The following is a 57,671-nucleotide window of genomic DNA, read 5'->3' on the forward strand; positions in this document are numbered from 1 at the left end:
AACCAACGCTGCGTATCGTGAAACAAGCAGCAGCTACCGCTATTGCAGGCGATAGTCTGAAGTATACTATAACTGTAACGAATGACGGACCATCTGATGCTACTGGTGTGAAGATCAGTGATATTGTATCTGATACCCTCAGTGGTGTAAGCTGGACGGCCAATACTACCGGAGCCGCATCCATCACAGGTAACAGCACCGGCAGCGGCGATGTAACATTGACGGGTAATATCACCGCTGGTGCAGGCAATGCCATCAACATACAGATTAGCGGTAAAATTAATTCTGATTTTATCGGCAGTATTACGAATACAGCAAGTGCAACAGATGTGAATAATAATACGGTAAATGGAACGGCTACAACGCAGGTAAGTGCACAATCACAATTAAGTATTGTGAAGACAGGTAACGCGCAGGTGAATGCTGGCGATACGGTTCGTTATGTGATTACTGCTACTAACGCCGGTCCTTCCAGCGCAACAGGTGTAAGTATCACAGATGCGGTACCGRCAGCTGTCGGCAACGTTACGTGGACAACAGTAGCGAGCGGTACTTCGCAGGTAACGAGTGGTGCAGCAGGCAGTGGTAATAATGTGTTGGTGAAAGGAAATATAGGTGCAGGCAAYAACATCGTAGTAAATATTACMGGCGTGGTAGGATCAGGTACGAATACTTCCGTATCTAATATTGCCGTACTGAAACCAGCAACGGGYGAYTCYATTCCAAGTACACCGGTGATCACSGTRGTRACGAAGAAACCAACGCTGCGTATCGTGAAACAAGCAGCAGCTACCGCTATTGCAGGCGATAGTCTGAAGTATACTATAACTGTAACGAATGACGGACCATCTGATGCTACTGGTGTGAAGATCAGTGATATTGTATCTGATACACTCAGTGGAGTAAGCTGGACGGCCAATACCACCGGAGCCGCATCGATAACAGGCAACAGCTCTGGCAGTGGCGATGTAACACTGACCGGTAATATCACCGCTGGTGCAGGCAATGCCATCAACATACAGATTAGCGGTAAAATCAATCCTGGCTTTATTGGTAGTATTACGAATACGGCGAGTGCAACAGATGCGAATAATAATACGGTGAATGGAACGGCTACCACACAAGTAAGCGCACGTTCGCAATTAAGCATTACCAAAACGGGTGATGCCCAGGTGAAAGCAGGTGATCCGGTTCATTATGTGATCATTGCTACTAACGCCGGACCTTCCGGTGCAGCTGGTATAAGCATCACAGATGCGGTGCCGACAGCCGTTGGTAATGTTACCTGGACTGCAGTAGCGAATGGTACTTCGCAGATCATTGGTGCGGCCACCGGTAGCGGTAATAATGTAACGGTGAGTGGTAACCTGGATGCCGGCAGCAGCAATACAATACAGGTAAATGTTGCCGGAGTAATTCCTGCAGATGCTACAGTTACATCTGTTTCTAACATTGCCATATTAAAGCAAGGCACAGCACCACCAATTCCTACTCAGCCGGTCATCACTGTTGTGGTACCAGCAGTTAAAACGCTGGATCTGTCGATTACCAAAACAGGTCCGCGTACGATCCGTGAAAATGATTCAATTACTTATCTGTTGATGGCGAATAATGCGGGTCCTGCTGCAGGAGATGGTGTAGTTATTACAGATATTCTACCGGCCAGTATACAAGGTGCATATGCCGTAGTGAGTGCCACTACCGGTGGTGCTGCCAATATACAGCTCAGCAACACTGGCAATGTGATACGGGCTACAGCAGGTACATTCCCTGCGGGAGCAAGCATTACCATCACCATAAGAGGTAAGGTGCTGACAACAGCGCAGCTGCGCAACCAGGCCATTATCGCCGCACCAGCTGGCATAACAGATCCTAATCAGGAAAATAATACCAGCCAATTGGTGGTTACAAATGTAGAAGCATCTCCAACAGCAGATCTGCAGGTGAAGAAAGAATTGCAGAATACTACGCCGCTACAGGTAGGAGGTAAGGCCGCCTTTGCGATTACGCTGAACAATGCAGGACCGTTTACAGCTTCCCGCATCGTAGTAAGAGATACACTGAACAGCAACCTCGATATCATCAATGGATTTGATGCCAGTGCAGGTGAAGTCACGTATGATCCTGGCACTAAAATAATAGTGTGGACACTGGATAGCCTGCAACTCACGCAAACGGCTACACTGAAATACACTACCCGTGTTACCAATATCGGTGCCGTGGTGAACAGTGCCACCGCTTCCTCGTCGTTACCGGATCCGGACGTGTCTAATAACAGGGCTACCAGTCAGGTAGTCACCGTAACAGGCGATGATATCCTCATTCCAAATGTGATCACTCCGAATGGAGATGGTAAAAATGATAAGCTGATTATTATTGGTATCTCCAGGTATCCTAATTCTTCTTTATTCATCTATAACCGTTGGGGTAACCAGGTGTACCAGTCGAAGAATTATCAGAATGAGTGGGATGGAAAAGACCTGAACGAAGGCACTTATTATTATATCCTTAAACTGAATACACCGGAAGGCGAAAGGTCTTATAAAGGATGGATTGAATTACTGAGATAAGGTTTTCATTTAAACAGAGAACTGGTTATGAAAAGGATAATCCTACTATGGGTGAGCTGCATTTGCTGGCTGCCCGGGCTGGCGCAGCAAAATCTGCAGTTTAGCCAGTATGTATTTAACGGCTTGAGTGTAAATCCTGCTTATGCCGGATACAAACAGGATTGGTATATGAATGCGATTTACCGGCATCAGTGGGTGAATTTCCCCGGTGCCCCGCAAACCGCCGGTATTTCCATTGATGGACTCACCAATGCACATGATGAAAGGGTAGGAGTAGGTGCCCAGGTAATGATGGATAACCTGGGGCCTGAGAAGTCTTTATCGGCCTACGGATTTTATTCTTACCGTATACCTTTGGGAGATGAAGGCACAAAACGTTTGTGCCTGGGCATTGGGGGGGGCATCACGCAATATAGTATTGATGGTACTGCATTGAAATATATCGATGACCAGGATAATGCTATTCCCTTGGGAAATACGTCTACCATCGTTCCGGATGCCAGGTTCGGTATTTATTACTACACGCCTAAGTTTTATGCCGGTGTTTCTGTGATGGACCTCCTCTCTTTGTATACCGATAATACCCGCTATTATTGGGGCGGATACAATTATAAAACCATCCGTAAAACGCAGCACCTGTATTTAACAGCGGGCTATCTGCTGAATTTATCTGACAATCTGAAGCTGAAGCCATCTATATTAATGAAGGAAGATTTTAAAGGTCCTACTAACGTAGACCTGAATGCATTTCTGTTGATTGCGGATAAGCTCTGGGTAGGTGGCTCTTACAGAACAGGGGTGAAATTATGGAAGAAGCCTGCCCTGGAGGATAACCTGGAGCAGCTGGATGCGGCCAGTGTAATTGTGGAGTTTTACGCTACACAACAGCTGCGCATTGGTTATTCCTACGATATTACTATTAATAAGATGGCAGGCTATCAGCAGGGATCACATGAAATTTCACTGGGGTTCCTGTTTAATAGCAAGAAAGCAAGGGTGACTAGTCCAAGATATTTTTAAGGGTTAGCAGTTAAAAGGCGGATAACTTGTTTATCCGCCTTTTAACACAATATTTGGTTTATAAAATAAACTAGTTTACATTTGATGGGAATTTAATCCCTAAGTATGTCAAGATTCAACCTTTATCTATATCTGCTTATTTGTGTTCCAATGTTTTCATTGGCACAAAGTAAAATCAGCGGTAAGGTAACAGATAATAAAAAGCGCCCCCTGACGGGCGTAAACATCGCCATAAAAGGCTCTTATGATGGGGCCACTACAGGAGCAGATGGCTCCTTTTCCTTTACTACCACCACCACCGGAGATCACCTGTTATCAGCTACCCTGACCGGGTACCAGTTGTTAGAATTGCAGATCAATACCAGCACCGATCAGCAACTGAATATTGTACTCAGAAGTGATGTAAATGCTTTACGTGTGGTGACGATATCAGCAGGTAGTTTTGAGGCCAGCGATGATAAGAAAGGTACGGTATTGAAACCACTGGATATCGTTACTACTGCGGGTGCAGGCGCAGATATCGTGAATGCCATTAAAACATTACCCGGTGCCCAACAAACAAACGACCGTGAAGGCTTATTTGTACGCGGTGGTACTGGTTATGAAACGCAGACACTGATAGATGGTATGTTGGTAAGGAATCCTTTTTCCAGCAGCTTACCGGATATTCCAGGTCGTGGTCGTTTTTCCCCTTTTCTTTTTAAAGGCACTACTTTTAGCAGTGGTGGTTATTCCGCCCAATACGGACAGGGTTTATCTTCTGCCCTGATCCTGGAATCAGTGGACTTACCGGATCGTTCCTCTTCCTCGGTAGGGGTGTCTGTTATTGGCGTAAATGCCGGCGTGGATAACCTGTCGAAAGATAAAAAAACATCTTATGGTGTCGAGGCCGACTATACGAACCTCGCCCCGTATTTCAATATTTTTAAGCCCAAACAGTCGCCTAATCTGGGACCAGAGATTATCGGTACTTCCGCTAACTTCCGCCATAAAACATCCAGAACCGGGATGCTCAAATTTTATGGCTACGGCAACTGGACTAAAATGGGCTTCAATAAAAATAGCCTGGAGTATCCGGGATATACCGAATCATTTAAGCTACATAACAATAACGTCTATACGAATCTTACCTGGCGTGAAAACATAGGACACGACTGGCATTTATACATAGGAGCGTCTTTCAGTTCCAATACCGATAATATCAATGCGGACACGTTGCTGAAAAACCAGGTGCCTACATTGATCAGGGTGCAGTCGGACCTCAGCCAGACCAAACTGATGCTGTATAAAAACCTGGGTCGCTTTTCCGTAATGCGGTTTGGGGCAGAATACCAGTATGCCGTAGAGAAATCTGCCTTCAATGGCAACAATGCCAATTATGTAGACAACTATACTGCTGCCTTTGCGGAAGGTGATATTTACTTTACACCCAGTTTTGTAGGACGTGTGGGCGGTCGTGCAGAGTATTCTTCTGTATTGGGTAAAATGGATTTCGCTCCCCGTGTATCACTGGCTTATAAAATGAATAACTATAGCCAGTTTTCAGTAGCCTACGGCGATTATTATCAGAAGCCGGAACCACAGTATCTCCGCTTTGATAAGTTTCTCGGCTATATGAAAGCCACCCACTATATTGTGAGTTATCAAAGAGTTGCCACTGACTACACTTTCCGTACAGAAGTATTTTACAAAAAATACAACGACCTCGTTAAAACGGTACCCACTTACAATAATAATGGTAGCGGCTATGCACAGGGAGTAGAAGTTTTCTGGCGTGACCGTAAAACCTTTAAAAACGTGGATTACTGGATCTCTTATTCTTACCTGGATACGAAGCGTGATTACCTGAATTATCCTTACCGGGTAATGCCTGATTTTGCTGCCAATCATACTGCCAGCCTGGTATTCAAGCGTTTCTTTCCCAAGCTCGCTACTAACCTGGGTTTAACATATACATTTGCTACCGGTCGTCCTTATTACAATCCGAACCTGCCGCAGGACAAGTTTATGTCTGAAAAAACGATCAGCTACAACGCTATAGGTGTAAGCGCCAGTTATCTGACTACTATCCGGAAAGCATTCACCATCTTTGTTTTATCGGTTAGCAATGCACCAGGTAACAAACAGGTGTTTGGCTATCACTATTCCACCGATGGATTGCGCCGGGATGAAATTACGCCCAATGTGCCACGATTTATTTTCCTGGGTATGTTTATGAACTTCGGTATAGACAGAAGACAGGATGTTATTAATAACCTCTAATTACAACATATATGAAACGTATCTTTCTTGCTCTTTTATTTACTGGTAGTCTGACTACCGCTGCCATGGCCCAAAGCGCCCAGTACCAGGATGCAATGGCTAAACAAACTGCTGATCTGGATAGCAGCAGCACTTTTACCCCAGATGGGTTACAACAGAAAAGCAACACTTTTGAACGCATTGCCGATGCGGAAAAAGTTCAATGGTTGCCCTATTATTATGCTGCTTACATGCAGGTAATGCAGGCTTTTACACTGAAAGATAAAAGTCAGATAGATCCGTTGGCAGATAAGGCCGAAGCTAACCTGGACAAAGCAGATGCACTGAGCCCTAAAAATTCAGAAATTGCCTGCGTCCGTTCACTTGTAGCTACTGCCAGACTTACAGTAGATCCAATGAGCAGGGGCATGAAGTATGGCGCAGAAGCAGCTTCACAACTCGAACAAGCTAAAGGACTGAACCCGGAAAATCCGCGTGTGTACATGTTACAAGGACAGTCTTTGCTATTCACACCTGAACAATTTGGTGGTAGTAAGGCTAAGGCGAAAACTACTTTTGAGCTGGCACTGGAAAAGTTTGCCGCCTTCAAGCCGGAAAGCAACATTGCACCGCATTGGGGAGAGGCATATACCCGTAAGCTGTTGGAAGCTGCCCAGAAATAATTTGAAATTTTATTATTTAGATATTTAGTTATTTTGTTTCCATTGCACGTAAATCATTGAAACAAAATAGCTAAGTATCTGAATAGCTATCAGAAAATCATGCTCATGGACTTTAAAGATCTGGATCCGGTATTACATTCGCAATTGCGGCTGGCTATTATGTCAGTATTGATCAGCGAACAGGAAGCGGAATTCACGTTGCTGAAAGAGAAAACAAATGCTACAGCAGGCAATCTGAGTGTACAGATTAATAAATTACGTGATGCCGGGTATATAACGGTAGTGAAGCAGTTTAAAGAAAATTACCCGCAAACCATTTGTAAAATAACCCCCATTGGCAAGAAAGCCTTTGAGAATTATGTTACTTCCATTCAATCATACCTGAATGCCGGGAAGCGGAAGGCATAAAGCATAAAGCAAAAAGCTATTGAGGCGAATGACCCAAGCGGATATTATTCTTCGCTTATGTCATTCGCCTCAATAGCTTTTTGCTTTATGCTTTTCGCTTTATGCTATTCCGATGCCAGTTCCGTTTTCTTCAGTGGATTCCGGGTATTGTCTGCATAGCGTTCCCGTTGTTCCAGTATTTGCAGACAGGTGAAGATGGCTTGTCTGAAGGAGTCCGGATCTGCCAGGTTTTTGCCGGCAATGTCGAAAGCGGTGCCATGGTCGGGGGAGGTACGTACCACGCCCAGTCCGGCAGTATAGTTGATACCGTTGCCGCTGGCCAGTGATTTAAATGGAATGAGGCCCTGGTCGTGATACATTGCCAGTACACCATCAAACTGTTTAAACATTTCACGTGCAAAAAAGGCATCGGCGCTATAAGGTCCGTAACACAGGATGCCATTGCCTTTGGCATGTCTGATAGCGGGTATAATCTGATCTATTTCTTCGCGGCCTATCAGGCCATCATCACCAGCATGAGGATTCAGTCCCAATACGGCAATACGGGGTTGATCAATACCGAAATCCTTTACAAGGCTGTCTTTCATCAGCTGTAATTTACCCAGGATATTMTCCTTGGTAACATATTTTGCCACATCCGCTAACGGCACATGTTCTGTGAGCAGGCCCACACGCATGTTATCAGCGGTCATAAACATCAGGACATCTTTAGCATTGAAGGCATCCCGCAGGTAGGGAGTGTGGCCCGTATAGTTAAAGGTGGTGCTTTGTATATTGTTTTTGTGAATAGGAGCGGTTACCAGTCCGTTGATATAGCCTTCCTGCATACATTTGATGGCTACTTCCAGTGCCCGGGCAGCGTATTTACCACCGGTTTCATTCAGTACACCAGGTGTGATCTGTACTTCCTCTTCCCAGCAGTTATACACGTTTACCTGTTTATGATTCAGGCGGGTAAAATCTTTGATGCTCTGGTAATTGAAGTTGTTTTCATTCATCAGCTTCCGGTAAAAGTTGATGGTTTTGTTGGATGCAAAAATCACCGGCGTGCAAAACTCCATCATACGTGCATCCATGAAGGTTTTGATGATAATTTCTGCGCCAATGCTGTTGATATCGCCAATGGTGATACCTATTACCGGTTTGTTGATCTGGGTGGTACTCATGCTGTATTGCCTCAATGAGGGGCAAATATAAGCATTTAGCTTTTAGCTGTTAGCTTTTAGCAAATACAGGAAGAACATATTATGTTAATCTTCGCTGCATTTGCTAAAAGCTAACCGCTAAAAGCTAACCGCTAAAAGCTAACCGCTAAATCCTATCTTTGCAACTCTGATGTATACACTAAAAAAATCTCTCGGCCAGCATTTCCTTATAGATGAAAACATCTCCAGGAAAATTGTGGAGTCGTTACCTGTAAACGATGGCCAGCAAGTGCTGGAAGTGGGCCCCGGCGGGGGCGCCATTACAAAATACCTGTTACAGCTGCCAGGCATTCAATTTAAGGCCATAGAGCTGGATAGGGAAAAGGTACAATTCCTGGAAAAGACTTACCCCGATATTCAGGGTAAGCTGATCAATGAAAGTATCCTGGATGCAGCATTGCCGTTTGAAGGACCTTTTCGCCTGATTGGTAACTTCCCCTACAACATCTCCACACAGATCATGTTCAAATTGCTTGAATGGCGTTCCCAGGTGGATGTGGTGGTAGGCATGTTTCAGAAGGAAGTAGCACAGCGTATTGCGGCCTCCCATGGTAACAAGGAATATGGTATTCTCAGCGTGTTGTTGCAGGCCTATTATAAGATAGAATATTTATTTGAAGTACATGAAAATAGCTTCAATCCGCCGCCGAAAGTGAAATCTGCCGTGATCCGCCTTACCCGGCTGGAGCAACCGGTAGATATTGCCTCTGAGCGCAAATTTTTTGTACTGGTGAAAACCGCCTTCGGGCAGCGGCGCAAGCAATTGCGTAATCCGCTGAAGACGATGTTTGATAAGGAACTGTTAGCACAGGATCCCATCTTTACAAAAAGAGCTGAAGAATTGAGTGTGGCTGATTTTGCAGCATTATCCCATAAGATGATATGAGCAGGAAAGTATTAGTTACGGCGAAAACACATCCGTATTTAGTTGAACAGCTGGAAAACAAAGGATTTGAAGTAATCTACCAGCCGTCTATTTCTTATGACGAAGTATACAGTACCATCAGCGATTGCGTAGGCCTGATTGTTACCACCCGTATCCGGGTAGATAAACATATCATTGACCATGCGCCGGCGCTGCAGTGGATAGGTCGTCTGGGTTCCGGTATGGAACTGATTGATGTGCCTTATGCAGAGAGCAAGGGTATTCATTGTGCCAGCAGTCCGGAAGGCAACCGGGATGCGGTAGGAGAACAGGCCGTGGGCATGTTGCTTTGCCTGCTGAACAATGTGCTGAAAAGCAGCCTGGAGCTACGGGCTGGCATCTGGGAGCGTGACGGCAACCGGGGCTATGAGTTGAATGGCAAAACCGTAGGGATTATAGGCTATGGTAATACAGGCAGCACCTTCGCGCACAAGTTGCAGGGTTTTGACGTGAATATCCTGGCTTATGATAAATATAAGACCGGTTTTGGTACGGCCGCTGTGAAAGAGGCCACCATGGAGGAGATATTCCGGGATGCGGATGTAGTAAGTATACACCTGCCTTTGACGGCGGAAACGAAGCACCTGGCCAATGCGGCCTTTTTTGCTTCCTTTGCCCGGCCGGTATGGTTTCTGAATACAGCGAGAGGCAAGCTGGTGAATAACCCGGATCTGATTGCTGCACTGGAAAGTGGTGTAGTGGCAGGTGCCTGTCTGGATGTACTGGAAAACGAAAAATTAGAGACATATAACGAAGAAGAAAAGGCGCAATTAGCGTGGTTATTGAAAGCGTCTAATGTGATAGTAACCCCACATATTGCAGGTTACTCTCATCAGGCGAGTATTAAGATGGCGCGCATTGTATTAGAGAAATTAAACATTTTATAAACCTGTCAAGCAGGGACTGGATTTCGGGATAAATGATTGATTTTCAATTTATTTAATCCCGAAATAAGGCCCTTTTTTCTTTATAGGAAATTCATTATATTTGCGATAATACCAGTAAACAACGCTTCTGTGCAAATGGAGGCGTTGATTTTTTTTTCTTATAACCAAAAAAACACAACAGGTTATGTCTGGCATAAATTACGTTACGAAAGAAACCCTGGATCTGATGATGAGCGAACTGACCCAACTTAAAACCAAGGGTCGGGCCGAAATTGCGCGTGCTATTTCAGAAGCAAGAGAAAAGGGTGACTTGAAGGAAAATGCCGAATATGATGCCGCCAAAGAAGCGCAAGGTTTGCACGAGGCGAAAATTGCTACGTTGGAAAATGCGATTGCTGTTTCACGTATAGTAAGTGCAGATGCGATTGATACCTCTAAAGTATCTATCCTGTGTAAGGTAACCATTACAAATGTGGCTAATAAAAAGACGGTTACTTACCAGATAGTTTCGGAAACAGAGGCTGATCTCAAGGCTGGCAAAATTTCTGTAACTTCTCCCATTGGCAAAGGCTTATTGGGAAAGCATGTAGGTGAAGTGGCGGAGGTGCAGGCACCTAACGGACAGGTTAAATTCAAGATTGATAATATAACTGCATAAGCGCTACTGGCACTTTTTCATGATATTTGTATGGGTTGCATTCATTTGCAACCCTTTTTATTTTACATTGGCACTAAGAAATTAATATTATGAACCCTTTCATGAAAATTATCAAAGGTGAGATTCCAAGCTATAAAATAGCGGAGAACGAACATTTTTATGCTTTCCTGGATATTTTCCCGTTGGTAAAAGGACATACCCTTGTGATCCCTAAAACGGAAACGGATAAGTTTTTTGATGTGTCGGATGACCTGCTGAAAGAATGGTTGTTGTTTGCCAAACCTATTGCACACGCTATAGAAAAAGTAATTCCCTGTAATCGTATAGGCGTCAGTGTGGTTGGACTGGAAGTCCCGCATGCGCATATGCATCTGATACCGATTAACTCGGCAGAAGATATGAATTTTTCCCGCAGTAAGCTGAAGCTGTCTCCGGATGAGTTTAAGGAGATACAGGCGCAAATTATAGCCGCTTTATAGTTGTATTACCTGGCAGGGGGAATATTAAACCGGAAGCCCACACCATGTACCGTTTCCAGTTTGATTTGTGGATCTGATTTGAAATGTTTCCGCAGTTTGGTAATAAATACGTCCATGCTGCGTCCGAGGAAGTAGTCATCTTTTCCCCATACATTAGAAAGTATATCTTCTCTTTTGAGTGTTTTATTGGGATTATTACAGAAGTATTTCAGCAGGTCCGCTTCTTTCTGGGTCACGGAAATGGATACATCTCCATTGGTAGTGTACAGGCGGAGGTCTTCATAGTCGAAGGTAAGTTGACCAATGGTAAAGAGACTTGACTTGTCTTTACTACGGCCCATGGTTCGTTTGAGGAAGACTTCAATGCGGAGTATCAGTTCCTGCATACTGAAAGGTTTGCTGATATAGTCATCCGCACCTGTTTGGAGACCCGCTATTCTGTCTTCTTTTTCATTTTTGGAAGTGAGGAATAATATAGGAACGTGATCATTGAGTTCGCGGATTTGCTGCGCCAGTTGTAGGCCGTCTTTTTTGGGCATCATTACATCCAGTAAGCAGATATCGAATGAGCGTACCTGGAACTGCTCCCATGCTGCCTGGCCGTCTATACTGTGCACTACATCATAACCCGCTTCTTCCAATCGTTTTTTCGTAACCGCACCAATATTTTGATCATCTTCCACCAATAGGATTCTTGCTTTCATATCTGCCTGATGCTGATTAATATAAAAAAGCTTGTTATATAACTTGCGTATAACAAATGATGGTCACTTTTCATAGTTAAGCTGTTATCCCGGCGCATGGCCGTTAGCTTTAAATGGGTTGCTGAATTTCAACCAAAGTAACTACAATTTACGGATTTATGAAATAACCTTTTACGGGTTATTTTTTATCTGGCGATCCTTTCGGGGTGCTGTTGCAGGAACTTCTCCCAGCCTTTTGCTTTACTGATACCTGCGAGCGGACTGCTTTCCTGGTAAAAGTGGCAGACAGCTACGGCAAGGGCATCTGTAGCATCAAGGTAATCAGGGCGTTCGGCAAGACTGAGGATACGTTGCAGCATCAGCCATACCTGTTCTTTATCCGCGTTACCGTTTCCGGTAACAGATTGTTTCACTTTTTTGGGGGAATACTCAGTAACGGCCAAGCCTCCCTGTATGGCAGCAGCAATAGCTACTCCCTGGGCACGTCCGAGTTTAAGCATACTTTGTACGTTTTTGCCAAAAAATGGGGCTTCAATAGCAAAACTGGTTGGTTTATGCTGTTGAATAAGATCCTGTACCCTGGAGTGAATCAGCTGTAATCGTTCGTAGTGATCTTTGAGTTTGGATAGTTTTAGTACGTCCATCTCGATGAGACTGGCCTTTTTTCCTTCGATAAGTATAAGCCCATAGCCCATTACGAGGGTACCGGGGTCAATGCCGAGAATTATTTTTGACTTGTTTGCCAACCACAGTTTATTTTTGCCAAAATTTTACTATCTGAACAAAAGTACCAAAATAATTCTCAATTACTTATTAGGAGCGGGGCTTTTTACCTGGCTGGCGTACTCTATCTATTCGCAATTGATTCACCGGGACAACCTGCAGTTGTCGCTCGGTCATATGTGGGGGACCCTGCAGGAGAAGGGCTGGGTAGGCATCTTCCTGGTAATGGTACTGATGCTTTTTAACTGGGGGCTGGAAGCCCGCAAGTGGCAAAGGCTGGTGGCGCCACTAGAGGAAGTTTCTTTTTTGAGAGCATTCAGTGCTATTCTTTCAGGCGTGTCGTTGTCTATTAATACCCCAAATCGTGTAGGCGAGTACGGTGGACGCATCCTTTATCTCAAGAATCATAACAAGCTGAAAGCCATTGCTGCTACTATAGTAGGAAGTTTTAGTCAACTGATAGTGACTATTATTTTTGGGTTAATTGGTTTACTCTACTATATCAACAACTTCGCGCTGGCAAAGGAGAGCGCTTTCCTGAACCCTTCCTTATGGCAGAAAATAATCCTGTTTGGCGGAGTTCTTATTTGCGGCCTGATTATATTGTTATATTTTCGGTTACAAATTATTCTGTCTGTATTTGAAAAGGTACCTTTCCTACGTAAAGCAAAGGTGTTTGTTCAAATCATAGTCAAATATTCATCCGGCGAATTACGTTACCTGTTGCTGCTTTCAGCCCTCCGGTATATAGTCTTCTCGGCACAGTATTTGATTTTGTTGGACGCACTTGGCGTGGAGTTCATGTGGTGGCAGGCCTTCTTATTGAATAGTGTAATTTATCTGGTAATGGCGGGCGTTCCTACTATCGCCATTGCAGAACTGGGGGTACGTGGAAAAGTGAGCATCTTTTTCCTTGGGTTGTTAAGCTCCAATACCGTGGCTATTATAGCAGCTACGGTAGGTATATGGCTGATTAACCTGGTACTACCGGCCGTTTTGGGAAGTGTGCTGTTGTTAGGAGTAAAAATTTTTAAGGAAAAATAGCTTCCATCAATGAAGTATCTTCTACTAATCATCTTATGGCTCTCCTGTATTCAACGTGTTGAAGCGCAAAACGATTTCTGCTCTATCCGCAATAGCAGCTTTAATGCCGGCGAAAGTATTACCCTGAAAGTATTCTATAATCTTGGTAAAATGTATGTAGGCGCCGGAGAAGCTACTTTTAATGTAGGCCTCGAACGCTTCGCTAACCGCGATGTATACCATGTGGTAGGAGATGGTAAAACCTACAGGGCTTACGACTGGATCTTTAAAGTACGTGATAAGTACGAGAGCTATATTGATACCGCCACCCTGCAGCCCCTGAAGTTTATCCGTAATGTAAATGAAGGCGGTTATAAGATCTTTAACAACGTTATCTTTAACCAGGCCGGTCATCAGGCCATCAGTACCAATGGTACCTTTACCGTGCCCCCCTGCGTGCAGGATGTGATCAGTGCCATCTATTACGCCCGTAACATCAATTTCGACAAGTACGTAGCCGGCGATAAAATACCCTTTGCCATGTTCCTCGATGACCAGGTATATAACATCTACGTCCGATATATGGGCAAAGAAGAAATCAATACTAAATTCGGTAAGTTCCGCGCCATCAAATTCAAGCCACTCCTGATTAAAGGAACCATCTTTGAAGGCGGGGAAAAAATGACTGTATGGGTAAGTGATGACGCCAATAAAGTGCCTTTAAGGATAGAAAGCCCCATATCGGTAGGCAACATTGTGGTAGATATGATCAATTACAGTAACCTCCGTTACCCCTTTACATCCCTGCTGAGTAAGAAATAGAACGTATTCACGGAATATCATAGTAATAGTTTTAACAATTCATTTGACTGCTGGCGCCCAAATTTTACCGACCTTTCGTGCCGCAGAAAAACTTTATATTTGTTATAATCAATCCTTTATGATTATGGAAGAACGTAAACCGAAAATATTATTGGCTGAGGATGATACCAATCTGGGTATGGTGCTGAAAAACTACCTGGAGCTGAATGACTATGATGTGGAATTGTGCCGCGATGGTATCCTGGCTCTGGCAGCCTTCCGCCGCGAAAAATTTGACATCTGTCTGCTGGACATTATGATGCCAAATATGGACGGATTTAAACTGGCCGAAGAAATCAGGGACGTAGATCCTGATATTCCGCTTTTCTTCCTTTCTGCTAAAACCATGAAGGAAGATATCATCCAGGGCTATAAACTGGGTGCAGATGATTATATATCCAAACCATTCGACAGCGAACTGTTGCTGCTGAAAATTAAAGCTATCCTGAAACGCAACCAGGAGCTGAACAACAAGGAAGAGGAAGTACACGAGTTCATTATCGGCTCCTATGCTTTCAACTCCCGTCTGCGCACACTGGCACATAACAATGAAACACATACGCTCTCTCCAAAAGAGAACGAACTGCTGCACATGTTATGCGAACACAAAAATGATCTGCTGCCACGCGAACTGGCACTGAAAAAAATATGGGGTAGCGATACCTACTTCAATGGTCGTAGTATGGATGTATACATTGCTAAACTACGCAAATACCTGAAGGATGATTCCAATATTGAAATCGTGAATATTCACGGTAATGGTTTCAGACTGGTGGTGAAAGAAGTATAATGAATCAGCTTTTAGCTTTTAGCCATTAGCTTTTAGAAAAAATGCAGCGGAGATAATCTCCGCTGCATTTTTTCTAAAAGCTAATGGCTAAAAGCTAAAACAATAAGTTAGTGCCGCCTCTGTAAGAGGTTTTGCCCAGATGGATATAGGCTTTCTCTGTTACTTCCCTTCCTCTTGGCGTACGTTTAATAAAGCCTTCCTGTATCAGAAACGGCTCATATACTTCTTCCAGGGTGCCTGATTCTTCCCCTACAGCAGTGGCAATGGTAGTAATCCCAACCGGGCCTCCCTTAAAGTTTTCGATAATTACATTGAGAATACGGTTATCCATTTCGTCAAGACCGTATTCATCTACGTTCAATGCTTTCAGGCTTAACTGCGCTATTTCCATATCTATCACACCGGTACCGATTACCTGAGCAAAGTCGCGCACCCGCCGCAGCAACCCGTTTGCAATACGTGGAGTGCCCCGCGAACGGCGTGCTATTTCATTAGCTGCATCGGAGGTGATTTTTGTATTCAACAATCCTGCGGCGCGCCACAGGATCTTTTGCAAAGTGGCGGCATTGTAATATTCCAGCCTGGATTTAATGCCGAAGCGCGATAACAACGGCGCAGTGAGCAGTCCTGACCGGGTGGTAGCACCTATCAGCGTAAACGGCTGCAGGTTAATTTGTATGGAACGTGCACTCGGACCCGTATCTATCATGATATCGATGCGGTAATCCTCCATGGCCGAATACAGGTATTCTTCCACTACAGTGCTGAGCCGATGTATTTCATCAATAAACAATACATCTTTATCTTCCAGGTTAGTGAGCAAACCGGCCAGGTCACCGGGTTTTTCAATGACCGGTCCGGAAGTTTCGCGGATATTTACCCCCAGTTCGTTCGCCACAATGCGCGACAGCGTAGTTTTACCCAGCCCTGGAGGGCCGTGAAATAATACATGGTCGAGTGCTTCGCCACGCATCTTTGCCGCTTTAATGAATATTTTCAGGTTCTCGATAATTTGATCCTGACCCGAAAAATCCATGATCTCCCGGGGACGTATACTATTCTCAAACTCTTTCTCAGCGGCGCTGAGCTTGGTTTCGTCTGGTCTTAAAGGCTGATTGGACATAATTGTATAGACCCAAAAATACGCAAATATTCAAAGGAAGCAGGCAGCTATTGTATGTTAGTCTTTATATCACTATTTTCAGAAATCCAAACCTGATGCTACGTATGCCCAGATTCCCATTGTTGCTCGCTCTGATGTCCCTTCTTGGCAGCACTTTTAAAGTTACCGGTCAATCAAAATTTAAGCAACATGACAGCTGGTTGTATCGCCTGGAAATGAATAACTACTTTTCACCCGATCGGCAAGAATCTATAGAGAAGATTTACCGGATTACGATTACCGGCGTCAATAAGGATGGTTCTGCCGATGCGGAAGCCGTACTCGAAAGTGCGTTGGTAAAGAATACGGATAATAATTACAACACGGCGGATCCATCAACTTATAAGGTAGATGCAGGGATGATGACAGACATGTTGCTGCTATATCATCCGCTCGCATTCAAAATATTTGCAAACGACAGTGTAGGACAGCCTGCCAATACTGCGGAAGTTAGTGCTGTAGTGGGGGAGTCATTGGGATTGGCTTTAGATATGCGCGCTGCAATGCCAGGTATGTGGAAATATTTTCCTTATAATATGGAAAGGATGTTTGCGCCTTTCCCGGAGAAAGTAGCTGTCAATTACCAGTGGACAGCCGGACCGCGGACTTACCGGGTAGAAGAAGTGCAGAAAGATGTCATCAAAATTGCCGGCAGCCAGGAAGCAGATCCATCCGATAAGCTGAACATGTCTGCTATTTTTTCGTATACACTTTCCCGTAGTAAGCATCATGTAATAGCCTTTAAATATGACCACCGCACCCCATCGGGACAACCACCTGTAAGTTTAGTGATCGCAGGTATGCAGTTACCTGCTGATACAAAAGTGCCCGCAGCTGATACCGCTTTCTATAATGCCCTGGTACGACTTAGTTACTTCAGCCATTCATTGGATGAAAAAAGAGAGCCCGATTCCGCCAAAGTAGCTGCTTTCCTGGCGTTGAATGTTCCCCGCTATGGCAATAATGAGATGTTTAAAAAAGCATTGTTGAACTTAAACCGCGGAAGTTCTCCGTATATCCGGGAGGTATATGGTGATGCCCTGAACAACATCCCCTCTTATGCACTGGCAGGCGATCCGTCAGCGCTGTTCAATAAATTGCAGCATATAGTAGCCATGGATGCCGATTCAGCCATGGTGTTGATAAAATTGTTGTCAGTATATAAAGGCTCCCTGAATGGCTGGCTGGATCAGTCATTTTCCCAGTGTCTGCTCAGTGAACCGTTTGATACTGTCAGTGCCAGGAAACAATTTACCGAAGCCGGGTTAAGCGAAAAGGCCATTCAGCGGATTTTTGAGGAAAGCCGGAGAATGCCGGTTATGGCGCAGGAAGTAATTAACAGGCTGGTGATGGAAAAAGACAGCACCATACAGGCTTCTGTTAAACCAATGGCCTTGTGGAATAAAGCCAGGCGTACAACGGATACGGCTATACTGAAAAGTATTGCAGCACAATATAGCAGTGTTACCCCGGCAGAAATGACATTGGGTAAAGCCGCCCGCTACGAAATAATGGTATACGGCATCCTCCGCAAAGCGAAGCTGCATAAGGAAGCGGATGCACTGCTGGATAGAACGCTGGAAGACCTGAAGAGTAACCAGGCGGATACTGCGTTCTGGACCTCTCATCCGGAGCTGAAAGAGAAGAAATATGCCAACCGGAATATTCTTGCCCATGCCTATCATCTCAAATATGAGCAAACCCTCCCAAAAGATAAAAAAGCAGCCCTGAATTATCTGGCCCTGGCCGCCGCCAATGCACCGAAAAATAATGAGGAGAAAGCATATGATAGTTTTTATGATCGCTCTTTCCTGAACTCGAAGGAAGATTATAGTCCGGAGTTTGCAGAGGCGCTTACTGCGCTGGGTAAACCGGAAGAGGCGATGAGGGTGCTTTCGAAACAACTGATGTCTAACCCGGATATGCTGGAGACGGCAAAAAATATGTTTGAGAAAAATTTTCCGGATAAATCCTTCCAGGACTATTTCCGGAATGTGCTCCTGAAAGAATGGGAACAAGCGCCGGATTTTACACTCACCGGCCTGAATAATGAAAGCTTCCGGCTGGCAGATTATAAAGGCAAATGGCTGCTGCTGGACTTCTGGGGAACCTGGTGCAGTCCCTGCAGGCAGGATTTACCTCATCTTAACCAGCTGGCGGCAGAAATGAAAGCAGGTAAGCATCCCGGGAATGCGATACTCGCTATCTCCTGCCGGGAGCCCCTGGAAACGACCCGGGAGTTTGTGATAGCCAATAAGTATATTTTCCCCGCAGCCCACTCAGACAGTAAAGTAGAAAAATTGTACAATGTGCGCGGTTATCCTACCAAAGTGTTAGTTTCACCTGAAGGGAAAATGTTAGACTTGCAGTTCGGAACTGACTATGCGGCCATTCTCAAAATGTATAGCAGTATTTACGCACAGCAAGACAAAGAAAGACCATCAACGATCAAAATAGACAACAAGAAAAAGGACTAACTGCTTATATGAAGAAATCACTGTTATTATTTTTAGCCGCCGGCAGTATGGCTGTTACCGGTTATGCCCAGGAAATTAAAGAAAAAGAAGTTGCCCGCATTATAAGCACGCTGGCAGCAGACGATATGGGTGGCCGTTTACCAGGTACACCCGGTATTGAAAAAGCCGCGGCATTTATCAGCGGTGAGTTCGCCAAAGCGGGGCTTCAGCCTTTAACCGGAGAAAAAAACTTTCTGCAGGAGTTTGGTAAGTTCCGGCTGCAACAAACCAGTGTAACCCTTACCGTTAGTGGACAGGAAAAGGACTGGCCCGTTATCCCTATTGGTGCCAGCCGTAGTTTTGACTGGGAAAAAGACGACAGTTATGCAGCCGTACATGTAAAAGATCCCGGTGAGCTGATGAAAATATTGCGTCATCCGGAATTAATGGAAAGAAATGTGCTGGTATGGCTAGCGCCTTCCATGGCGGGTTTCCTGGGCGATCTGAGTGCCTCTTTTTCAGAGAGGAGCTATGATACCAAAGCAGAACTGGAAGCAGCCGGCGCTAAATCATCCGAAGGAAAACATATTATACTGGTATACGAAAAAGAACCTGTAGCAGATACAGCTTCCTGGAGTATTCATCTCCGGAGGGATATCAGCAGCCAGCATTTTGCCAACGTAGCAGGCATGATTAAAGGCAGCTCCAAACCGGATGAATATGTAGTGTTTTCGGGGCACTATGATCACCTGGGTACATTGCCTGCAGTAGCCGGCGATAGCATCGCGAATGGCGCAGATGATGACGCATCCGGTACCACCGCTGTGATTATGTTGGCAAAGTATTTCAAAAAGCATCCTCCGGTTCGCTCCGTTATCTTCGTTGCCTTTACAGCAGAAGAAACGGGTGGACATGGCTCCCGTTACTTTTCTGAAAAGCAGAACCCGGATAAAGTAGTGGCGATGTTTAATATTGAAATGATCGGAAAGGAATCCAAATTTGGAAGGAACAGCGCCTTCATTACGGGGTTTGAACGTTCTGATTTCGGAACCATCCTGCAACGTAACCTGAAAGGATCTACGTTTAGTTTCTACCCGGATCCTTATCCTGAACAAAACCTGTTTTACCGCTCAGATAACGCCACACTGGCCAGGCAAGGGGTGCCGGCACATACCATCTCCACCACCCAGATAGATAAAGACCAGTTTTATCATACCGTAGATGACGAGCTGTCTACCCTGGACGTGAGCAATATTACAGATATCATTAATGCCATCGCTATTAGCGCGGGTACCATCGTGAATGGAACGGATACGCCTACACGAATTGAAAAGGCGTCGCTTAAATAGGATTCCATATTAAAACATCATATATTGATCCGGTTGTGCATCGCATAACCGGATCATTCTTTTTAAATTAACAGTGAATGCATTTGTTTTCCCAATTTCTTTATTAAATTTACCATAAGAATATCCCCATTAGTCATTAAAAACCATATCGATAATGAAAACCGGAATCCTACAATTCTGCGGTGCTGTAGGCATTGCTTCTATCCTGCTATCTTCTTGTTCTAACAAGGATATGGCGGGTCCAGACACACAACAACCAATTGACAACTCGGACGTAGCCAGTGTGAACTACGAAATTTCAGCAGTCAATCCAACTTCCACGTTATCACCGGATGCTTCAGGACGCTTATCTGCTCTCACAGGAGATGCAGCGATGGCCAAAGCTGCTCCTGGTGGTTTCGACATTACCTGGGACACTGCAACAGCACGTTTAAGAGAAATCCGCTTTGATGCAAAACGCGGCAAAGATGAACTGGAATTTAAATTGAAAACAGACCGGCAGATAGACCTGAAAAAGGTACCTGCTGTACTGGGCGCCATCAAGATTCCCAAAGGTACTTACCAACAGGTGAAAGTGTATGCCAGAGTAGAAGGGGATAAGAAAGACCCGGCAGTAAGACTGAAAGGTTTTATAACCTGGCAAACCAAAAAGATCCCGGTAGAAATTCTGCTCTCCGGCCGGATTGAACTGATGGCCAAAGGAAAGGACGTAGTAGTTACTGACACGAAGATTGACTGGAAAGGTTCCCTGAAAATCTCCATGGACCTGATCCTGACCAAACTGCAGATTGGCGACTTTACCGGCTCCTTTAGCAGTGGTAAATTACAGATCAGTATTGATGTAAACGGTAACCTCCATAACAAGGTGGTGGATGCACTGGAAAACAGTATGTCTGTGGAACACACCCACGACTAAGTTTTATTGTCAACGGGTGTATCAAACAGGCTGATACACCCGTTGCTATTAATTAATGATCACCTCCGCGTATACTGCAAAATGATCAGACGGATATCGTCCTTCCCAGGTTTCAGAAATGCTGGCATGCTTTAGTATATTGAATTTTCCCTTCAGAAAAATATAATCGATAGGCTGGTTTTCCCTTTCAGCAATATTCCATCCGTTGAAAGTGCCTACAGGACCGAAATGTGGCGTTTGACTGATAGCTTTACTATCTGTCAGGTGCAATGGATCATTTGAATTCATAATGATCTGAATGGGCTCATCTGATGGGATGGCATTGAAGTCGCCGGTAACGATTGCGGGCGTATTGCCTGCTAAGACATGCACCTGTTGTAACAGGAATTTAGCACTTTCCCGGCGGGCAATTTTGCCCATGTGGTCGAAGTGTGTATTGAAGTGGAAAAATACTTTCTTTGTTTTTTTATCTCTGAATTTACCCCAGGTAACAATGCGGGTACAGGCGCCATCCCAGCCTATTTTACCCGCAACAGTGGGTGTTTCTGACAGCCAGAATGTTTGGCTCTTCAGCAATTGTAAACGTGTGGTATCGTAAAAGATAGCCGCATATTCTCCCTTCGTTTTACCATCATCTCTGCCTACGCCAATGCTTTTATAGGCGGGTAGCCGTTGTTGCAGGTCCTGCATCTGATCATATAATGCTTCCTGTACACCTACCGTATTAGCGCCATAGAACAATACTTCTGAAGCTACTTTATCTTTGCGGTGAGGCCAGCCATTTAAGCTATCGTCCGGATTATTATAGCGTATATTAAACGTCATCACTTTCAACGGAACCTGCGCAGCCATTGTGCCCATCATCAGGCAGCAAAGACCTGACAGCAATAGTTTTCTCATACCAAATAAATTTTACTGCGTAAAAATAGTATCTGTTGCTTTAAAACCTAATGAATAGCCGACAATTTACTATTTCATCATTTCCAAATGGAAATTGGCGAGGAGTGTAATGAGCACTGCAGTGGATACCTGCAGAATATCGCGCATGTTTTGTAAGGCGCGGGCAGAGAGCTTATAGGCGCCTTTTACAGACAGGTTCATAATAGCTGCAATGCTTTCATAGTCCAGCTCTTCGAAATATCGGAGATATAATATTTCCTTTTGCCGGGCATTCAGTTGATTCAAAGCATTCAACAACCGCTGGTGTTGTGCCTGTAGTTGTTCTTTTTTGATGTTGGCAGATTCTGCGGAGAAGTGTGCCAGGAAATCATGTTGCTCCTGATCGAAAGAAATAAGGACGGCATTTTTTCGTGGACGCAGCCGGCTATAAATGGTGCTGCGCAGGGATACCAATAAGTATGGGAGCGGATTCGCAGATGTGAGGGTGTCTTTATTGGTCCATAACTTAATGAAAAGCTCTTGTATAGCGTCTTTTACGAGGTCTTCATCCGGATGCAAACGGATGCCATACTCATATAACCGTTGAAAGTAACGGTCATATATAGTAGCAAAGGCTTGTTGACTGCCTTGTTGCAGTGCTTCCCAAAGTGTGATGTCGGTAGTCGCGGAAGAATCCATTTTCTGGTTGATTGGCTAAATGTACAAAAAATAGTATAGCTGCAAGGGGCAACTATCTCCACGTATATTTATTATTAAATATGAAAAAATTCTCTGCATATAAAACTAATGAAATCAACACTTCTATAAGTTTTAATTGGAACAGCTGTCAGTAAAGGAGATGTACGATTTTATTTTGAATGATATTAATCAGGCGTTACCAGCATTGCCTGAAAGTGCGGAGGATTCTTTGTTTGCGTATAAAACAGCAGCCTTTTTTAGGTTAGTGTGTGTACTGGTTCAATTGCAGAATAACATCGGGATCAGGGCAGTTTAGCAGGTATTTTTCTTTTTCAGTATAGCGACATACACCGGGATAGTCGCCCCGGAAGCCCTGCATGTCTTCGATCAGCTGAAAGTGCAGATGCGGTGGCCAGCCACCATTTTCTGACGGTGTACCAAAATGCGCCAGCGGCTGTCCGGCGGTGACAGGCATATTTTCGTATAATCCCTGCAGGTTGGAGATGCTGAGATGTCCGTACAGCGTGTAAAAAATATAGCCATCCAGCTGATGCTGCAAAATGATAGTGGCACCATAATCCCCGAAATGGTCATTGAAGCGGAAACTGTGTACATGGGCATTCATAGGTGCATATAACCGCGTACCTGTTTCTCCCCATACATCTATGCCCAGGTGCAGCCTTCTGGGCTCTTCTCCTGCATCGAAATGAGGACTTACCGCATAAATGGTACGGTGCTCTGCATAGCCGCCAATGCCTAACCGGCAACCACTTTGAGCAAGGGTGTTGTCAATATACCTGCTGAACTTGTTGATATCCTGCAGTATGTTTTTAGTGAGGGTAGTATTGTTTGCCGTAAAATCCATTACCAGCAGGGACTCATGTTCTCCTAAAAGCGGAATCACCGGCTTGAAGGTTGACTGATACTTCTTTAAAACCTCCTGTAACATATTTTTTGTGCTTGACGTTCGTCTAAATATAAATATTAATTTGTGGATTAAATAATGATCGTCCCTTGCAGTTCCCCGTATATATCAATTTTTTTTCCTTACACCTGCCGCTGCACGCGGTTACGGAAACGCTGGGCATGTTTATTGGCTTCCGCTATTTTGTGTACCTGCGGAAGAAACAAGGTGACCGGATAGACAATAACAACCGCGTATGGGCTATTATAGGGGCTATTTTTGGTGCCTTGTTCGGCAGCCGCCTGTTAGGGTCTCTGGAGAATCCGTCCGGCTTGCTGGAGGCTAATAATGTGTTGTTATACATCTACCAGAATAAAACCATCGTAGGTGGACTACTCGGCGGACTGGCAGGGGTAGAGCTCATCAAGAAAGCTATAGGTGAACGACACTCTACCGGTGACCTGTTCGTTTATCCGCTGATACTGGCCATGATCATTGGCAGGATAGGCTGTTTTTCCATGGGTGTTTATGAAGAAACCTACGGTCTACCCACTTCATTGCCCTGGGGCATGAACCTGGGCGATGACTTACTCCGGCATCCGGTATCTCTCTATGAAATTATTTTCCTGATAGCATTATGGCAGGTACTGGCCTTTATCAGCCGGCGCTGGCCACTGGTAAATGGCGGTCGGTTCAAACTTTTCATGATCGCTTATCTTTTGTTTCGCTTCCTGCTGGACTTTATTAAACCTGGCTACCGTTTTGCGTTTGGCCTCGGGTCTATACAACTGGCCTGTTTGGCCGGATTATGTTATTATTTACCAACCATCCTTTTCCCATCACGACTAATTCAAAAGCAGTATGCCTGAAAAAAATTACACCTACTATGATTTTACACTGAGTATCTGCAGCACCTGTTTACGCCGTGTAGATGCCAAGGTGATATTTGAAGACGGAAAAGTTTTCATGGTCAAGCATTGTTCGCATCATGGAAAAGAGAAAGTACTGATCGCAACAGATATCGACTATTATAAAAATACACGTAACTATAACAAGCCATCGGAAGCTCCGCTTAAAACCAATACCAGCACACATTATGGCTGCCCTTATGATTGCGGTTTGTGCGCGGATCATGAACAACATTCCTGCTTAACGGTGATTGAAGTAACAGACCGTTGCAACCTGACCTGTCCTACCTGTTATGCTATGTCATCTCCGCATTACGGGCGACATCGCACCCTGGAAGAAATTGAACAGATGCTGGACATCATTGTGGCGAACGAAGGACAACCCGATGTGATTCAACTCAGCGGCGGTGAACCAACAATTCATCCGCAGTTTTTTGAAATACTGGATATTGCCAAACGTAAGCCTATCCGCCACCTGATGATTAACACCAACGGGGTGCGCATTGCAAAGGATAAAGAATTTACCGCCAGACTGGCTACCTATCAGCCCGACTTTGAAGTATATCTCCAGTTCGACTCTTTTAAACCAGAGGTGCTGGAACGTATGCGCGGAAAGGATTTGACGGACGTACGGAAACAGGCAATCGAAAATCTGAATGAAGCCGGCCTTAGTACTACCCTGGTAGTTACCCTGCAGAAAGGTCAGAATGATGATGAAATGGGCGCTATCATCGACTACGCTATCAAACAACCCTGCGTACGCGGTGTAACCTTTCAACCGGTACAGGTGGCAGGACGCACCGATGATTTTGATCCGGCCACCGATCGTATTACGCTAACAGAAGTACGGCAACGTATCCTGGAACAATCGCCTATCTGGAAAGCTAACGACATCATCCCGGTGCCTTGTAATCCTGATGCATTGGCCATGGCCTACGCATTAAAAATTGACGGCGAAGTATTTCCGTTGACACGCTACGTAGATCCTACCGTATTACTGAATAACTCCAAAAATACCATCGTATACGAACAGGATGAAAGACTGCACCAACACGTGCTGAAGATATTCAGTACCGGCATCTCCACTGATGCCGCTGTGAATGATATGCAGTCACTGCTTTGTTGCCTGCCACAGGTGCAGGCTCCCGGTCTCGACTATACGAATTTGTTCCGTATCGTTATCATGCGCTTTTTAGATGCCTATGATTTTGATGTACGCGCCATCAAAAAATCATGTGTACATATTGTACATAAAGATGGACGCATCATTCCTTTTGAAACCATGAACCTGTTTTACAGAGATGATAAAGAAGCATATTTAAAGGAATTACAGAAGGAACGTGAATTCACTCCAATTGTATAAATATGACTAAAACTTTCAAAGAAGTATTGCTATTTACCGGCATACCACTATTGCTGTTTTTAATTTTGTGCTTTAATGGTGAGGATGGTATACTTGGCGCAGGGGTGCTGATGCTGATAGTATCGGGAGCCTATGTTCTTATTGGCCTGATACTGTTGTTAACAGAGAGTAAACATATCGGGAAAGTGATGTTATTGTCGGCTGGTATCATTTTACTGGTAGGGTTTTCTACCTGTGGGCTGATACTGAGTGGAATGAATTTTCATTAAAAATAGTGATGAGTAAAATTGTTATTTGGGTATTGGTGATTACATTAATACCCCTGATCTTCCTGCTGTTTTTATGTATGCTGGATGGGGCTGGCATGAAAGCTGCCGGTGTTTGCGCAATGATACTGGTAGCTGCTTACGCAATAGCCGGTATGGGGCTGTCCCATTTTAAATATGCGTTATGGAGTAATATTTTCTTTATAGCTGCCGGTGTTATTTTGGGAATAGTAGTATGTATTTATCTTTTCCTGAAAATTGCCCGGATTCCCTATGGGGGCTGATTTTATATATAAGCTACAATCTATGAATAAGTATTTAAAGCAGGTGTTGCTGTTTACATTGATACCCGTAGTTAGCCTGGGTATATTAATCTTCGGCGATTTTTTGGCGACGGATGTACTGCCTGGATTGCTTAAACTTATACTTGCCGGCTACTTCATTGGTGGTTTGGCGTTGTTGTTCACGGAGTACCGGCAAACGGGTAAAGCATTGCTTATTTCCGGAGGAGTTTTTATCTGTGTGGCAATCACTTTTTTTATTGTGATCATGACCACTTATAAGGGCTAGTTATAAGTATCCCCTGAACTCTTTGGGTGTTTTACCCTGATGAATCTTAAACTGCCGGTTAAAATAAGAAACGTCATTATAATAGCAAATTTCTGCTACACTGTTATCCGTGTCCGGCAAAAGCTTGGTAGCATGCGTAACCCAGACTTCATTTACAAACTGTGAAAACGTTTTACGTGTTCTTCTTTAAAATATAAAGGCTGTCCCACGGGACAGCCTTTATATTTTAAAGATTCGCGCAGCGATTAAATTACTACGTTAATCATTTTACCTTTTACAATAATTACTTTCTTTGGTGCTTTTCCTTCCAGCCATTTCTGTACTACTTCGTTGGCCAGTACTTCTTTCTCCATATCAGGAATAGCAGCGTCCAGTGAAAAGCCTATTTCAGAGCGGGTTTTACCGTTGATAGCGATCGGATAATTGAAAGCACTTTCTTTGGTGTATTGCTCATCAAATACCGGGTAAGGCGCATTCAGGATGCTTTCATTGTTGCCTACATATTGCCACAGTTCTTCGCACAAGTGTGGTGCATATGGTGTCAGTAATATCAGCAATGGTTCCAGTATACTGCGTTTATGACAGCGCATGGTAGCGAGTTCATTTACACAGATCATAAACTGGCTTACAGCGGTGTTATAGGAAAAGCTGGAAGTATCATGATCTATTTTCTGGATAGATTTATGCAATATTTTCAGTTCTTCCGGTGTAGGAGCCTGCTCATTTACCAGGATACCTTTTTGCTCGTCTGCAAACAGGCGCCACAGTTTTTTGAGGAAGCGGTGTACACCTTCAATACCTTTGGTATCCCATGGTTTGGACTGCTCTACCGGGCCAAGGAACATTTCGTACATGCGGAAAGTATCAGCACCGTATTTCTCTACCAGGTCGTTTGGATTAACGGTATTGAATAAACGTTTACTCATTTTTTCCAGCTGTACGCCACAGAAGTATTTGCCGTCTTCGAGAATGAAGGTAGCATCTGCGAAGTCGGGTTTCCACTTCTTAAATGCGTCAGTATCCAGTTCCACACCATCTACAATATTCACATCCACATGCAGCTCATCTGTTTCGTACTGATCTTTTAATCCAACGGAAACGTACTGGTGGGTACCACGAACGCGGTACACTAATCTGGAGCTACCACCAATCATACCCTGGTTGATCAGCGATTTAAACGGCTCCTGGAAACCAATATGTCCCAGGTCGTACAGCACTTTGGTCCACATGCGGGAGTACAACAGGTGACCTACGGCGTGTTCGGTACCGCCAACGTATACATCTACCTGGTTCCAGTAGTCAGTGGCTTTACGGTCTGCAAATGTGTGTGTATTATGCGGATCCATGTAGCGGAGGAAATACCAGCTGCTACCTGCATATCCCGGCATAGTGTTGGTTTCGCGTTTTACGCCGGGGGCTACATTCACCCAGTCGGTGATGTTGGCCAGCGGGCCTTCTCCTTCAGCACCTGGTTTATAGTTTTCCACATGTGGCAATTCCAGCGGCAGGTCTTTTTCGTCCATGGCGTAAGGAATACCATCCTTGTACAGGATAGGGAAAGGCTCGCCCCAGTATCGTTGACGGCTAAAGCCGGCATCGCGCATTTTATAGTTGATCTTGCGTTTGCCGATACCCATTTCTTCCAGCTTGTTGATCACTATGTCGGTGGCTGGTTTCATGTCCATACCATCGAGGAAACCGCTGTTTTGCAGTTTGGCGTCTTTGGTGGGATTGGCTTCCTGTCCGTTAAATGCATCGCCGATGATGTTGGTGATGGGGATATTGAAATGTTTGGCAAATCCAAAGTCGCGCTGGTCGCCACATGGCACTGCCATGATAGCGCCGGTACCGTAACCGGCCAGCACGTATTCCGCAATCCATACCGGGATTTCGCGGCCATCAAATGGATTGATGGCATAGGCGCCGGTAAAGCAACCGGTGATTTGTTTTACATCGGCCATACGTTCGCGCTCAGAGCGGCTTTGAACATAGTCGAGGTATTTATCTATTTCGCCCTGTTGTTCCGGGGTGGTAATTAATTTTACAAGATCATGCTCTGGTGCCACTACCATGAAGTCCACACCAAAAATGGTATCGGGGCGGGTGGTATATACTTCCACGTGTTCGGTGGAGTTTTTTACGGCAAATTTTATTTCTGCTCCCTGGCTTTTACCGATCCAGTTACGCTGCATTTCTTTCATGGCGTCGCTGAAGGATACTGTTTCCAGTCCTTCCAGCAGGCGGTTGGCGTAATCGGTGATACGGAGGAACCATTGGCTCATTTTCTTTTTCACTACCGGGAAGCCACCACGTTCACTCACGCCGTTTACTACTTCGTCATTGGCGAGTACGGTACCCAGTGCAGCGCACCAGTTTACTTCGGCATGCGCCAGGTAAGCCAGGCGATACTGCATTAAGATGTCCCGCTGTTCTTTTTCAGCATAGCTTTTCCATTGGGCAGCTGTGAACTGTATGGTCCGGTCACCGGGGCAGCTATGGCCGGCGTTGCCATCTTGTTCAAAAATATTCACCAGGGTGCTGATTGGCTCTGCTTTCTGGCTGGTACGGTTGTACCAGCTTTCGAAGATCTGCAGGAATATCCACTGTGTCCATTTATAATAAGAAGGGTCGCTGGTAGTTACCTGCCGGTCCCAATCGTAGCAAAAGCCGATATTATCCAGTTGTTCCCGGAAAGCTTTGATATTTTGTTCGGTAGTTACCGCAGGGTGTTGACCTGTTTCGAGGGCATATTGTTCCGTAGGTAAGCCAAAGGCATCATACCCCATGGTATGTAGTACATTAAAGCCTTTTAGCCTTTTATAGCGTGCATAAATGTCCGTTGCAATGTATCCCAGGGGGTGTCCTACGTGAAGACCCGCCCCGGAAGGGTAGGGGAACATGTCCAGTACGTAACATTTGGGCTTTGGACTGTCATTGCTAACGCGGTAAGCATGCGATTGCTGCCACTGTTCCTGCCATTTTTTTTCGATTGCCCTGAAATTGTATTCCATATCGGTTGTAGATGGACCTTAATTAGGCCGGATATAACAATACATCCGGTCATTAAGGCGTTATCAGTTATAATTTATAAAATTGTAATAATGCCTGTTCAGCAAAATAATGTTAAATTCATTAATACACCAATGTCATTCCCCAACATCTCTATATATTGCCATTCTATTGCCCGGATTGGGGGTATTACCTGATCGGGTTGGCAAAATTAAACACATAACTACTAATTTTTATTATTTTCGCCGATAAACTGCAGATTAATGGCGCAATCCGGGAAATCATCAGCAAAGAAGTCGAAACCATCCTACCTGTACTCCATCATTGGTGTAGCACTGGTATTGTTTTTACTGGGCACACTGGGTCTGGTGGTAATACATGCAAATAAGTTAAGCGTGTATTTTAAGGAAAGCATTGAGGTACAGGTCATTCTGAGAGATAATGTTAAAGAAAGCCAGGCACTGGCACTACGCGATTCCATGGCCCACAAACCGTACATCAAGTCTATTGAGTATGTGTCCAAGGACATGGCCGCCCAACGTTTTAAAAAGGATTTCGGGGAGGATTTTATCACCCTTTTGCAATACAATCCGCTCTACAGCAGCATTAACATAAAGGCCAACGCCAATTATGTTAACAACGACAGTTTGAAGATTATTGAAAATAACCTGTCGCAGCAAAGCATTGTAAGGGAAATTTCCTATCAGCGTATGCTGGTGAGCAAACTGAATGAAAACGTTAACAGGATAGGCCTGATCATATTGATCATAAGCGGCCTGTTATGCCTGGTGGTAATTTTCCTGATAGATAATACCATCCGTTTGGCTATGTTCAGTAACCGGTTCCTTATTAAAACCATGCAAATGGTGGGAGCTACCCGCTGGTTTATTGCCAAGCCATTCGATCTGCGCAGCATTGCCAACGGGGCTATTGCAGCCCTGATTGCCATAGCAGGACTGATCGGTATTATGTCGCTGGCAGATAAGTTGCTGCCTGAACTGGCCGGTTTACGTGATAATCTGATGATTGCATTCATGTTTATAGGTATGATCCTGATCGGGATCTGTATTTCCCTGGTGAGCACACACCGCTCCGTGATGAAGTACCTGCGCCTGAAACTGGACGATCTTTATTAATTTAACATCTTTAACTGAAGATATATAATACCAAACACTATGGCTAAAACAAGCGCAAACCCGGCTTCGAAACACGCACCTGTTACAGAAGAAGCACTGGCCAACAGCCGCCCTATTTTCCCAAAAGAGAATTACAAATTTATGCTGGCCGGTATTGTGGTGATTATACTGGGTTTTTTCCTGATGATGGGAGGCGACTCTAATGATCCCAACAGCTTTAAACCAGAGCAGGTATATAGTTTCCGCAGAATTACCCTGGCCCCAATCGTAATTGTGCTGGGTCTGCTGGTGGAAGTATATGCTATTATGCGCCGTCCAAAAACGAATGCATAATTTGTTCCTATAAAAGTATTCTTACAGCGATGAGCAATCATCGCTTTTTTTTTCACTTTTAACCATATTAAATTCGATGAACGTTTTTCAAGCTATTATCATTGCCATTGTGGAGGGGCTAACAGAATTTTTGCCTATTTCTTCCACCGGTCATATGATTATTGTAAGCGCACTGCTGGGCATTGGTAAGGATGAATTTACCAAGCTATTTGAAGTGGTGATTCAGCTGGGCGCTATCCTGGCAGTGGTGGTATTCTATTGGAAAAAATTCCTGATATTCGATAAAAACCGTTTAAGCTTTTACTTCAAGCTGGTGGTGGCCGTTATCCCCGCGCTGATCCTGGGTTTCCTGTTCAGCAAAAAGATAGATGCCCTGCTGGAAAGCCCGCTTACAGTAGGTGTAATGCTGCTGTTAGGTGGTATTGTGCTGCTGTTTGTAGATAACTGGTTTAAAGAGCCTACTATTCTGACAGAGGAAAAAATAGACATCTTTACCGCTTTGCGTATAGGCTTCTACCAGTGTCTGGCCCTGATTCCTGGTACCAGCCGCAGTGCGGCCTCTATTATTGGGGGGATGCAGCAAAAGCTTTCCCGCAGCGTGGCAGCAGAGTTTTCCTTTTTCCTGGCAGTGCCTACCATGGCAGCTGCTACCGGCTATAAACTGCTGAAAGGAAAGGAGCTGCTGATGGCTCATCCTGATAACCTGAAACTCCTGGTGATTGGTAATATCGTGGCTTTTGTGGTTGCCCTGGGCGCCATTAAATTCTTTATCGGTGCGGTGAAAAAGTATGGATTTAAAATGTGGGGTTACTATAGAATTGTAGTAGGTATTATTATTATCGCAGCTATCCTGATGGGGTATACCCTGGAAGTATAGGTGTTGGGTTATACATAAAAATGCCGTGGAGAATTTATCCCCACGGCATTTTTATGTATAGTGATATTGTTATCCTTTCACTGCCAGCAGCAGTTCCAGGTCGGTATATTTCAATTTAAATTTCTCGCTCAGGTGGTAGTTGGTCAGTGCGCCTTTATACAGGTAAATGCCATTACGTACGCCCCGCTTAATCCATACCAGGTTCTCAAATCCACCATCGTCAGCAGCTTCCACGAGTAAAGGCATCAGCACATTGCTGATAGCTTCGGAGGCAGTACGGGCAAATCCGGAAGGAATATTGGGTACGCAGTAATGTACTACATCGTACTTTTTAAAGACCGGGTTTTCGTGAGTAGTGATTTCAGAGGTTTCAAAACAACCGCCACGATCAATGCTTACATCTACAATCACGGAGCCGGCCTTCATATTGCTGACCATGGATTCGCTTACTACGATGGGCGTACGTCCGCTCTGTGAAGATAAAGCACCTACGGCCACATCTGCATTACGCAGCTGCTCTGCCAGTACTTTTGGCTGGATAACGGAAGTGAATACACGTACCCCGATATTGTTCTGCAGCCTTTTCAGTTTGTAGATATTATTATCGAATACTTTTACGGAAGATCCCAGTGCCAGCGCGGTGCGCGCAGCAAATTCGCCCACAATACCAGCGCCTATGATCACCACTTTGGTAGGCGGGATGCCGGTAATACCTCCGAGCAGGATACCTTTTCCTTTGTTGTCGTTGCTGAGATATTGTCCTGCAATAAGCATGGAAGCGCCTCCGGCAATTTCACTCATCGCCCTTACAATCGGATAAGTGCCGGCATCATCTTTCAGGTTTTCAAAAGATAACAGCGTAATGCGCTTTTCCATCATTTTCTCTACCTGTGGTGCTTTCAGCGCGGCGAGGTGAATGGGAGAGATGACGATCTGGTGAGGATGCAGTAATTCTATTTCTTCATCATTCAGGGGAGCGGATTTTACGATGATCTCCGCTTTGAAGACTTCCTTTTTATCATACACTATTTCTGCCCCGGCTTCAGAATAGTCGGTATCGTAATAGTGAGATCCGTCACCAGCCTTATGTTCTACTACTATGTGATGTCCGTGTGCCGCTAAAATGCTGACTGCATCGGGCGTAAGGGCTATCCGGTTTTCCTGGAAAGATGTTTCCTTAGGAATACCTATAAACAAACGGGAATTTTTCTGGGGAATATCCAACGTTTCTTCCAGTGGTGAATAGGTAAAGCCAGCACTTACTACAGGTTTTTGCCTTTGCTCCATATGCGTGTTCAGTTTTTTTAAATCGAAGTATTCAAAGATACATCATTTGAGAGAGGAAGCGATTTCGCGCAGTACCCTTTTTTGATCCGGTTGCACTTCCAGTTGCAGATGTATGGTATCCGGGGGTAACATATGTGCCACCACTTGCGGCCATTCCACAAAGCTGATGGCATCCTGATAGAGGGTGTCCTCTACGCCGGCACTAATGGCATCGTCTTCATCTTTCAGCCGGTACAGGTCCAGGTGGAAAATGCGGCGGGCCTGCCCATGCGCATCATGGTAAGCATACTCGTTAATGATGGAAAAAGTGGGACTGGCAGTAGCATCTTCCACTCCTTTAGCCGCACATAAAGCCTTTACCAGCGTGGTTTTTCCGGCTCCCATGGGGCCGTCCAGCGTAAATACCTGTTTGTCAGCAAAATATTCCCAGAATTGCCGGGCTGTTTCGGGTAATTGATCCAGCGTAAATGTCCATTGCATCCGCGAATTTACATAAATATCCCCCTTTCAAATGCCTCTCCGTTGCAATAATATTTACCCTGCCTATCTTATCAACTGATAACTTTGTAACCAGGAGGAAAGATGTCAGATGACACCAGTAAGTTGCAAGGTAGAAGGAATGCATTGCACCAGTTGTGCACTCGGCGTTTCCAAATACCTGGAAAAAAAAGGTATGCAGGACGTAAGCGTCAGCTTTGCCACAGAGGAGGTACATTTTACCGCGCCTGCCGGAGCGGATTCCAGGGAAGTGCTCAATGGTATTACCCAGATGGGATATCGGGTAATACTGCCGGAAGATAAACCCACGGAGCGGAAGATATATACCACCCTTACATTCAAATTTGTTTTTTGTCTCATATTTACATTGCCCCTGCTGTTGCATATGTGGGTAAGCTGGTCCTGGCTACATCAGCCATGGGTGCAATTCTGGCTTACATTGCCGGTGTATTTGACGGGGATGTGGCACTTTGGTCGCAGTGCAGTCCGCTCCCTGATAAACCGCATGGCCAATATGGACGTGTTGGTAACACTGGGCGCTACCGCGGCTTTTGCCTATAGTTTTGTAGGCACCGTGATATATGGCAACCCGGATTATATGTTTTACGAAACTACCGCCGCGATCATTACCCTGGTATTCCTGGGAAATATGCTGGAGGAGAAATCCGTAAAACAAACCACCAGCGCCATTTCGAACCTGGCCCGTATGCAGATTACTACCGCGAGACTTATCAATACCGATCATGGTCATGAACATATTCATGAAGTAGATAACCGGACCCTCCGTACCGGCGACTGCGTGCTGGTAAATACAGGCGATAAAATCCCTATGGATGGCACCATCTACTGGGGAAGCGGTCATGCCAACGAATCCATGATCACGGGCGAAAGCACCCCTGTCAGCAAAAAAGAAAAAGATAAAGTCATAGGTGGTACATTGTTGGAAGATGGCAGCATCAAGGTATTTATCACCGCCACAGGCAAGGATACGGTACTTTCCTATATCATAGAGCTGGTGAAACAGGCGCAGGCCGATAAGCCACCGATGCAGAAACTGGCAGACCGTATCAGCGCCATATTTGTACCGCTGGTACTGAGCATTGCTGTGATCACTTTCCTGGGCTGGTATTTTATTGGACATACTACCCTGGCTACCGCTATGATGCGGAGTGTAGCCGTGCTGGTAATTGCCTGTCCATGCGCCATGGGACTGGCTACACCGGCTGCCGTGATGGTAGGCCTGGGTCGCGCAGCCCGCAATGGCATCCTGATTAAAGGTGGTCATACGCTGGAAATGTTCAAAGACATCCGGCAGGTAGTATTTGATAAAACAGGTACCCTCACCACCGGAAAGTTACAGCTGGGCGAATACCGCTATTTTGATATGCCGGAAGAAGCATTTAAACAGGTGGTATACAGCCTCGAAAAATATTCATCTCACCCTATTGCCCGCTCTATTGCCGCTATCTGGAAATCGGCCGGGGAACTGCCTTTGCAGCAGGTGCGGGAACACAAAGGATTGGGAATGCGCGCCGGTGATAAGGCCGGTAACGAATGGCAGTTAGGTTCCTTCCGCATGGCAGCTGGTTTAACAGCAGATGATAGTCATAACCTGTATCTCATTAAAAATGGTCAGCTGGCCGGCTGGATCAATTTTACCGATGAAATAAGGCCCGAAGCTGCCACGGTAGTGGCACAGCTGCAGCAGTCCGGCATCAAATCCATTCTGCTGAGTGGTGATACCACCCGCAAATGCCAGGAACTGGCGGAAAAGCTGGGCATCACAGAAGTATATGCAGAGCAGTCACCGGAACAGAAACTGCAGAAAATTGATGCACTCATGAAAACCGCACCCACCGCAATGGTGGGAGATGGTATTAATGATGCTCCCGCACTGGCTAAAGCCACCATCGGTATTTCGCTCAGCGATGCTACCCAGGTAGCCATGCAAAGCGCTAATGTAGTACTGTTGAATAATAACCTGGGCACCCTGCCGCTGGCGCTGGGCCTGGGAAAACATACTTACCTGACTATTAAACAGAATCTTTTCTGGGCATTCATTTATAACGTAGTAGCGATCCCGGTAGCAGCCCTTGGATTCCTGAACCCCATTGTGGGTGCTGGTATTATGGGACTATCAGATGTAGTACTTGCAGTGAACTCTGTTCGCCTGAGGTATAAAAAAGTAGCTATCAGCCGTTAGCTTTTAGCTTTTAGCAAAATGCAGCGGAGAACATAATATGTTTATCTCCGCTGCATTTTGCTAAAAGCTAAAAGCTAACGGCTAATAGCTATCTTCGCAATAACCATTAAATTTTTATTTGAATACGCCCGTCGCCATATTACAGCAATACTGGGGATACGACCAGTTCCGACCACTACAGGAAGATATTGTAAACTCCATACTGGCAGGACAGGATACACTGGCACTGTTGCCTACGGGTGGTGGGAAATCTATTTGTTTCCAGGTACCGGCAATGATGAAACCAGGCTTGTGTCTGGTGATTACACCGCTCATTGCGCTCATGAAAGACCAGGTAGCCAACCTCAAAAAGAGAGGTATTACGGCATATTCTGTCTATTCAGGGATGCAGTATAAAGAGGTGGAAAGAGTCCTGGAGGCGGCCCGCCGTGGAGGATGCAAGTTTTTGTATGTATCTCCCGAAAGACTCCTGAGCAAACTTTTTCAAACCTATTGTGATGGTTTGCCGGTAAGCCTGATAGCGGTAGATGAAGCACATTGTATTTCTCAATGGGGCTACGACTTCCGTCCGGCCTACCTGCAGATTGCGGATATACGCAGTTTTTTCCCGGAAGCCGCCGTGCTGGCGCTCACTGCATCTGCTACCCCTAAGGTGCAGACAGATATCTGCGATAAGCTGCTGATGAAGGATGCCAAAGTGTTTACCAAAAGCTTTGCGCGTGCGAACCTCTCCTACAGCGTGCTGGAAGAAGCCACTAAAATTGATAAAGTAAAACATATCCTGGATCGGGTACCTGGCTGTGGCATCGTGTATTGCCGTAACCGTAAACGCACCAAAGAAATAGCCTCCCTGTTGGAATTGCAAGGTATTCCGGCCAGCTTTTACCATGCAGGACTGCCACAGGCAGAACGTGCAGCAAGGCAGGAAGCGTGGATCAATAACGAAACGCGCATTATGGTATGTACCAATGCCTTTGGCATGGGTATCGACAAACCGGATGTGCGCATAGTGGTGCATTATGATATGCCTGATAGCCTGGAAGCCTACTACCAGGAGGCAGGACGTGCCGGTCGTGATGAACAGAAAGCATATGCCGTGCTGCTGTATAATGAAGAAGAACTAACGGATATGCAGGAACGAATTGCACTGCAATTCCCTACACTGGAGCAGATCCGCGAAGTATACCAGGGCATTGTTAATTACCTGCAGGTACCTGTAGGTAGCGCAGAAGGCATGTATTTCGATTTTGATATCAATGATTTTGCCCGCACTTTTCAGCTGAATCTTACGATCACCTACAGCGCCGTGAAACTGCTGGAACAGGAAGGCGTGCTGCAACTGAGCGAAAGCGTATTCCTGCCTTCCCGTGCGGAATTCGTTACCAACAAGGAATCCCTGTATGAATTTGAAAGTGCATATCCTGCATTGGAAGAAATTATCAAAACGCTGCTACGTACCTATGAAGGTATTTTTGATAACGCCGTACCTATATATGAAAGACAGATAGGCCGCATTATGCTGATGGAAGATGATGATATTGCGGCACAGCTGCAACAATTGCATCAGTATGGAATTCTGAAATATCAACCTCGTCGGGATGAGCCACAGTTATGCTTTTTACAGGAGCGTGTGTCGTCACAACAACTACGTATTAATATGGCCAGGGTAGAGGTAAGGAAAAAAGTATACGCAGACAGGCTGGAAGCAATGTTTGCGTATGCCCGTAACCGTAGCACCTGCCGTACACAACAAATAGTAGCCTATTTCGGAGAGAAGGAAATTGCCAGTTGTGGTGTATGCGATATCTGTTTAAAGAAGAAAGCCCAGCCCATGGATGCTGCCACCTTTAAGCGTATATCCGATACCGTTATTTCCTTCCTGCAGGAACAACCATTGCTTTTTAGCTTGCTGCAAAGTAAAATGCCGGAAGTGAAGCGCAGCGACCTGATGGAAGTATTGCAATTCCTCAATGAAGAAGGCCTCGTTATACGGGATGACGCCGGCAGGTTGTCTACCGTCAGTTAAAAAAAACGCGTGTATCAATGGTTGATACACGCGCTGTCAGCTTATGAAAAGGCCTTATTACAAAGCCACAACTTTCCCTTCTTTACTGCTTTCAAAGGCAGCTTCAATCACTCTGATTACTTTAATAGCATCCTGTGGTGGTACCGGGTTTGCTGCTTTATTCACCAATGCTTCGTAGATACCCTGGTAATAATCCATGTAATTGCCACTGCCACCTGGAATAAACTGCTTCACTACTTTGCCATCTATCTCAGTATGTAACAGTCCCCACTCATGCGGCGCCTCTGCGCCCCAGTCCGGGCTATTCGGGAACAGGCCTCTTTGCAGTTGTGCTTCCTGGATATCTGATTTCGTTTTGATAAAGGAACCGATGCGACCATGCAGCTGGTAAGCAGGCAGGGCTTCGCGTACAAGGTAGTTGCATTTAACACGCGCGCGCAGATGATCATAGTAGAGTACGAGTTCAAAGTAATCGTCTACTACAGAGTCTTTGCGGATGATGCGGATATCGGCGAATACGGACTTAGGCATACCAAAAAGGGTAATGGCCTGATCGATCAGGTGAGAGCCGAGATCATACAGGGCGCCGGTACCGGGCCCACCTAACTCTTTATGTTTCTTATAGCTCAGTTCTTCTTTGAAGCGGTCGTAATGTATTTCTGCTTCTAGTACATCACCGAGCTGGCCGGATTGAAGCACCTGTTTCACTACTTTGTAGTCGCTGTCGTAGCGGCGGTTGTGGTATACGCTCAGCAACAATCCTTTCTCTGCCGCTAATGCTGCGAGGGTTTCGCCTTCTTTTGCGTGTACGGTAAAAGGTTTTTCCACGATCACATTCTTTCCTGTTTCCAGGGCTGCTTTCACGTAGTCGAAGTGGGTATAATTGGGAGTGTTTACCACAATCAGTTCCAGGTCTTTGTCGGCCAGCATATCCTCAACGCTCGTATATACTTTAACGTTAGGATAGCGTTGTTGTGCCAGATTTTTGCTTCTTTCTACTACCGCTGTAAATTCAAATCCCGGGTTCACGTACAGGAATGGGGCATGAAAGATTTGCCCGGACATGCCGTACGAGCATACGCCCGTTTTAATAATTCTACTCATACTCTTTATATATTGATGTAAGCTGGCAGCGTATTGCTGCCTGTTGCATAATTAAAACCAGCTTTTGCTTTTACTGCTGCGGCCACCCAGTCCAAGGGCGCCGAGTAAACTGCGGGTGATAACGTTGGCGGCTGTACGACCTACCTGTCGTGCTGCAGAGCTGTCCATCACCTGTTCCAGGAAACCTTTTTCTTCTTTTTGTTTCCCGGCAGCTTTGGGTGCTTCCTGCGCCGCTGTTTTATCTGCCGCTTCCTGCAGCTTGGCTGTTAATATTTCGTAGGCGCTTTCGCTGTCAATTTCCTGGCTGTATTTTTTCACCAGTTTGGAATCGGTAACGAGGCCGTCAATTTCTGCGGTCGTTAATACATCCATGCGGGATCTCGGAGATATCAGCATGGTGGCGGCGAGGGGAGTAGGTACGCCTTTTTCATTCAGGCAGGTAATGAGCGCCTCGCCTATACCTATTTGTGTAATCAGTTCATCTGTTTTATAGAAATCTGATAACGGATAGTTTTCAGCTGTTTGCTTGATTGTTTTGCGATCGTTGGCGGTAAAGGCACGCAGTGCATGCTGTACTTTGAGCCCCAGTTGTCCTAATACAGATGCCGGAACATCCATAGGATTTTGGGTACAGAAGAAAATGCCAACGCCTTTGGAACGAATCAGTTTTATGATCGTATCTATTTGTTTGAGCAGGGCATCACTGGCTTCATTGAAGATCAGGTGTGCTTCGTCAATAAACATCACCAGTTTGGGTTTGTCCAGGTCGCCTTCTTCCGGCAGGGTGGCATATAATTCTGCCAGCAGGCTGAGCATGAAGGTGGAGAAGAGTTTGGGGCGGTCCTGTATATCATTTACGCGCAGGATAGAGATGATACCACGACCATCATCACTGATGCGCATGAGGTCATCCACTTCAAATGACTTCTCTCCGAAAAACAAAGCAGCACCTTGTTGTTCCAGTTCTATTACCTTACGCAGCACGGTGCCGGTAGAGGTAGTAGATATTTTACCGTAATCTTTTTCCAGGTCAGCTTTGCCTTCATCACTGGCATACTGTAATACCTTTTTGAAATCTTTCAGATCCAGTAAAGGCAGTTTATTATCATCGCAGTATTTGAACAACATGGCTACCAGGCCGGCTTGTGTGTCATTTAGTTCCAGGATCTTGGATAGGAGAATAGGGCCAAACTCGCTGACGGTAGCACGTAAACGCACGCCTTTTTCCTGGCTGAGTGACAGCAGTTCGGAAGGATAGGCTGCCGGGCTCCAGGTGCCACCAATTTTCTGGTAACGCTCTGTTATCTTAGGGTTAGCAGTGCCTGCTGCGGCAATGCCACTCAGATCCCCTTTAATATCCATGAGCAATACCGGTACGCTGGCATCGCTGAGGCCTTCTGCAATTACCTGTAGGGTTTTGGTTTTACCTGTACCGGTAGCACCTGCAATCAGTCCGTGACGATTGAGGGTTTTAAGAGGAAGGAATACATCTGCGCCGGTTACTACTTCTCCGTTCAACATGGCACAGCCGAGTTTGAAATGCTCGCCTTGAAATGTATAGCCGCTTTTGATATAATCCAGAAATGCATCCTGATTGGCCATGACGTATTTTTTTTATGAAGATAATAAAAAGCGGCTAGCGGTTGAGCCTCAAATTATTATCCTTACTTTTGTTCCTGTTTATCGTTTAGTATTTATTGATAAGCGATATTTTTATTTTGATTTTCGATAAATGAAATGTAGGTTTGAATTATAAATTTAGTCGCACATGAAAATCAAATCTTCGCCGTTGCCTTTAAAAATAGCAATACTTATCTCCACTTTGATTGGTGTGGTTGCTGTGATAATGACGCTCATTCAGATCTCTAAGTTGGGAATCAATTTCAGCGGGGATAACTCGCCGATGGTTGGAGCCATGTTGGTGCAATATATCATCTTGGGTATGCTATACCTGGTAATGGCTTTTTTTCTTTATAAACTGGTGGGAGGAACTTCGAACAGGGAAATTATTTGTCGTAAGAACTTAATAAGCTTAAAACGGATACTATATGTTTTATTGGCACTGATACTAACTAAAATTATTTTCTCTTTGATTATTACAAGTGATGTGTTAGGGGTAAGCCTGCGCCTTACTATTTTCAATAAGCTAATGACCATAGTGTGTTCGTCCTGGGAGCTATTGATGTCCAGCCTCGTTATTTATGTATTGGCTGCGGTATTCGAAAGAGCCGTAATTTTGAAAGAAGAAGAGGCTCTTACTATTTAAAACATATTATGGCAATAATCGTAAATCTGGATGTGATGTTGGCGAAAAGGAAAATGTCGCTCACGGAGTTGAGTGCACAGGTAGGTATTACGATGGCGAACCTTAGCATACTGAAAAGTGGTAAAGCAAAAGCGGTGCGCTTTTCAACGTTGGAAGAAATCTGCCGTGTACTGGAATGCCAGCCGGCAGATATCCTGGAATATAAATCTTAGTAGATACGCTCGCTTGATAAAATAAAAAATCTGCTATGTTGGTAGCAGATTTTTTATTTTATCAAGAGGCAAGATCGGTTTACAGGTCTTCTTCCCGTTCCAGCATTAAAATAGCCCCCTGAGGCACTATATAATAGCTTTCTTCTCCGTATACTACTTCTGTAGAGCCACTGAGCAGGAAAATGGCTAAATCGCCTTCTTTTACCTGTAACGGGATATATTTTACCTTCTCTTCTTCCGGTTTCCAGGCTTCATCGGTATCAGCCGGTACAGGAATAGCATAACCAGGACCTGTTTTAATAACATAGCCACGCTGTACTTTCTCTCTTTCCTGCACGCCGGGTGGCAGATATAATCCGCTGCTGGTGCGATCGTGGGGAGTAGTAGGCTTAATGAGCACGCGGTCGCCCACAACGATCAGTTTTTTCAATTTATTATCTGTTGTTATGTGTATAGCCATACTCTCTTCTATCAAATATAGTGCAGCAGCATAAATTGTGACAGACTGACAGGAGGCTACAGGTCACGTAATGCAAAAGTTTCACCTGCCCGGATGCCCTTATCGGTTTGTTGTAACACACAGCATTCATTTACAGGGTCATGTTCAAAATACAGTATATATTGTTTATCGGTGGCCTCCTGTAAAAAGCTCTTTTTTTCCTGCAATGTTTTTAACGGAAACATGTCATAAGCCATCACATAAGGAAGTGGAATATGTCCGATAGAAGGCAGCAGATCTGCCATGTATATAATGGGTTTTCCTTTATAGTTGATTTGTGGCAGCATCATGGCGTCGGTATGACCATTGGCAAACCGGATAGAAATGTTATCTGCAAAGGAAACCCCTTCCAGGTGATCCACAAATTTCAACTGACCACTTTCCTGTATCGGCAGAATATTTTCTTTGAGGAAAGATGCTTTTTCCCGGTCGTTAGGTTGAGTCGCCCACTTCCAGTGATCTTCATTACTCCAGTATATGGCATTTTTAAAAGCAGGTACCAGTTTGTCGCCTTGTCTGATAATGCTGCCGCCGCAATGATCGAAGTGAAGATGCGTCAGGAATACATCGGTAATATCATCCCGGTGAAAGCCATGTGCCGCGAGGGATTTGTCCAGTGTGGCATCACCATGCAGGTAATAGTGACTAAAGAATTTTGCATCCTGTTTATCGCCAATACCATTGTCTATCAATATGAGGCGGTTGCCATCTTCAATCAGCAGGCAGCGCATGGCCCAGGAACACAGGTTGTTTTCATCTGCCGGGTTCAGTTTATTCCACATCGTTTTGGGAACTACGCCAAACATAGCGCCACCGTCCAGTTTGAAGAACCCCGTTTCAATGGTGTATAATTTCATAACACTCGTTATTTGGATATTTAGTAGCAGAAAGTTACCCAATTCTGCGCACCAAATATCCAAATAACCACATTATTTAATAACTAAACCGCTTGTCTTTGTTTGCGCAACGCAGAAATAATAAATACCAATCCAATCACGAAAAACACGACCAGCGCCAGTACCGAGTTGCGCATATCTTCAGTCAGGTCATCTATATAGGCAAAGGAAAACATACCGATAACGATGGATAGTTTTTCTGTCACATCATAATAACTGAAGAAGGAAGTAGTATCCTGGGTTTCCGGCATCAGCTTGGCGTAAGTAGAACGGCTGAGGGATTGTATACCTCCCATCACCAGGCCAACCGCAGTAGCCAGTAAATAGAAGTGCATAGCGGTTTGCATTTTATAACCGGCGATGCAGATGCCTACCCAGAGCAATATAACGCCAATCAATACACGTAGATTCCCAAATCTGGTAGAAAGTCTGGCCATACTCCATGCACCGGCAATGGCCACTACCTGGATGATCACTACCGTAACGATCAGCATAGAGGCTTCCAGGTGCAATACTTTACTCCCGAATATTGTAGCTGCCATCATCACAGTTTGTACACCCATGCTGTAGAAGAAGAAGCCACGCAGGAATCTTTTTAACACCGGTAACTGTTTTACCTGTGCATAAACTTTGCGTAATTCCGTAAACCCTTCTGTCAATGCGCTACCGGTGTGTTTGGTCATGGTACCGATGCTATTAGGAAGGCGTGCAAAAGTAATCAGTGCAAAACCAAACCACCACACACCTACCAGTAAGAAGGTAATTCGTACCGGTAAACTTTCATCCATACCCAGCTTAGGGCCGAGTACTACCAGGGCAAACCCCAGCAGTTGCAGAAGTACACTGCCAATGTATCCCATACTGAAGCCCCGGGCGCTGATCCGGTCCCTGTCTTCAGGAGCGGCAATTTCAGGGAGATAGGAATTATAAAATACCAGTCCTCCGCAATAACCTACGGTAGAAAGCATAAAACAAACGACCCCCAGCATGAGCCGGTCGCCGTTGAACAAAAAAAGCGCACTACAGGAGAGCGAGCCCAGGATAGTAAAGAAGCGCAGGAAATTCTTTTTATTTCCCCTGGTATCCGCAATGGAAGAGAGGATAGGAGAGGCGATGGCTACCAGCAGGTAAGCCGCTGCCATAGTGTAATTGTATAAAGCGGAGTTGACAAAATTCATTCCGAGGAAAGAAACATGTTCTTTTGTAACCGCTAAAAAATAGATAGGGAAAAAAGTAGTGGTGATAACGAGGTTGTACACCGAGTTAGCCCAATCGTACATTGCCCAGCCATTGATCACTTTCTTACTGGCAGTCTTCATATAGCATTTAGCTTTTTACGAAGATAATATTCCCTTTTAAAAACAAGTGTTATTTGTAATCCTGAATATGAATATGCTCTTTGCACATGAAGTATTCCTGTTCATCGTTTGAGCTGACGATAATAAGGCGGTTGCCGCCATATTCAGTGATGAGTTGCTGATACACGGCGGTGCCGGCAGCATCGAGGTTGGTGCAGGGTTCATCCAGTAACAGTACGGGAACATCAGATAAGATGGCCAGTGCCAGCTTAATACGTTGCTTCATACCGGAAGAAAAGTTACGCAGTTGCTTGTTGGCTGCTTTTTCCAGTCCTACCATTTCCATGGCCCTGGCAGGGGTAATGCCTGGCAGAAAATCTTTGAATTGCTGATGAAATTGAATAATTTCTGTGAGCGTAAATTCTTCGATGAGCTCCAGGTAAGGAGCTGCAATGGCACAATACCGGAAAAACGCATCAGGAGCGATGGGTTTTTCCGGTGTGCTATAGGTAACGGTGCCTTCATTGTGTTGAATGGCACCGCTGATAACCTGTAATAATGTTGATTTTCCAGAACCATTGGGTCCCAGGATAGCATAACGTTGTCCTTCACTAAAGGTGAGGGTTACACGCCGGAAGATCCAGTCGTAGTTAAAACGCTTACCTGCCTGGTTAAGAGATATCGTCATTGGTGCGGGAAGTATAGCCTCTCATAATACCACGACCTGATTCACGGATGAATGACAGGATCTCATCTCTTTCATCGGTGGCTGGAAATTCAGCTTCAATGATGTTAATAGCTTTGGATAATTTAAAGCCTTTCACAAATATCACCCGGTATATATCCAGGATAGAGTTGATTTTTTCCAGGGAAAATCCTCTTCTCTTTAATCCAACGGAATTTACACCTACGTAGGATAATGGTTCGCGGGCAGCTTTTACGAAAGGAGGTACATCTTTACGCACCATGGAACCACCGGTTACAAAGGCGTGATCACCTACTTTACAAAATTGCTGGATAGCTACCATACCTGCCAGCACTACGTGATCGCCCACAGTAATATGTCCGGCGAGGGTGGTGTTATTGGAAAATACGCAGTAGTTACCTACTTCGCAATCGTGTGCAATATGACTGTAAGCCATGATCAGGCAGTTACTCCCGATAACGGTCTTCCATTTGTCTTTGGTACCGCGGTTAATGGTTACGTATTCACGGATAGTGGTGTTGTCACCTATTTCTACGGTTGTTTCTTCACCCGCATATTTTAAATCCTGAGGGATGGCAGAAATAACAGCACCTGGAAAAATACGGCAATTTCTGCCGATGCGGGCTCCTTCCATAATAGTTACGTTGGAACCTATCCAGGTACCATCACCGATTTCCACGTTTTTATGTATAACGGTAAATGGATCAATTTTTACATTAGGCGCAACTTTGGCGTCCGGATGTATGTATGTTAGCGGGTGGATCATTGCTATTATTTGCCTTCTCTTGTTTTTATAATTTGTGCTATCATGTCGGCCTCAGTAGCTACTTTATTGCCGATAAATACTGTCCCCCGCATTTCTACAAGTCCTCTTCTGATTGGGCTCAGCAACTCCATTTTAAGGATCATGGTGTCACCCGGAACTACCTTCGACTTAAATTTACAGTTGTCTATTTTCAGGAAATAAGTATCGTAATTTTCAGGATCCGGTACACGGTTCAGTGCCAGGATACCACCTACCTGTGCCAGTGCTTCCAGTTGCAGCACACCCGGCATTACCGGGTTGCCTGGAAAGTGACCCTGGAAGAAGCCTTCGTTGAAGGTAACGTTTTTGATACCTACTACTTTCTCTTCGCCCAGTTCAATGATCTTATCTACCAGCAGCATCGGGTAACGGTGCGGCAATGTTCTTTCAATACGCGGGGTATCGAATACAGGTGGCTGATTGGGATCGTAAACAGGTACGTCTTTATTATGCTTGTTCTTTTTGATATACGCTTTGATCGCACGGGCAAATTCCACGTTGGACGCATGGCCGGGACGGTTGGCAATGATATGCGCATTGATAGGGTAGCCGATCAGTGCCAGGTCACCTACTACGTCCAGCAGCTTGTGACGTGCCGGTTCGTTCGGGAAACGTAATTCGATATTGTTCAGGATACCTTCTTTCTGTACAGAAATGGTTTCCCTGTTAAATACTTTGGCTAAACGGGACAGTTCTTCATCTGTTACCGGTTTGTCCACCACAACGATGGCATTGTTGATGTCACCACCTTTAATCAGGTTGAGAGACAGTTGGTATTCCAGTTCATGTAAAAAGCAGAAGGTACGGCAAGGCGCGATCTCTGTTTTGAACTCTTCAATACCCTTCATTTTTGCGTGCTGGGTACCCAGTACCGGGGAATTGAAGTCGATCAGACAGGTAATACGATAGTCTACCGCTGGCATAGCCACCATTTCTACCTTTTTCTTCTCATCATAATAACTGATGTTGGTATCAATAGTATAGTATACTTTTTTGGCATCCTGGTTTTGCAGGCCAATGTTTTCAATGGCTTCTATAAATGCATAGGAACTACCGTCCATGATAGGAATTTCTCCACCGTCGAGCTCCACCAGTACGTTATCCACACCTGTTCCTGCCAGAGCAGCCATGATGTGTTCTACGGTACTCACTCTGGCGCCGTTGTGCTCCAGCGTAGTGCTGCKGGTTGTTTCCACTACATAATCCACATCGGCTTTGACGATAGGTTGTCCCGGCAGATCTATACGTTGAAATTTAATCCCATGGCCTGGCGTGGCAGGCTTGAGTGTCATATTAACATAGGCGCCTGTATGCAAGCCAATACCCGATAAGGTAATTTCGCCTTTCAGGGTATGTTGGTATTGCAACTGTTGATTTTCCATAATAAGCTAACTAATATGTAACTATTTGACCAGTAATCAATTTATACACCTGCTCTTTCCTGCAGCAGTTGTTTTACCATCTCTTCCAGCTCCTTTACGCGCTTTTCAAGGTCCGGCAAATTTCTAAAAATTGCCTGACTTTTCAGCGAACTTTTATAATCGTACGCCGGAGAGCCTGTGAGGGAGGTGTTAGKAATGGTAATGGACTTGGATAATCCGCTCTGTGCATTGATTTTGGTACTGTCAGCAATGTGGATATGTCCCACCATGCCTACTTGTCCGCCTATTACGCAGTTCTGTCCTATTTTTGTACTGCCGGAAACGCCTGTTTGAGCAGCAATCACCGTGTTGGTACCAATGTCTACGTTATGGGCTACCTGGATCAGGTTATCCAGTTTTACACCCTTCCGGATCACGGTACTGCCCATGGTGGCTCTGTCGATGGTGGTGTTGGCGCCTATTTCCACATCATCATGGATCACCACATTACCAATCTGAGGTACCTTTTTATAGGAACTGTCCGGTTGTGGTGCGAAACCGAAGCCATCGCCACCAATTACACAACCGGCATGCAGCATTACGCGGCTGCCTACAATACAGTTATCATATACTTTTACACCAGGGTATAAGATAGAATCGTTGTTAACGATCACATTATCACCCAGGTATACACCAGGATATATTTTTACGTTGTTACCCAGCACCACGTTTTCTCCCAGGTACGCAAAAGCACCCACAAACACGTTTTCTCCCATTTTCACCGAAGTGGGAATATAGGAAGGCTGCTGAATACCCGATTTATTACCCGTCAGGTACCTGTACTGCTCCAGTAACAGGGCAAAGCTGCTGTAAGCATCTTTTACCCGGATCAGGGTCGATTTAATCGGACGCTCTATCACCAGGCTCTCATTCACGATCAGAATGGAGGCATTAGTGGTATATATGAATTCTTCATACTTAGGATTGGCAATGAAACTGAGCATGCCTTCGCCAGCTTCCTCAATCTTGGCGATGTTGCTCACCTTTACGTCCGGATTTCCCTCCAGCTTACCATCTAACATGGTAGCTAATTGTAATGCGCTAAACTGCATAATTTAAAATTGTAATGTTTTCCAGGCTACACCGGATAGTATGAACTTATTCTTTAACATTTTATTCCTTATAAAACGTTGTTAGCCTGAATTTTTGGATGACAAATGTAGAATTTTTTTACCGGTATCGCCAGAGTATGGCTAATCAGTGCATTGTCGATGGAGGAAATGTCTTTTACAGTTCCGTCTTTAAATAGGATATTGATCTTCTCGTCATTAACGTTATAAGCCCTCAGCGTGGCCGCGCCGGAGAAAACGAAGTAATCCAGGTCGGCGCCATCAATGCCCCATTTTTGTTTTACCTGTTCCTTCAATAATTGCTCCGCACTGCCGTCAAATGCCTGGTTACTTAATACTACTTTGAATAAATTCCTGTCTATCAACCATTTACACAAAAGGGACAAAACTTTGTCCTCATGTGTTGTCCAAACTTTTATAGCGCTCATAATATCATAGTCGTCCAGCAGGCAAAATAACCGCAGACAATCCGGCTCCCGCTCAAAATTGTCTTTGGTAACCGTGTTATACAGGAAATATGACAGCGCAGGTGAGCAAAATAGCTGTTGTCCTTCCTGTGCCAGGGCTTTGGCCCTGCAAAGGATCTTTACCAGCATGTTTTCCGCACTCAGTACCGTTTTATGCAGGTATACCTGCCAGTACATCAGCCGTCGGGCTATGATAAACTTCTCTATAGAATAAATCCCCTTTTCCTCCACCATCAGCTCTCCATGATGAACCGTCAGCATTTTTATAATGCGGTCGTACCCGATGGTGCCTTCGGCCACACCGGTAAAGAAGCTGTCCCTGTTCAGGTAATCCATCCTGTCTACGTCCAATTGGCTTGACACCAGCTGGTGCAGGAATTTTTTGTGATATCGTCCGTTAAAAATATCCAGTGTAAGTGACAGGGCGCCATTCATCTCCCTGTTCAGGTCTTCCATCAGCCACTGGGATATCTCTTCATGAGATACGCCCTCTATAATACCGTTCTCCAGTGCATGGGAATATGGTCCATGCCCTATATCATGCAGCAAAATGGCCATTTTAGCTGCTACTTCCTCTTCCGGGGTAATGGCTGCTCCTTTGCTCCGGAGTTCCTGTAAAGCCATACTCATGAGGTGATATGCCCCCATGCTATGATGAAACCGCGTATGCATAGCACCGGGATACACCAGCTGCGCCAGCGCCATCTGATGTATGCGGCGGAGCCGCTGGTAATATGGATGTGAAATGAGGTTAAAAATCAACGGGTGATCTATGGTAATAAAGCCATACACCGGATCATTAACAATTTTTCGCTTGCGTTCGGTCATTGCATTTAATTATACCTTTCAGACGGGGGCGTCCTCGTCTGAAATCCCTGGTGTGGGTATGCAAAACTACACCATGAATTAATTATATGTAATTTTTTTACTTATAATGACGTTCTCCGTCCACGAAACCCCTATGACAGTAAAAAACAATTGGTAGGTTACAGGTAATTAAATGTTATGGATGCGAAGGTAAATAACTTTATCAGCCCTCCCACTTTTTACTGCCATCATTTTACCGTGATGTGTCCTTTTTAACATATAATTACCGGCAAATGATAGACGGGGAATGATATTTGCCAAAAAATAAGGGTAATTTTCTTTTTTTACCGGAACCTTAAATCTTACTATGAGCCAGATAAATATACTATGGGTAGATGATGAAATTGAGTCGCTGAAATCACAAATTATTTTTTTGGAAAGCAAAGGCTATAAAGTTTCTGCCCTCACAAACGGGTACGATGCCCTCGAATTTCTGAAAGAACAGGTGGTAGACGTGGTATTGCTGGATGAATCCATGCCCGGCATCACCGGCCTGGAAACGCTCGGTAAGATTAAAGAAATAGATCAGCAGATCCCCGTGGTCATGATCACCAAAAACGAAGCGGAAGACGTGATGGACGATGCCATTGGCTCCCAGATCACCGACTACCTCATTAAACCGGTAAACCCCAACCAGGTATTATTATCTCTCAAAAAAATAATTGATAACAAAAGACTGGTAGCCGAAAAAACCACCACCGCCTACCAGCAGGAGTTCCGCAGCCTCTTTATGGCTCTCAGCTCCAACCCGGACTACACGGAGTGGATGGAGATATACAAGAAACTGGTGTATTGGGAAATGGAAATGGCCAAAGCCAACAGCCCGGAAATGCTGGAAGTGTTCAATGCCCAGAAAACAGAGGCCAACAACGAATTCTCCAAATTCATTGGCCGCAACTACAGCGACTGGCTGCATCCCAAGGCGAAAGAAGCCCCGGTGATGTCACATACCCTGTTCCGGGATAAAGTAGTGCCCAACCTGGACCCCAACGTTCCAAATGTGTTCCTGCTGATAGATAATCTCCGCTATGACCAGTGGAAAGCGATTCAGCCCATTTTCCAGGAATCATTCCGGCTGGTGGAGGAAGAATCTTTCTACAGTATTTTGCCCACCAGCACCCAATATAGCCGAAATGCCATCTTTGCCGGTATGCTGCCCATAGATATTGAACACCGGTTTCCCCAGGAATGGAAGAATGATGACGAAGAAGGCGGGAAAAACATGTTTGAGGAACATTTCTTTGCTGCTCAGCTGAAACAACTGAAAATGGATCCCCGGTTTTCCTACACCAAGGTCACCAACCATGCCGATGCGCAAATCATGCTCAATAACATCCACAATATGCTGGATTATCCACTGAGCGTTATTGTATACAACTTTGTGGATATGCTCAGCCATGCCCGCACAGAAATGGAAGTACTGAAGGAACTGGCCGGAGATGAAGCTTCTTACCGCTCCATTACCGCCAGCTGGTTCGAACACAGTCCACTCCACCAGGCACTGAAACGTATCAGTGATAAAAAAATAAACCTGATCATCGCTACAGATCACGGCAGCGTAAGGGTAAAAACACCCGTAAAGGTGATTGGTGATAAACAAACCACCACCAACCTGCGCTACAAACATGGCCGTAATCTGAACTATGATCCAAAAGAGGTACTGGCCTTCAGAGATCCCCGCGATGCCGGCTTACCCAAGCCCAACGTGAATTCTTCTTACATCTTTGCCAAAGGAGATGGCTATCTCTGTTATCCCAACAACTACAACTATTTCGTTAACTACTACCGCAACACCTTTCAGCACGGCGGCATTTCCCTGGAAGAAATGATTGTGCCATTTGCGAGAATGGTGACTAAATAGCTATTAGCCATTAGCTTTTAGCTTTTAGTAAATGCAGCGGAGCTCATGTTATGTTAATCATTCGCTGCATTTACTAAAAGCTAAAGGCTAAAAGCTAAAAGCTAAATCATTATTTTTGCTCCATGAATATCAAAATCACACCTAATAACCTGACGAAGCTGGAAAAAATCTTTGAAGAGGCTAAATATGTGCTGCGCTTCGAAAAAGGTAGTTTCCTCTCCGGTTACTGCATCCTGGAACATAAGAAGGTGGTAGTGATCAATAAATTTTTGAACCTGGAAGGGCGTATCAATACCCTCATCGATATTTTAACAACTCTGCCGCTCGATGAAGAAGTCCTGACAGCGGAATCGCATAAACTGTACAAACAAATACAGGCCAGCAAACCTATCCCTGAAGCAGGGACAGATGATGATGAGCCAGAAGCCGAACAAACAGCAGAATAGGTTAAACAGACAAATGATTTTGGATGAAAGTTACATTCTTAGGAACAGGTACATCACAGGGAGTCCCCGTAATAGCTTGTGGTTGCGAAGTTTGCTCCTCATCAGATAAAAAAGACAAACGTTTAAGAAGTAGTATCATGATTACCGGACCAGCAGGTAATATTGTGATAGATACTACCCCTGATTTCCGTTACCAGATGCTTCGCGAAAAAGTGGGCCACCTGGAAGCTGTGCTCATTACCCATTCCCATAAAGATCATATTGCCGGCATGGACGATATCCGTGCATTCAACTATTTCCAGAAAACCGCTATTAACATATACGCCACTGAATTTTCACAGGGCGTGATCAAACGTGAATTTCCTTATGCCTTCTCAGAATTTAAATATCCCGGCATTCCGGAAATAAATCTGAAAACCATTGGAGATGAGCCTTTCGATGTAAATGGACTTACCATCACACCTATACATGTGATGCATCATAAAATGCCGGTTATGGGTTTCAGGATCCATGATTTTACTTACATCACGGATGCCAACTACGTGGCACCAGAAGAAAAAGAAAAGATCCGGGGCTCCAAAATACTGGTGTTAAACGCCCTGCGTAAAGAAACACATATCTCACATTTTACCCTGGAAGAGGCCATCGCACTGGGTAAAGAACTGGAAGTGCCGGAAGTATATTTCACGCATATCAGTCATCAGCTGGGATTGCATGAAGAAGTATCTAAAGAACTGCCTCCCGGAAMCGCCCTGGCTTATGATGGCCTGCGCCTGGAAATTTAACGCCCATTTTATTTCTATTAACAAAAGACGATCGCCCGCTGCTTAGTTTAGCGGCAAATTTTTGTTGACCCATGTGGAAGTCTTTTGTCCGCGAATACCTGCGTTTTTCAAGAAAAGAGCGCTATGGCATATTAATACTGGTGGTATTCATGATAGGGACCTGTTATAGTCCTGACCTGTTTTTTTTTTTTCAGCGGCGTATGCCCGTTGCCGATAGTAGCGACTTAAAAGCAGCGGTACTGGCTTATGAAGCGGGTATTCCGAAAACAAATAATGCCGCTTCAGCAGAGCCGGCAGCAGCGCTATTTTATTTTGATCCCAACGTCTTATCGGTAGGGGGCTGGCAGCAATTAGGCGTCAGTGAACGTACCGCCGTTACCATTACGAAATACCTGGCTAATGGTGGGCATTTCCGCACGGCCGCTGATCTGGCGAAGATATATAGCCTGCCGCCTGCCTTATGCGCCCGGCTAATACCATATGTGCGGATAACGGGGAGGAGAGAGGAGCGGTATTTCGGGAGATATGAAAAAGCCGGTGGTGACCGGCATCACGGACCATACCATAAAGACTCTGATTACCACAATTTCGCACCGCGCAATAGCGATTCTTCGTTTACCCGTTATCGTAAGAAAGCAGCGCCGGCTGTTATTGATATTAATACTGCAGACACGCTCGCGTGGCAAACATTACCGGGTATCGGACCCGGCTTTGCAAGGCGCATTGTGAGCTTCCGCGACCGGTTAGGCGGCTTTTATGCGGTGGAGCAGGTAGGGGAATGCTATGGGTTGGCGGATTCCGTATTTCAAAAAATTCAACCTTTCTTACAGATCGGTAATAGTTCTCTAATAAAACTAGACCTCAACCTCACAGATGAAAAATCTTTGGCAGCTCACCCATACATACGCTATAAACTAGCCCACTTAATTGTGCAGTATCGCAGTACCCACGCGGGTTTCAAGGGCATTGCAGAGCTTCGCGCCCTGCCGTTGGTGGATGAGATTATTTATCGTAAAATTGAACATTACATTGAGATCAAACATTAAAGCCCACGTTTATGAATTTTGAGCCAACGGAAATGCAACAACAGATTGCACAAATGATCCGGGATTTCGGAAAGACAAATATTTTGCCTTATGTGTTGGAATGGGATGAKCAACAGGAATTTCCTGTGCAGGTGTTTAAAAAACTGGGAGAGCTGGGACTTATGGGGGTACTGGTGCCACAAGAATACGGTGGCAGCGGATTGGGCTACCTGGAATATGTAACCGTGATCAGTGAAATATCCCGTATATGTGGCGCTATCGGATTAAGTGTGGCAGCACATAACTCGTTGTGTACCGGTCATACCCTGCAATTTGGTAATGAAGCACAGAAGCAGCGGTACCTGCCTAAACTGGCTACCGGCGAATGGATAGGTGCCTGGGGCTTAACAGAACCCAATACCGGTTCAGATGCGATGAATATGAAATGTGTGGCTAAAAGGGATGGCAATGACTGGGTGATTAACGGCACCAAATGCTGGATCACGCATGGTAAAAGCTGTGATGTGGCCGTTGTAATTGCCCGTACAGGCGATGTGCGCGATAGCCATGGGATGAGTGCCTTTATCGTAGAAAAGGGAACACCGGGCTTCAGCGGGGGCAAAAAGGAGAATAAGCTGGGGATGCGTGCATCCGAAACAGCGGAAATGATATTTGACAACTGTAGGGTACCTGCAGAAAATATGCTGGGAGCAGAAGGAGACGGCTTTATACAATCCATGAAAGTGCTCGATGGTGGCCGTATTTCTATTGCAGCCCTGTCGCTGGGTATAGCCAAAGGCGCGATGGATGCGGCGCTGAAATACGCCAAAGAACGCCATCAGTTTGACCAGCCCATTGCTAACTTCCAGGGTATTTCCTTTAAGCTGGCGGATATGGCCACCGAAATTGAGGCTGCTGAGCTATTGACAATGCAGGCTGCTGACATGAAAAACCGTAAGGTGAAGATGACACAACAAGCCGCCATGGCCAAATATTACGCTTCTGAAGTCGCCGTTAGGGTCGCCAATGACGCCGTACAGATTTTTGGTGGTTATGGCTATACCAAGGACTTTCCGGTGGAAAAATTTTATCGAGATGCAAAATTATGCACCATCGGGGAAGGAACTTCAGAGATTCAAAAGATCGTTATAGCCCGGGAAGCACTAAGATAGAATAACGATTTTGCAATTGATTCTGACAAGATTGAAGTAGATGTATTTTTATAATTTAAAAAAAGACGCTTTATAAGCCGTTCATCATTTTTTCAAAATAAAATAATATTACCCCTTTAGTGTTATTGAATATTGCAAAAGGAACGTTAAATTTGGGTTAATTCATCACTCTTTACCGTTTATCAACCTTAACACACAAAATCAAGAAAGATTTGAAACACTTTTACGCAATGAGAAGCACCCTGTAATACGGGTGCTTTTCTATACCGGGTCTGACTGGTTTATCCCGTATAAAGACGCTTAGTAAAATGTAAAGCCTGTAATCCACGTTATGATTCTTCCATAATTCAGTAGAACTACTGACACCTGTAATATTTATCCCTATTACTTTTGCCTAGAAATTATCTCAATTGTTATGTTCTCCAGAATATTGAAATGGACCGGCAGGATACTGTTTGGTGTAGTTGTTATCGTTTTGATTGCTTTTGCTGTTTTCTCCTTTCTTTTTCGCCAACATGTAAATAAGCAGTATACCGTGCAGGTAAGGGAAATTCCGATACCAGGGGATACTGCTACTATTGCTGCAGGAAAACATCTGTATGAAATTAAGGGCTGCGGAGTATGCCACGGAGTTGATCTGAGGGGCAAAATTTTTGTAGACGATCCGGCCATTGGCAGGATTGCGGGTAGGAATATTACCTACGGAAAAGGAGGCTTACCAGAGAGTTTTGATAACAAAGCCTGGTTAAGGACGATGCGGCATGGTTTAAATGCCGAAAACAGGACTTTATTGCTCATGCCCTCCGAAGACTTCACCCTCATGGATGATCACGATATAGCGGCTATAATTGCCTTTTGTAAAGCACAGCCTAAAATAGACACTCCAACAATACCCGTGAAAATGGGACCTATGGGAAAAGTATTATCTGTATTAGGCAAAATCCCCTTATTTCCTGCGGAAAATATTGATCATCATCATCAGCAGCCTGCCCAGGTGGCAAAGGGGCCTACAGCCGCCTATGGGAAGTATTTATCTGCTTCCTGCACGGGTTGTCATAAGGCCGCATTAACAGGTGGCGATAATCCTGTTCCAGGTGGACCACCGGTGGCCAATATCACCGCTACGGGGCATGTTGGGAAATGGTCTAAAGAAGAATTTATTACAGCATTGCGGAGTGGTAAAACACCGGAAGGAAAGCAATTGCTGGTGAAAGATATGCCGTGGACAATGACTGCTCAGTACACGGATGACGAGTTGATAGCCTTGTATCTTTATTTGCGAACCCTCTGAAAAAAAAGGGATTTTCGGAAGGATTGATTTTGTAAATCAACTCAACTGAAAATCCCTTTATCTTGTAGCGTTGGAATGACTACTTTTTATCTTTGTTAAAGAAGTCGGACACTTTATCCTTAGCTTCTTCCGCCCAATCTTCTGCCTTATCTTTTACATTATCCAGAAAATCACCTGCCTGATCCATCAGACCAGCCTTTTTACCGTCGGCTTTATCTGACATCCCTGCAAACCAGTTATCAACTGTACCTGCAATAAACGGAGGTAATTTGCCTTTCACATATTCTTTGATCACATCAATGGACTGTACTGCCTGTTCGGGCGTGAGTCCGGCTTTTTCCTGTAATTGCTGAATGAGTTCCTGCATAAATAGAGGTTTTATGATTAGAGATAGTGTAGCCATACCGGAATACCGGTAATGGTTATGCTACTTTCAATTTCACAAGGGTAGACTGTTCCAGCCTTGACTGTGCATATTCCCTGGTAAGATGAAACGTGGTTTCATTGGCAGAGGGCAATTCATACATGGCTTCACTCAGCACAACTTCACAGATGGAGCGTAATCCACGCGCACCCAGTTTGTATTCCATTGCTTTATCTACAATGTAGTCGATCGCTTCTTCTTCTACCTGCAAGTCAATATTTTCTACCTTGAACAGTTTCTTGTATTGTTTTACCAGTGCGTTTTTAGGCTCTGTTAAAATCAGTTTCAAGGTATCTCTGTCCAGTGAATTCAGATACGTTACCACTGGCAAACGTCCCAGTAATTCAGGAATCAGACCGAAGGATTTCAGATCAGTTGAGTTAATGTAACGCAGGATCTGTTTTCTGTTTTCTTCTTCTTTTTCCTTGTTAACGGTGAAGCCGATAGAATGAGTCTGTATTCTTCTGCTGATAATTCTTTCCACACCATCAAATGCGCCGCCGCAGATGAAGAGAATGTTTTGTGTGTTCAGTTTGATCAGTTTCTGTTCCGGGTGTTTACGACCGCCCTGAGGAGGTACCAGTACTTCTGTTCCTTCCAGTAATTTGAGGAGACCCTGTTGTACGCCTTCTCCGCTTACATCACGGGTGATGGAAGGGTTATCGCTTTTACGGGCAATTTTATCAATTTCATCGATGTAAACGATACCGCGTTCAGCAGCTTCCACATCATAGTTACATACCTGCAACAAACGGCTGAGGATACTTTCCACGTCTTCACCCACATAACCTGCTTCAGTAAATACGGTGGCATCTACAATCGCGAAGGGAACGTTTAATTGTTTAGCGATAGATTTAGCCAGGAGAGTTTTACCGGTACCGGTTTCACCTACCATGATGATGTTGGATTTTTCAATTTCCACTTCATCATCACCTATTTGCTGATTGAGTCTTTTGTAGTGGTTATATACCGCTACAGCCAGTATTTTCTTTGCATCATCCTGTCCGATTACATATTCGTCCAGGAATTTTTTCATGT

General features: G+C 44.9%; 55 protein-coding genes and 1 pseudogene (1 of these 56 running past the window's edge). 33 read left to right on the forward strand and 23 right to left on the reverse strand.

Annotation, left to right across the window (positions count from 1 at the left end):
* The 5 genes from AC1DCV_RS32240 to AC1DCV_RS32260 all read left to right on the forward strand — a co-directional run.
* Window positions 1-2,570, forward strand: a 2,570-nt coding sequence (locus AC1DCV_RS32240) for a T9SS type B sorting domain-containing protein (protein ID WP_477027040.1), incomplete at its 5' end; no start/stop codon positions are given.
* A 27-nt stretch (window positions 2,571-2,597) separates the two neighbouring features.
* Entirely contained in the window at window positions 2,598-3,590 is a 993-nt protein-coding gene (locus AC1DCV_RS32245) for a PorP/SprF family type IX secretion system membrane protein (protein WP_477027041.1), read from the forward strand.
* 105 nt (window positions 3,591-3,695) lie between these two features.
* Window positions 3,696-5,852, forward strand: a complete 2,157-nt coding sequence (locus tag AC1DCV_RS32250) for a TonB-dependent receptor (protein ID WP_477027042.1) — start codon at window positions 3,696-3,698, stop codon at window positions 5,850-5,852.
* 11 nt (window positions 5,853-5,863) lie between these two features.
* The gene (locus AC1DCV_RS32255) at window positions 5,864-6,514 is read left to right on the forward strand and encodes a hypothetical protein (protein ID WP_477027043.1); all 651 of its coding nucleotides are present in this window, start codon (window positions 5,864-5,866) and stop codon (window positions 6,512-6,514) included.
* A gap of 105 nt (window positions 6,515-6,619) precedes the next feature.
* Window positions 6,620-6,922, forward strand: coding sequence for a winged helix-turn-helix domain-containing protein (locus tag AC1DCV_RS32260; protein WP_477027044.1), 303 nt, complete (start codon window positions 6,620-6,622; stop codon window positions 6,920-6,922).
* Between the two features lie 104 nt (window positions 6,923-7,026).
* Here AC1DCV_RS32260 and pdxA read toward each other — a convergent pair whose 3' ends face one another.
* Window positions 7,027-8,088 (reverse strand): 4-hydroxythreonine-4-phosphate dehydrogenase PdxA, encoded by a 1,062-nt coding sequence (pdxA, locus tag AC1DCV_RS32265; RefSeq protein WP_477027045.1) that lies wholly within the window; start codon window positions 8,086-8,088, stop codon window positions 7,027-7,029.
* 169 nt (window positions 8,089-8,257) lie between these two features.
* Between pdxA and rsmA the strand changes: the two genes are divergently transcribed.
* From rsmA to AC1DCV_RS32285, 4 genes are all read left to right on the forward strand, one after another.
* Window positions 8,258-9,013: a 16S rRNA (adenine(1518)-N(6)/adenine(1519)-N(6))-dimethyltransferase RsmA gene (rsmA, locus tag AC1DCV_RS32270; RefSeq protein WP_477027046.1), complete on the forward strand. Its 756-nt coding sequence runs from the start codon at window positions 8,258-8,260 to the stop codon at window positions 9,011-9,013.
* On the forward strand, window positions 9,010-9,939 hold the full coding sequence (locus AC1DCV_RS32275) for an NAD(P)-dependent oxidoreductase (RefSeq protein WP_477027047.1): 930 nt from the start codon (window positions 9,010-9,012) through the stop codon (window positions 9,937-9,939). The genes rsmA and AC1DCV_RS32275 overlap by 4 nt, the downstream gene beginning before the upstream one ends.
* Before the next feature lie 184 nt (window positions 9,940-10,123).
* Window positions 10,124-10,597 (forward strand): transcription elongation factor GreA, encoded by a 474-nt coding sequence (greA, locus tag AC1DCV_RS32280; RefSeq protein ID WP_441576484.1) that lies wholly within the window; start codon window positions 10,124-10,126, stop codon window positions 10,595-10,597.
* 101 nt (window positions 10,598-10,698) lie between these two features.
* A complete protein-coding gene (locus tag AC1DCV_RS32285) occupies window positions 10,699-11,076 on the forward strand; it encodes an HIT family protein (RefSeq protein ID WP_441576485.1) in 378 nt (125 codons plus the stop codon).
* Between the two features lie 5 nt (window positions 11,077-11,081).
* On the opposite strand, the gene AC1DCV_RS32290 is transcribed toward AC1DCV_RS32285, so the two are convergent.
* The gene (locus tag AC1DCV_RS32290) at window positions 11,082-11,780 is read right to left on the reverse strand and encodes a response regulator transcription factor (protein WP_441576486.1); all 699 of its coding nucleotides are present in this window, start codon (window positions 11,778-11,780) and stop codon (window positions 11,082-11,084) included.
* Between the two features lie 185 nt (window positions 11,781-11,965).
* Window positions 11,966-12,526, reverse strand: coding sequence for a crossover junction endodeoxyribonuclease RuvC (ruvC, locus tag AC1DCV_RS32295; protein ID WP_441576487.1), 561 nt, complete (start codon window positions 12,524-12,526; stop codon window positions 11,966-11,968).
* A gap of 13 nt (window positions 12,527-12,539) precedes the next feature.
* Here ruvC and AC1DCV_RS32300 point away from each other — a divergent pair, with 13 nt between their 5' ends.
* The 3 genes from AC1DCV_RS32300 (at window position 12,540) to AC1DCV_RS32310 (ending at window position 15,177) form a co-directional block, all read left to right on the forward strand.
* Window positions 12,540-13,547, forward strand: coding sequence for a lysylphosphatidylglycerol synthase domain-containing protein (locus tag AC1DCV_RS32300; protein WP_477027048.1), 1,008 nt, complete (start codon window positions 12,540-12,542; stop codon window positions 13,545-13,547).
* A 9-nt stretch (window positions 13,548-13,556) separates the two neighbouring features.
* Entirely contained in the window at window positions 13,557-14,348 is a 792-nt protein-coding gene (locus AC1DCV_RS32305; RefSeq protein WP_441576489.1) for a DUF3108 domain-containing protein, read from the forward strand.
* A 124-nt stretch (window positions 14,349-14,472) separates the two neighbouring features.
* Window positions 14,473-15,177 carry a response regulator transcription factor gene (locus AC1DCV_RS32310; RefSeq protein WP_133807343.1) on the forward strand — a complete coding sequence of 235 codons (705 nt, stop codon included), beginning with the start codon at window positions 14,473-14,475 and terminating at the stop codon, window positions 15,175-15,177.
* 94 nt (window positions 15,178-15,271) lie between these two features.
* Here the strand turns inward: AC1DCV_RS32310 and ruvB are convergent, their stop codons facing one another.
* The gene (gene ruvB / locus AC1DCV_RS32315) at window positions 15,272-16,300 is read right to left on the reverse strand and encodes a Holliday junction branch migration DNA helicase RuvB (protein ID WP_133807342.1); all 1,029 of its coding nucleotides are present in this window, start codon (window positions 16,298-16,300) and stop codon (window positions 15,272-15,274) included.
* Window positions 16,301-16,404: 104 nt separating this feature from the next.
* Here ruvB and AC1DCV_RS32320 point away from each other — a divergent pair, with 104 nt between their 5' ends.
* The 3 genes from AC1DCV_RS32320 (at window position 16,405) to AC1DCV_RS32330 (ending at window position 21,060) form a co-directional block, all read left to right on the forward strand.
* On the forward strand, window positions 16,405-18,816 hold the full coding sequence (locus AC1DCV_RS32320; protein WP_477027049.1) for a TlpA family protein disulfide reductase: 2,412 nt from the start codon (window positions 16,405-16,407) through the stop codon (window positions 18,814-18,816).
* An 8-nt stretch (window positions 18,817-18,824) separates the two neighbouring features.
* Window positions 18,825-20,144, forward strand: coding sequence for a M20/M25/M40 family metallo-hydrolase (locus tag AC1DCV_RS32325; protein ID WP_477027050.1), 1,320 nt, complete (start codon window positions 18,825-18,827; stop codon window positions 20,142-20,144).
* Between the two features lie 154 nt (window positions 20,145-20,298).
* Window positions 20,299-21,060: a hypothetical protein gene (locus AC1DCV_RS32330; protein WP_477027051.1), complete on the forward strand. Its 762-nt coding sequence runs from the start codon at window positions 20,299-20,301 to the stop codon at window positions 21,058-21,060.
* Between the two features lie 48 nt (window positions 21,061-21,108).
* Here AC1DCV_RS32330 and AC1DCV_RS32335 read toward each other — a convergent pair whose 3' ends face one another.
* From AC1DCV_RS32335 to AC1DCV_RS32345, 3 genes are all read right to left on the reverse strand, one after another.
* Window positions 21,109-21,960, reverse strand: coding sequence for an endonuclease/exonuclease/phosphatase family protein (locus AC1DCV_RS32335; RefSeq protein ID WP_477027052.1), 852 nt, complete (start codon window positions 21,958-21,960; stop codon window positions 21,109-21,111).
* A gap of 69 nt (window positions 21,961-22,029) precedes the next feature.
* Window positions 22,030-22,638 carry an RNA polymerase sigma factor gene (locus AC1DCV_RS32340; protein ID WP_477027053.1) on the reverse strand — a complete coding sequence of 203 codons (609 nt, stop codon included), beginning with the start codon at window positions 22,636-22,638 and terminating at the stop codon, window positions 22,030-22,032.
* Window positions 22,639-22,900: 262 nt separating this feature from the next.
* Window positions 22,901-23,587: a peptidoglycan DD-metalloendopeptidase family protein gene (locus AC1DCV_RS32345; protein WP_477027054.1), complete on the reverse strand. Its 687-nt coding sequence runs from the start codon at window positions 23,585-23,587 to the stop codon at window positions 22,901-22,903.
* A 65-nt stretch (window positions 23,588-23,652) separates the two neighbouring features.
* Between AC1DCV_RS32345 and AC1DCV_RS32350 the strand changes: the two genes are divergently transcribed.
* Genes AC1DCV_RS32350 through AC1DCV_RS32370 form a run of 5 tightly spaced genes read left to right on the forward strand, consistent with a single transcriptional unit; the run spans window position 23,653 to window position 26,649 of the window.
* The gene (locus tag AC1DCV_RS32350; protein ID WP_477027055.1) at window positions 23,653-24,411 is read left to right on the forward strand and encodes a prolipoprotein diacylglyceryl transferase; all 759 of its coding nucleotides are present in this window, start codon (window positions 23,653-23,655) and stop codon (window positions 24,409-24,411) included.
* Entirely contained in the window at window positions 24,404-25,813 is a 1,410-nt protein-coding gene (locus tag AC1DCV_RS32355) for a radical SAM protein (RefSeq protein ID WP_477027056.1), read from the forward strand. The genes AC1DCV_RS32350 and AC1DCV_RS32355 overlap by 8 nt, the downstream gene beginning before the upstream one ends.
* Window positions 25,814-25,815: 2 nt before the next feature.
* Window positions 25,816-26,082, forward strand: coding sequence for a hypothetical protein (locus tag AC1DCV_RS32360; RefSeq protein ID WP_477027057.1), 267 nt, complete (start codon window positions 25,816-25,818; stop codon window positions 26,080-26,082).
* A gap of 8 nt (window positions 26,083-26,090) precedes the next feature.
* Window positions 26,091-26,363: a hypothetical protein gene (locus AC1DCV_RS32365; RefSeq protein ID WP_477027058.1), complete on the forward strand. Its 273-nt coding sequence runs from the start codon at window positions 26,091-26,093 to the stop codon at window positions 26,361-26,363.
* A gap of 22 nt (window positions 26,364-26,385) precedes the next feature.
* Entirely contained in the window at window positions 26,386-26,649 is a 264-nt protein-coding gene (locus AC1DCV_RS32370) for a hypothetical protein (RefSeq protein ID WP_477027059.1), read from the forward strand.
* On the opposite strand, the pseudogene AC1DCV_RS32375 reads toward AC1DCV_RS32370, so the two are convergent.
* Window positions 26,650-26,820 (reverse strand): annotated as a pseudogene (locus AC1DCV_RS32375) (helix-turn-helix domain-containing protein); the annotation flags it as partial.
* Between the two features lie 74 nt (window positions 26,821-26,894).
* Window positions 26,895-29,660: a leucine--tRNA ligase gene (leuS, locus tag AC1DCV_RS32380; protein ID WP_477027060.1), complete on the reverse strand. Its 2,766-nt coding sequence runs from the start codon at window positions 29,658-29,660 to the stop codon at window positions 26,895-26,897.
* 261 nt (window positions 29,661-29,921) lie between these two features.
* On the opposite strand from leuS, the gene AC1DCV_RS32385 reads away from it, so the two are divergent.
* The 3 genes from AC1DCV_RS32385 to AC1DCV_RS32395 all read left to right on the forward strand — a co-directional run bounded on the left by AC1DCV_RS32385 (window position 29,922) and on the right by AC1DCV_RS32395 (window position 32,004).
* Window positions 29,922-30,794 (forward strand): cell division protein FtsX, encoded by an 873-nt coding sequence (locus AC1DCV_RS32385; RefSeq protein WP_441576502.1) that lies wholly within the window; start codon window positions 29,922-29,924, stop codon window positions 30,792-30,794.
* A gap of 39 nt (window positions 30,795-30,833) precedes the next feature.
* Window positions 30,834-31,127: a DUF3098 domain-containing protein gene (locus AC1DCV_RS32390; protein WP_477027061.1), complete on the forward strand. Its 294-nt coding sequence runs from the start codon at window positions 30,834-30,836 to the stop codon at window positions 31,125-31,127.
* Window positions 31,128-31,203: 76 nt separating this feature from the next.
* A complete protein-coding gene (locus AC1DCV_RS32395) occupies window positions 31,204-32,004 on the forward strand; it encodes an undecaprenyl-diphosphate phosphatase (RefSeq protein WP_477027062.1) in 801 nt (266 codons plus the stop codon).
* 69 nt (window positions 32,005-32,073) lie between these two features.
* Here AC1DCV_RS32395 and AC1DCV_RS32400 read toward each other — a convergent pair whose 3' ends face one another.
* Both AC1DCV_RS32400 and tsaE read right to left on the reverse strand, forming a co-directional pair.
* Window positions 32,074-33,291: an alanine dehydrogenase gene (locus AC1DCV_RS32400; RefSeq protein ID WP_331960054.1), complete on the reverse strand. Its 1,218-nt coding sequence runs from the start codon at window positions 33,289-33,291 to the stop codon at window positions 32,074-32,076.
* A gap of 42 nt (window positions 33,292-33,333) precedes the next feature.
* The gene (tsaE, locus tag AC1DCV_RS32405) at window positions 33,334-33,771 is read right to left on the reverse strand and encodes a tRNA (adenosine(37)-N6)-threonylcarbamoyltransferase complex ATPase subunit type 1 TsaE (RefSeq protein ID WP_477027063.1); all 438 of its coding nucleotides are present in this window, start codon (window positions 33,769-33,771) and stop codon (window positions 33,334-33,336) included.
* A gap of 109 nt (window positions 33,772-33,880) precedes the next feature.
* Between tsaE and AC1DCV_RS32410 the strand changes: the two genes are divergently transcribed.
* Together AC1DCV_RS32410 and AC1DCV_RS32415 are read left to right on the forward strand one after the other, a co-directional pair.
* Window positions 33,881-35,992, forward strand: coding sequence for a heavy metal translocating P-type ATPase (locus tag AC1DCV_RS32410; RefSeq protein ID WP_477027064.1), 2,112 nt, complete (start codon window positions 33,881-33,883; stop codon window positions 35,990-35,992).
* Between the two features lie 118 nt (window positions 35,993-36,110).
* Window positions 36,111-38,018 (forward strand): RecQ family ATP-dependent DNA helicase, encoded by a 1,908-nt coding sequence (locus AC1DCV_RS32415; RefSeq protein ID WP_477027065.1) that lies wholly within the window; start codon window positions 36,111-36,113, stop codon window positions 38,016-38,018.
* Between the two features lie 57 nt (window positions 38,019-38,075).
* Here AC1DCV_RS32415 and AC1DCV_RS32420 read toward each other — a convergent pair whose 3' ends face one another.
* A complete protein-coding gene (locus AC1DCV_RS32420; RefSeq protein WP_477027066.1) occupies window positions 38,076-39,122 on the reverse strand; it encodes a Gfo/Idh/MocA family oxidoreductase in 1,047 nt (348 codons plus the stop codon).
* 51 nt (window positions 39,123-39,173) lie between these two features.
* Entirely contained in the window at window positions 39,174-40,724 is a 1,551-nt protein-coding gene (locus AC1DCV_RS32425; RefSeq protein ID WP_477027067.1) for a helicase HerA-like domain-containing protein, read from the reverse strand.
* A gap of 166 nt (window positions 40,725-40,890) precedes the next feature.
* Between AC1DCV_RS32425 and AC1DCV_RS32430 the strand changes: the two genes are divergently transcribed.
* Together AC1DCV_RS32430 and AC1DCV_RS32435 are read left to right on the forward strand one after the other, a co-directional pair.
* Complete coding sequence (locus AC1DCV_RS32430) at window positions 40,891-41,388, forward strand: hypothetical protein (RefSeq protein ID WP_477027068.1); 498 nt, start codon at window positions 40,891-40,893, stop codon at window positions 41,386-41,388.
* 8 nt (window positions 41,389-41,396) lie between these two features.
* Entirely contained in the window at window positions 41,397-41,600 is a 204-nt protein-coding gene (locus AC1DCV_RS32435; RefSeq protein ID WP_477027069.1) for a helix-turn-helix domain-containing protein, read from the forward strand.
* A 79-nt stretch (window positions 41,601-41,679) separates the two neighbouring features.
* Here AC1DCV_RS32435 and AC1DCV_RS32440 read toward each other — a convergent pair whose 3' ends face one another.
* The 8 genes from AC1DCV_RS32440 to AC1DCV_RS32475 all read right to left on the reverse strand — a co-directional run bounded on the left by AC1DCV_RS32440 (window position 41,680) and on the right by AC1DCV_RS32475 (window position 49,590).
* Entirely contained in the window at window positions 41,680-42,060 is a 381-nt protein-coding gene (locus AC1DCV_RS32440) for a co-chaperone GroES (protein WP_441576513.1), read from the reverse strand.
* Window positions 42,061-42,116: 56 nt separating this feature from the next.
* Complete coding sequence (locus AC1DCV_RS32445) at window positions 42,117-42,956, reverse strand: MBL fold metallo-hydrolase (RefSeq protein ID WP_477027070.1); 840 nt, start codon at window positions 42,954-42,956, stop codon at window positions 42,117-42,119.
* Window positions 42,957-43,039: 83 nt separating this feature from the next.
* Window positions 43,040-44,314 (reverse strand): MFS transporter, encoded by a 1,275-nt coding sequence (locus AC1DCV_RS32450; RefSeq protein WP_477027071.1) that lies wholly within the window; start codon window positions 44,312-44,314, stop codon window positions 43,040-43,042.
* 49 nt (window positions 44,315-44,363) lie between these two features.
* Complete coding sequence (locus tag AC1DCV_RS32455; protein WP_441576516.1) at window positions 44,364-44,981, reverse strand: ABC transporter ATP-binding protein; 618 nt, start codon at window positions 44,979-44,981, stop codon at window positions 44,364-44,366.
* Entirely contained in the window at window positions 44,965-45,765 is an 801-nt protein-coding gene (lpxA, locus tag AC1DCV_RS32460) for an acyl-ACP--UDP-N-acetylglucosamine O-acyltransferase (RefSeq protein ID WP_133807316.1), read from the reverse strand. Before lpxA ends, AC1DCV_RS32455 begins: the two co-directional genes overlap by 17 nt.
* Window positions 45,766-45,770: 5 nt before the next feature.
* The gene (locus tag AC1DCV_RS32465) at window positions 45,771-47,186 is read right to left on the reverse strand and encodes a bifunctional UDP-3-O-[3-hydroxymyristoyl] N-acetylglucosamine deacetylase/3-hydroxyacyl-ACP dehydratase (protein WP_477027072.1); all 1,416 of its coding nucleotides are present in this window, start codon (window positions 47,184-47,186) and stop codon (window positions 45,771-45,773) included.
* A gap of 41 nt (window positions 47,187-47,227) precedes the next feature.
* Window positions 47,228-48,277 (reverse strand): UDP-3-O-(3-hydroxymyristoyl)glucosamine N-acyltransferase, encoded by a 1,050-nt coding sequence (gene lpxD, locus AC1DCV_RS32470; protein ID WP_477027073.1) that lies wholly within the window; start codon window positions 48,275-48,277, stop codon window positions 47,228-47,230.
* 68 nt (window positions 48,278-48,345) lie between these two features.
* Entirely contained in the window at window positions 48,346-49,590 is a 1,245-nt protein-coding gene (locus tag AC1DCV_RS32475) for an HD domain-containing protein (RefSeq protein WP_477027074.1), read from the reverse strand.
* Window positions 49,591-49,936: 346 nt separating this feature from the next.
* On the opposite strand from AC1DCV_RS32475, the gene porX reads away from it, so the two are divergent.
* The 6 genes from porX (at window position 49,937) to AC1DCV_RS32505 (ending at window position 56,209) form a co-directional block, all read left to right on the forward strand.
* Window positions 49,937-51,490 (forward strand): T9SS response regulator signal transducer PorX, encoded by a 1,554-nt coding sequence (gene porX, locus AC1DCV_RS32480; protein WP_477027075.1) that lies wholly within the window; start codon window positions 49,937-49,939, stop codon window positions 51,488-51,490.
* Window positions 51,491-51,612: 122 nt separating this feature from the next.
* Complete coding sequence (locus AC1DCV_RS32485) at window positions 51,613-51,936, forward strand: hypothetical protein (protein WP_477027076.1); 324 nt, start codon at window positions 51,613-51,615, stop codon at window positions 51,934-51,936.
* A 23-nt stretch (window positions 51,937-51,959) separates the two neighbouring features.
* Entirely contained in the window at window positions 51,960-52,721 is a 762-nt protein-coding gene (locus AC1DCV_RS32490) for an MBL fold metallo-hydrolase (RefSeq protein WP_477027077.1), read from the forward strand.
* Between the two features lie 71 nt (window positions 52,722-52,792).
* Window positions 52,793-53,767 carry a ComEA family DNA-binding protein gene (locus AC1DCV_RS32495; protein ID WP_477027078.1) on the forward strand — a complete coding sequence of 325 codons (975 nt, stop codon included), beginning with the start codon at window positions 52,793-52,795 and terminating at the stop codon, window positions 53,765-53,767.
* Window positions 53,768-53,778: 11 nt separating this feature from the next.
* Complete coding sequence (locus AC1DCV_RS32500; RefSeq protein WP_477027079.1) at window positions 53,779-54,918, forward strand: acyl-CoA dehydrogenase; 1,140 nt, start codon at window positions 53,779-53,781, stop codon at window positions 54,916-54,918.
* 415 nt (window positions 54,919-55,333) lie between these two features.
* A complete protein-coding gene (locus tag AC1DCV_RS32505; protein WP_477027080.1) occupies window positions 55,334-56,209 on the forward strand; it encodes a c-type cytochrome in 876 nt (291 codons plus the stop codon).
* Between the two features lie 79 nt (window positions 56,210-56,288).
* Here the strand turns inward: AC1DCV_RS32505 and AC1DCV_RS32510 are convergent, their stop codons facing one another.
* Complete coding sequence (locus tag AC1DCV_RS32510) at window positions 56,289-56,576, reverse strand: hypothetical protein (protein ID WP_477027081.1); 288 nt, start codon at window positions 56,574-56,576, stop codon at window positions 56,289-56,291.
* 55 nt (window positions 56,577-56,631) lie between these two features.
* A protein-coding gene (clpX, locus tag AC1DCV_RS32515) for an ATP-dependent Clp protease ATP-binding subunit ClpX (protein WP_441576528.1) crosses the window boundary here: on the reverse strand, window positions 56,632-57,671 show its 3' portion. Its footprint extends 205 nt past the window's final position; 1,040 of the gene's 1,245 nt are visible here — the last part of the coding sequence; its start codon lies beyond the right edge, outside the window — the gene reads right to left on this strand; its stop codon occupies window positions 56,632-56,634.

It is taken from the genome of Chitinophaga sp. 10T418 (assembly GCF_056394125.1).

Excerpts from the sequence above, each read along its gene's own strand:
- AC1DCV_RS32245 (WP_477027041.1), top strand. The coding sequence starts at position 2,598 with ATGAAAAGGATAATCCTACTATGGGTGAGCTGCATTTGCTGGCTGCCC.
- AC1DCV_RS32250 (WP_477027042.1), top strand. The coding sequence starts at position 3,696 with ATGTCAAGATTCAACCTTTATCTATATCTGCTTATTTGTGTTCCAATG.
- AC1DCV_RS32255 (WP_477027043.1), top strand. The coding sequence starts at position 5,864 with ATGAAACGTATCTTTCTTGCTCTTTTATTTACTGGTAGTCTGACTACC.
- AC1DCV_RS32260 (WP_477027044.1), top strand. The coding sequence starts at position 6,620 with ATGGACTTTAAAGATCTGGATCCGGTATTACATTCGCAATTGCGGCTG.
- rsmA (WP_477027046.1), top strand. The coding sequence starts at position 8,258 with ATGTATACACTAAAAAAATCTCTCGGCCAGCATTTCCTTATAGATGAA.
- AC1DCV_RS32275 (WP_477027047.1), top strand. The coding sequence starts at position 9,010 with ATGAGCAGGAAAGTATTAGTTACGGCGAAAACACATCCGTATTTAGTT.
- greA (WP_441576484.1), top strand. The coding sequence starts at position 10,124 with ATGTCTGGCATAAATTACGTTACGAAAGAAACCCTGGATCTGATGATG.
- AC1DCV_RS32285 (WP_441576485.1), top strand. The coding sequence starts at position 10,699 with ATGAAAATTATCAAAGGTGAGATTCCAAGCTATAAAATAGCGGAGAAC.
- AC1DCV_RS32290 (WP_441576486.1), bottom strand. The coding sequence starts at position 11,780 with ATGAAAGCAAGAATCCTATTGGTGGAAGATGATCAAAATATTGGTGCG.
- AC1DCV_RS32305 (WP_441576489.1), top strand. The coding sequence starts at position 13,557 with ATGAAGTATCTTCTACTAATCATCTTATGGCTCTCCTGTATTCAACGT.
- AC1DCV_RS32310 (WP_133807343.1), top strand. The coding sequence starts at position 14,473 with ATGGAAGAACGTAAACCGAAAATATTATTGGCTGAGGATGATACCAAT.
- ruvB (WP_133807342.1), bottom strand. The coding sequence starts at position 16,300 with ATGTCCAATCAGCCTTTAAGACCAGACGAAACCAAGCTCAGCGCCGCT.
- AC1DCV_RS32320 (WP_477027049.1), top strand. The coding sequence starts at position 16,405 with ATGCCCAGATTCCCATTGTTGCTCGCTCTGATGTCCCTTCTTGGCAGC.
- AC1DCV_RS32325 (WP_477027050.1), top strand. The coding sequence starts at position 18,825 with ATGAAGAAATCACTGTTATTATTTTTAGCCGCCGGCAGTATGGCTGTT.
- AC1DCV_RS32330 (WP_477027051.1), top strand. The coding sequence starts at position 20,299 with ATGAAAACCGGAATCCTACAATTCTGCGGTGCTGTAGGCATTGCTTCT.
- AC1DCV_RS32335 (WP_477027052.1), bottom strand. The coding sequence starts at position 21,960 with ATGAGAAAACTATTGCTGTCAGGTCTTTGCTGCCTGATGATGGGCACA.
- AC1DCV_RS32340 (WP_477027053.1), bottom strand. The coding sequence starts at position 22,638 with ATGGATTCTTCCGCGACTACCGACATCACACTTTGGGAAGCACTGCAA.
- AC1DCV_RS32345 (WP_477027054.1), bottom strand. The coding sequence starts at position 23,587 with ATGTTACAGGAGGTTTTAAAGAAGTATCAGTCAACCTTCAAGCCGGTG.
- AC1DCV_RS32355 (WP_477027056.1), top strand. The coding sequence starts at position 24,404 with ATGCCTGAAAAAAATTACACCTACTATGATTTTACACTGAGTATCTGC.
- AC1DCV_RS32360 (WP_477027057.1), top strand. The coding sequence starts at position 25,816 with ATGACTAAAACTTTCAAAGAAGTATTGCTATTTACCGGCATACCACTA.
- AC1DCV_RS32365 (WP_477027058.1), top strand. The coding sequence starts at position 26,091 with ATGAGTAAAATTGTTATTTGGGTATTGGTGATTACATTAATACCCCTG.
- AC1DCV_RS32370 (WP_477027059.1), top strand. The coding sequence starts at position 26,386 with ATGAATAAGTATTTAAAGCAGGTGTTGCTGTTTACATTGATACCCGTA.
- leuS (WP_477027060.1), bottom strand. The coding sequence starts at position 29,660 with ATGGAATACAATTTCAGGGCAATCGAAAAAAAATGGCAGGAACAGTGG.
- AC1DCV_RS32385 (WP_441576502.1), top strand. The coding sequence starts at position 29,922 with ATGGCGCAATCCGGGAAATCATCAGCAAAGAAGTCGAAACCATCCTAC.
- AC1DCV_RS32390 (WP_477027061.1), top strand. The coding sequence starts at position 30,834 with ATGGCTAAAACAAGCGCAAACCCGGCTTCGAAACACGCACCTGTTACA.
- AC1DCV_RS32395 (WP_477027062.1), top strand. The coding sequence starts at position 31,204 with ATGAACGTTTTTCAAGCTATTATCATTGCCATTGTGGAGGGGCTAACA.
- AC1DCV_RS32400 (WP_331960054.1), bottom strand. The coding sequence starts at position 33,291 with ATGGAGCAAAGGCAAAAACCTGTAGTAAGTGCTGGCTTTACCTATTCA.
- tsaE (WP_477027063.1), bottom strand. The coding sequence starts at position 33,771 with ATGCAATGGACATTTACGCTGGATCAATTACCCGAAACAGCCCGGCAA.
- AC1DCV_RS32410 (WP_477027064.1), top strand. The coding sequence starts at position 33,881 with ATGACACCAGTAAGTTGCAAGGTAGAAGGAATGCATTGCACCAGTTGT.
- AC1DCV_RS32420 (WP_477027066.1), bottom strand. The coding sequence starts at position 39,122 with ATGAGTAGAATTATTAAAACGGGCGTATGCTCGTACGGCATGTCCGGG.
- AC1DCV_RS32425 (WP_477027067.1), bottom strand. The coding sequence starts at position 40,724 with ATGGCCAATCAGGATGCATTTCTGGATTATATCAAAAGCGGCTATACA.
- AC1DCV_RS32430 (WP_477027068.1), top strand. The coding sequence starts at position 40,891 with ATGAAAATCAAATCTTCGCCGTTGCCTTTAAAAATAGCAATACTTATC.
- AC1DCV_RS32435 (WP_477027069.1), top strand. The coding sequence starts at position 41,397 with ATGGCAATAATCGTAAATCTGGATGTGATGTTGGCGAAAAGGAAAATG.
- AC1DCV_RS32440 (WP_441576513.1), bottom strand. The coding sequence starts at position 42,060 with ATGGCTATACACATAACAACAGATAATAAATTGAAAAAACTGATCGTT.
- AC1DCV_RS32445 (WP_477027070.1), bottom strand. The coding sequence starts at position 42,956 with ATGAAATTATACACCATTGAAACGGGGTTCTTCAAACTGGACGGTGGC.
- AC1DCV_RS32450 (WP_477027071.1), bottom strand. The coding sequence starts at position 44,314 with ATGAAGACTGCCAGTAAGAAAGTGATCAATGGCTGGGCAATGTACGAT.
- AC1DCV_RS32455 (WP_441576516.1), bottom strand. The coding sequence starts at position 44,981 with ATGACGATATCTCTTAACCAGGCAGGTAAGCGTTTTAACTACGACTGG.
- lpxA (WP_133807316.1), bottom strand. The coding sequence starts at position 45,765 with ATGATCCACCCGCTAACATACATACATCCGGACGCCAAAGTTGCGCCT.
- AC1DCV_RS32475 (WP_477027074.1), bottom strand. The coding sequence starts at position 49,590 with ATGACCGAACGCAAGCGAAAAATTGTTAATGATCCGGTGTATGGCTTT.
- porX (WP_477027075.1), top strand. The coding sequence starts at position 49,937 with ATGAGCCAGATAAATATACTATGGGTAGATGATGAAATTGAGTCGCTG.
- AC1DCV_RS32485 (WP_477027076.1), top strand. The coding sequence starts at position 51,613 with ATGAATATCAAAATCACACCTAATAACCTGACGAAGCTGGAAAAAATC.
- AC1DCV_RS32495 (WP_477027078.1), top strand. The coding sequence starts at position 52,793 with ATGTGGAAGTCTTTTGTCCGCGAATACCTGCGTTTTTCAAGAAAAGAG.
- AC1DCV_RS32505 (WP_477027080.1), top strand. The coding sequence starts at position 55,334 with ATGTTCTCCAGAATATTGAAATGGACCGGCAGGATACTGTTTGGTGTA.
- AC1DCV_RS32510 (WP_477027081.1), bottom strand. The coding sequence starts at position 56,576 with ATGCAGGAACTCATTCAGCAATTACAGGAAAAAGCCGGACTCACGCCC.